Below are 57,671 nucleotides of genomic sequence, written 5' to 3'. Positions count from 1 at the left end.
CCGGCGCGGTGTCGCCACTGCAACGGACCCTTGGGCCTGCCTGCGGGACGCGAGGCCGGCGTGCCCACCTGCCGTTGGTGCGGGGCGCCGGATGCCCGCCACCGCTGCGGGGACTGTGGCTCGGTGAAACTGCGCGCCGTGGTGCTGGGGGCGGAGCGCACCGCCGAGGAACTGGGGCGCGCCTTCCCCGGGGTGCGGGTCATCACCTCGGGTGGTAGCCGGGTGCTGGATACGGTCCCACAGGAGAAGGCCCTGGTCGTGGCCACGCCCGGTGCGGAACCGCGCGCCATCTACGGCGCGGGCGTCCTCCTGGACTCGTGGGCGCTGCTCGGGCGCCAGGACCTGCGCGCCACCGAGGACACCCTGGCGAAATGGGCGGCGGTGGCCACCCTCGTCGCACCGGCGTTTCGCAGTGGGGAAGTGGTCGTCGTCGCCGACCCCGGCCTGGCGGTGGTGCAGTCACTCATCCGCTGGGACATGGTGGGGGCGGCGGCCCGCGAGTTGGCGCAACGCCGCGAGGTCGGCTTCCCCCCGGCCGTCCACATGGCCGCTGTCGACGGCGCGAATGCCGCCCTGGACACTTTCCGGGAGATCGTCGATCTGCCCGCGGGCGCCGAGATTCTCGGCCCCGTCGACCTGCCGCCGGGGGTTTCTCTCCCCGGTGAATACGACGAGCAGCGTTTCGGCCCGCCACAGCGCCTGCTGTTACGCGCCCCCCTGGGCCCGCGTTCCGGACTGGGGCGTTCCCTGCGGGCCGCCGCGGTGGCCAAGGCCGGGCGCAAGGAAGATCTGCCGTTGCGGATCCAGGTTGATCCGGTCCATATCGGTTAGCGGGGTCGACGTAGACTGTCCCCCATGACACTCCGCGAGATCCGCCTGTTCGGTGACCCCGTGCTGACCACCCGGTCAGAAGAGATCACCGAGTTCGATGATTCCCTGCGCACACTGGTCGCCGACATGCTGGAGACCATGGATGAGGCCGGGGGTGTGGGCCTGGCCGCCAACCAGATCGGCCTGACCCGCCGCATCTTCGTCTACGACTGCAGCCACATCGAGGACGGCTTGCGCGGGCACATCATCAACCCTGTGTGGGAGCCGATCGGGGAGCAGATGCAGCTCGGCCCCGAGGGTTGTCTGTCCATCCCGGATGTCTCCGCGGACACCGAACGCCACGAGACGGTGCGGGTCTCCGGGGTTGACGTCGACGGCCATGCCATCGCCATGGTGGCCTCCGGGCTCATGGCCCGCTGTATCCAGCACGAGACCGACCACCTCGACGGAGTGCTCTTCCTGCGCCGGCTCAGCCCGGAGCTGCGCAAGGAAGCGATGGCCACCATCCGCACGTCCGACTGGTTCAACGTTTAAAGGAGAGGCATGCGCCTGATTTTCGCCGGTACCCCGGAACCCGCCGTCGTCGCCCTGGAGCGGTTGTTGGCCTCCGAGCATGAGGTCGCCGCGGTGCTCACGCGCCCCGACGCCCGCCGGGGACGGGGTCGCACCCTGCACCCCTCGCCCGTCAGCGCGCTCGCGCAGGAACACGGGATCGAGGTGCTCACCCCGACGACGCTGCGCGACAATGCGGAGATCCGTCAGCGCCTCGCCGAGCTGGCCCCCGACGCCATCCCGGTCGTCGCCTACGGCAACCTCATCCCGGCTGATCTGCTGGATCTGCCCACCCACGGCTGGGTCAACCTGCACTTTTCCCTGTTGCCGGCCTGGCGCGGCGCCGCCCCGGTGCAGGCTGCCATCCGCGCGGGCGATGACATCACCGGCGCCGCCACCTTCCGCATCGAGGAAGGACTTGACACCGGCCCCGTTCTGGGCACGGTCACCGAAGAGATCCGCGGTACCGACACGGCCGATGATCTGCTCACCCGCCTGGCCTATTCAGGTGCGGATCTGCTGGTGGCCACCATGGATGGTCTGGCCGCCGGTGAATTGGTGGCCCAGCCCCAGCAAGGTGAGGCCACCTATGCTCCGAAGATCACCACCGAGGACGCGCGCATCGACTGGTCGCAGCCCGACTTCGCCGTCGACCGCCACATCCGCGCCCATACCCCGGGCCCCGGCGCGTGGACCATGCTGGGCGACGACCGCGTCAAGATCGGCCCCGCCACACTCGGCGCCGACGCCGCACTGGCCCCCGGTGAGATCGAGGTGCGCAAGAACGAGGTTCTCGTCGGCACCGGCACCGGTGCGCTTACCCTGGGGCAGGCGCAGCCGCCGGGGAAGAAGATGATGAACGCCTCCGACTGGGCGCGCGGCAACGCCGCCCTGCAGGCGGGGGAGAAGGTGAGCTTTTCATGAGTGGATTCCGGTCCCGTGCGAAATCCGGCCAGCAGCCGAAGCAGGCGCCCCGAAAAACGACGCAGAGGAAGCCGCGGCGGAATACGGCGGGCGTCGATAAGCCGCGTCTGGCGGCCTTCGATGTGCTGACCCGCGTCCGGGAGGACGACGCCTACGCAAACCTCCTGCTGCCGCGCATGTTGCGCGAACGCAACATCACCGACCGTGATGCGGCTTTCACCACCGAAATCACCTACGGCACGCTGCGCACCCTCGGGGTGCTTGACGCCGTCATCGCCGAATGCTCTTCGCGCGAGATCGAGCAGATCGCCCCGGAGGTGCTCGATGCGTTGCGGCTCGGTGCATACCAGCTGCTGTATACGCGGGTGGAGCCGCATGCTGCGGTAGACACCACCGTGCGTCTGGTCGAGGCAGCCGGTCACGAGAAGGCGAAGGGCTTCGCCAACGGCATTATGCGCACCATCTCGAGGACTAAGCCTGCGGCGTGGATCGAGAAGCTCACCCCGCCCGGGGAGATCGCGGCGACCGCTTTCCGCAACGCGCACCCGGAGTGGATCGCGCAGTCCTTTTCCCGGGTGCTGGGCCTCGGCGATCTCGACGCGGCGCTCGGCGCTGATTCTGAGCGCCCCACCGTCCACCTCGTGGCGCGACCCGGCGAGATCTCCGCGGAGGAACTCGCGCTGATGACCGGTGGTGAGGAAGGCACCTACTCGCCCTACGCCGTGCATCTGGCTGGCGGTGACCCGGGTGATCTCGCCCCCGTCCGCGAGGGGCTGGCCGCCGTGCAGGACGAGGGTTCCCAGCTCATCGCCCGCGCCGTCGTCGAGGCACCGGTGGAAGGGGTGGACGGCGGACGCTGGCTGGATCTCTGCGCAGGCCCCGGCGGTAAGGCCGCACTCATGGGGGCGCTGGCGCGTATCGACGCCGCCCACGTCGACGCCGTCGAGGTTTCCCCGCACCGCGCCCAGCTTGTCGAGAAGACCACCCGCGGACTGCCCGTCACCGTCCACGTCGCCGACGGCCGCTCCCCGGGGCTGCAGCCCGGCTATGATCGCGTGCTTGTCGACGCCCCCTGCTCCGGCCTCGGCGCCCTCCGTCGCCGCCCCGAGGCCCGCTGGCGCAAGGCCGAAGCCGACATCGACGGCCTGGCGCCACTGCAGTTTGAGCTGCTGGCCTCCGCCCTGGAGCTGGTGCGCCCCGGTGGCGTGGTCGTCTACTCGACGTGTTCGCCGGACCTGCGGGAGACCCGCGCGATCGTCGATAAGGCGATCGCCGAGTTGGGCGCCGTGGAACTCGATGCCCACGAGCTGGTCTCCCCGATGGCAGATGTCGGCTCGCACAAGAGCGTGCAGATGTGGCCGCACCGCCACGGCACCGACGCCATGTTCTTGGCGGTGCTGCGCAAGGCCGGGCAGGCGGAGTAGCTCCGGCGGTCAGCTCGGGGTGGGCGGGCGGCCGTCATGCTCGAAGACGGTGCCGTCCGGGCGGTGGATGCGCATCTCGCTGCCCAGCGGTTCGTTGTTGAGGTAGCGGCGTTCCAGTTCCTCGATCTTCTCCTGCCGCTCGCGCAGCGTCCGCTCGTGCTGGCGCGCGGTGCCGCCGCGGTTGGCCTCGAATCCCATGGCACCCAACTGGTCGGCGAGCAGATAGAGGAAGGCCCGGTGGTAATCCGGGTCCGCGGAGGCGGGTTCGTCCCGGTAGCGGTCACGCATATCCTCGGCGCGGTGACGCAATTCCCAGTAGTCGGGGCGGTCAGAGAGGAGCTGCACCTCGTCGGTGGGTGGCGGACTGTATGACGTGGACGGGGTGGCCGGGATGCGGTCCCGCGCACCGAACAGATCCGGGTCGCTGCGCTCCCAGGCCAGCAGGGCCAGCTGCGCCCCGAAGAGCATCGCCACGAGGGCGACAGCGAGGAGGACGCGGCGGGAGTTCGGCATCGGGTCAGCGGCCGGTGAACTTCGGGGCACGCTTCTCCGCGCGGGCCGCACGCGATTCCTCCACATCCGCGGAATGCCAGGCCGCAGCCGCCGCCTCCCGGCGGGCATCGTCGCTGTAAGGGGCATGCGAGGTGTGGGCGAACTCGTACTTCAGGTGACGCAGGGTTAGCGGCGCCTTAGAAGCCACCAGCTCCGCCAACTGGAGCGCATCGTCGAGACCACCGGCCCGCACCGCGTAGCCGGAGCGCACAGCGTCCTCCGCGGACAGCGCCGCACCGGTGAACAGCATGGCGCGGGCCACCGAGCCGCCGACGAGGTGCTCGAGGGTGCGGATGGTTACCTCGTCGAGGGCGATGGCCACGTCAACGATGGGCACCCGGAAGAGCGCGGAATCATCGACCACGCGCAGGTCACAGGCCATGGACAGCTGGGTGCCTGCCCCGATCGCGGCGCCGTTGATCCAGGCGATCACGGGGATGGGCAAGGTCTGGATGGTGCCCAGCATCTTCAGCAGGCGTGGGTAGAACCCACCCGCATAGACGTCCCCGGACAGATCCGCCCCGGCGGAGAAGACTGTGCCGTCCCCGTGGAGAAGGACCACCCGGGCACCGTCCTCCGCGGCTGCCAGCATGGCGGCCTCGATGGCATCGCACATGGCGATATCAAGCTTGTTGCGCTTGGCGTGGTTATCCAGCTTGATCTCCCGGATGCGGCCCTCGGAATGGTCGGCGGTGGTAACGAGCGGGGTGGTCACGGGCGGGATCCTTCCGGATGGGAAATGTGTCGCGAAAACACATCTTGCCCTATACAAGCTCAGAAGGGGACGTCGACCTCCGCAGGATAGGGTGAGGGCTGTCGGTGGCGGCGTTGTGCCTGCACCCTGTGGTAGGTGTCTTCGTCGATCTCCCGGTCCGTCGGTCGCTGGCGGTTGAGGTACTCCTGGAAGGTGAGGCGTCGACCGCCCGGGTCGGTGGGTGCCTGCGCCACCGGCCGGTCGATCCAGGCCCGCAGCAGCCGGGACTGCAGTTCCGTGTAGGTGTCGCCGTCTCCGGTGAGCAGCTGGTGTCCGATGTCTGTGGCGCGGAGGCTTTCACCTGGTTCGACGATGAGCAGACCTGCCTTAGCACCGACGTCGAGCACGCTGGTGAGAGTGGTGACCTCCCGTGCGGTACCCACGCTCGGGCCGTAGCCGTAGTATCTGCTCCTGCGCTGCGGCAGGGGATAGAGGGCGGGGTATTTATCGACGAGGTCGCGCACCACCCCCACCGGCAGGTATCCGGACTTGGTCACCCGCGGTGGCTTAGCGGAGGTTGCCCGGCGGAGCAGTTCGAAAAGAATATCCCGGTCCGGTAGCCCGGAGAGGAAACGGTGGTGGCCGGCCATCTCCGCCTGGCGGCCCTCCTCCCGCAGGACGGTGTAGAGGGCCATCGCTGCCTCCACGTCGGCGACTTCCGGGACCAGTAGTCCTTCGAGTGCGTCGACGATGATCATCCGCTCCAGATCCGGAGGGAGGGGTCGCTCATCGTGGGCCAGCGTCAGGGCGTTGAATTCGGCCAGCCGTAGCTTCGGCCCGGGCAGCAGTGGGGTGGTGTCGTTGAGGAGGATCGGCGGTTGTTCATTGTCCCAGAAGGGTGAATGATCCTCGACGATGTCGAGGCGGAAAATCCACCCGTCGGTGCGGTGCAGTAGGAACTCCAGCTCGTGGACATCCTCCGGCAGCGGCCCGGTGATCCACTCGTCGCTGAGATCGGGATGGTCGAAATGGTAGGCCCGTCGTGCGTGGTAGGTCTCACCCACGCGGAACAAGGCGTCGGGAGTGGGGTAGCGGCCGAGGGCGAGGCAGAGCCGATCGAGCAGCTCGTCGCCTGTGATGTCGTGGCGGAAGGTCAGGGAGCGGACGAATGGGCGTTCCGCTCCCTTCAATGTCATGGTCAGTGTCCGGTAGGTCATGGCCCCGAGCACACCACGTCATCGGCATCGGCGCTGGCCCGCACCCACTAGCCTGTGGATAACTCGGGCCCCCGGGCCGATCTGTGGATAACTCCCGCTTCTCGACGTCGCCTTCCCCACCATTCCTTTAAAGTGGAAAGGTTTATAGAGTGATAGGCATGAACGCGCTCCGGGCAATCATCTTCCTGGTCCTAGTCACCTGCGGGGTGAGCGCCTGCGGCACGCCCACCGTCGGTGACGTCGAATTTTTCCCGGGTGATGCCGTGACGGAAAGGGCGGTGGGAGTTGATGAGGGGGCGTCGATAAGCAATTACGATGCCGACGTGATCACCACCGGGAATGCGCGGGTGCGGGCGAGCGACCCGGAGTCCGCAGCTGCGGACTTTGCTGCCGCGGTGCGCGGCGTCGGGGGAAGGATCGCCGAATCGGACACCTCCACTGTGGGCGTGGATATGACGGTGCGGATCCCGGCCGCGGAATACGCCGGGATCGTCGAGAGGCTGGATGAGTACGGCGATGTCACCGAGCAATCCATACGCGAGACAGACGTGACCCAGGAAAGAGTTGACCTCGAGGCCCGGCAGGCAGCGCTGCAGGCGTCCATCGACCGGCTCAGCGAGTTAATGAGCGGCGCCGACAACGTCGATGACCTACTGCGCGCCGAGGAAATGCTCACCCAACGCCAAGGCGAGCTTGATTCGCTGTCCTCCCAGCTGGACTACCTGCGCGATCAGGTGGACATGTCGACCCTGCGCGTCACCTTCAGCACCGACCGGGCGCCTGATGCCGGCCCCGGCGTGTGGGACACCTTCCTCACCTCCCTGAGGACCATGCTCTATGTCAGCGTGGCGCTTCTGCCGTGGCTGGTGCTTTTTGCTGTGCTCATCACCCTGGCTACGGTGGTGTGGCGCAAGCGGCGGCGGAAGGGAGAGGAAACCCGATGACCTGCGGGTACCTCAGCGCCTACCCACCCGCGTACACTCGTTGCCATGGCATCACCGATCATCGCACCCAGTATTCTCGCGGCTGATTTCTCGAAGCTCGGCGAGGAGGTCCGCGCCGTCGCGAACGCGGACTGGATCCACGTGGACATCATGGACGGACATTTCGTCCCCAACCTCTCCTTCGGCCCGGACATCACGAAGACGGTGGACAAGATCACTGACCAGCACCTCGACGTGCACCTGATGATCGAGAACCCGGAGGACTGGGTCGACCATTACATCGACGCCGGCGCCAACTGCGTCATCTTCCACGTGGAGGCCACCGATGACCACGTCGGACTAGCCAAGCACATCAAGTCGAAGGGCGTGAAGGCCGGTTTCTCGCTGAAGCCGGGCACCCCGATCGAGCCTTACCTGGCTGACCTGCGCTTCTTCGACCTGGTGCTGGTCATGTCCGTGGAGCCGGGTTTCGGCGGCCAGTCCTTCATGCCGGATCAGCTGGAGAAGGTCCGCACCCTGCGTGAGGCCATCGACAACAACAAGCTGAGCACCCTCATCGAGATTGACGGCGGCATCTCCGAGAAGACCATCGGGCAGGCCGCCGAGGCCGGGTGCGATGCTTTCGTCGCCGGCTCCGCGGTGTACGGCAAGGAGGACCCGGCGGCAGCTGTCGACAACCTGCGTCGCCTGGCCACCGTCTAAATGGACATCATCGCTCGGGCACTGGCCACCGCCCTCGAATGCGGGGAGGGTGCGCGCGGGTACACCAGTCCCAACCCGCCGGTCGGCGCCGCCATCCTTGACCGCAATGGTGAACTCGTCGGCCGGGGCGCCACGCAGCCGGCCGGTGGCCCGCACGCCGAGATCATGGCCTTGCGCGAGGCCGGGGAGAGCGCCGCGGGCGGCACCGCGGTGGTCACCCTCGAGCCCTGCAATCATCAGGGCCGCACCGGTCCCTGCGCGCAGGCGCTTGACGACGCCGGCGTGGACACCGTCTACTACTGCCAGCCGGACCCCAACCCCGTCGCCACCGGCGGGGCCGCGTTTCTGCGCGAGCGCGGGATAGGCGCCGAATGCCTGGACATCGAGGTAGCCGCGCTCATCCCGTGGCTGATGGCCGTGCGCAACAACCGACCGTCTGTGACCTTGAAGTTCGCCCAAACGCTTGACGGGTTCACGGCGGCACTGGATGGTACGAGCCAGTGGATCACCGGCGAGGTGGCCCGCAGCCACGTCCACCGGGACCGCAGCAAGCGCGATGCGATCATCGTCGGCACCGGTACCGCCATCGCCGACAACCCCTCGCTCACCGCCCGCGACGGCGAGCGCGAGCTGCCCACCCAACCGCGGCGCGTAGTCATCGGCGGTCGCTCATTGACCGGCAACGCCACCAACCTGCACCGCCTCGGCTTCGAGCAGTACCGGGGAATTCCCGACGCTCTCTGGCAGTTATGGGAGACAGGTGCCCGCGACGTTCTCGTCGAGGGTGGCGCGCAGCTGGCCTCCGGCTTCCTGCAGGCTGGCCTGGTCGATCACATCCAGGCCTATATCGCGCCGACGCTGCTCGGCCAGGGCCGCGGAGTGCTCGCCGAGGCCGTGGGGCTGAACATCAACGACGCCGTGCGATTCAGCGCCCCGCGTATCACCCATCTGGGCGATGACGTACTACTGGAAATGACCCGAAAGGACGGAAAGTAGTTGTTTACTGGACTGGTGGAGGAGATCGGGAGCGTCGATAAGCTGCAGCCGCAAGGCGATGCCCTCCGGCTGACGATCGGCGCCTCCACGGTGCTCACGGATGTCTCCTTCGGCGATTCCATCGCCGTCAACGGCGTGTGCCTCACCGTCGTCGAGCACACTGACTCCTGGTTCACCGCCGATGTCATGCAGGAATCCCTCGACCGCACCGGCCTGGGCCAGCTGGAAGTCGGCTCCCGCGTCAATCTGGAGCGCGCCCTCGCCGCGGGCGCACGCCTGGGCGGGCACATCATGCAGGGCCACGTCGACGGCACATCAACCCTGATCAGCCGCACCTCCTCGGAGAACTGGGATGTGCTGCGCTTCTCACTCGACGCCGCCCTCGCCCGCTACGTCGTGGAAAAGGGATCCATCGCCGTCAACGGCACCTCACTCACCGTCTCCGCCGTGGGGGAGGACTACTTCGAGGTCTCCCTCATCCCGACGACCCTGGCCGCGACCACCCACGGGGAGCTCGCGGAGGGAGAGGTGGTCAACATCGAGGTGGATGTCCTGGCCAAGTACGTGGAGAAGATGCTCGGGGACAGGGCCGACTCTCAGACCAGCAGTCTGGAACGCTAAGGTTTAGCCCGTGACTGAAGTATCTGTGGACCACGACCGCCTGCGCCTTGATCCCGTCGAGGCAGCCATCGCCGATATCGCCGCCGGCAAGATGGTGGTCGTCGTCGACGATGAGGACCGCGAGAACGAAGGCGACCTCATCTTCGCCGCCGAACTGGCCACCCCGGAGCTCGTCGCCTTCATGGTCCGCTACAGCTCCGGCTACATCTGCGCCCCGCTGACCAACGCGGACTGTGATCGCCTCGACCTGCCGCCCATGGTCGCCCAGAACGAGGACGCCCGGCACACCGCCTACACCGTCACCGTCGACGCGAACACCGGAACCACCGGCATCTCCGCCACCTCCCGCTGTGAGACAATCCAACGCCTGGCCAATCCCACGACCACCCGCCACGACTTCACCCGCCCCGGGCATGTCGTGCCGCTGCGGGCCGTCGAGGGGGGAGTGCTGGCCCGCGACGGCCATACTGAGGCAGCCGTCGACCTGGCCCGCCTCGCTGGGCTGCGGCCCGCCGGCGTGCTCTGCGAGGTGGTCTCCGAGGATGTTCCCACCGACATGGCCCGCGGACCGGAACTGCGCCGCTTCGCCGATGAGCATGGCCTGACGATGATCTCCATCGAGCAGCTCATCGACTACCGGCGCCGCACCGAATCACAGGTGGAACGCCTGGTGGAGACACGTATGCCCACCGAGTTCGGCGAATTCGACATGGTCGGCTACCGCCATGCCGTCGACGGCATCGAGTTCGTGGCCCTGACCGTCGGCGACCTCGCTGGCCCTGGCCTGCCCGTGCGCGTGCACTCCGAGTGCCTCACCGGCGATGTCTTTGCCTCCCGCCGTTGTGACTGCGGCCCCCAGCTGCACGAGTCGATGCGCATGATCCAGGAGGCTGGCCGGGGTGTCATCATCTACCTGCGCGGACACGAAGGCCGCGGCATCGGGCTCATGGCCAAGCTGGAGGCCTACCGCCTGCAGGACCTTGGCCTGGACACCGTCGACGCCAACCTCGAGCAGGGCCTGCCCGCCGATGCCCGCGAGTACTCCGCCGCAGGACAGATCCTCCGCGACCTCGGCGTCACCTCGGTATCGCTGCTGACCAACAACCCCACCAAGTGCGCGGCACTGGAGGGCTACGGTGTGGAGCTGACCGGGCGCACCTCCATCCCGGTCGAACCGAACGAAGACAACATCCGCTACCTGCGCACCAAGCGCGACCGCATGGGCCATGACCTACCCGGCGTCGACGCCTGGGAGCGCGCCCACGAAGGAGCAGCTAAGTGAGTAAGGAAGGGTTGCCCGTCCTCGACGAGCGTCTCGACGCCGCGGGCTTGAGCGTCGCCGTGGTCACCGCCCGCTGGAACACCGAGATCTGCGAGCAGATGCGCCGCAACGCGGTGGCTGCGGCAAAGGAGGCCGGCGTCGATAAGCTCTCGGAAGCGCACGTCATGGGAGCACTTGAGCTGCCTGTCATCGTCCAGGAATTCGCGCGCACCCATGACGCCGTCGTGGCACTGGGATGTGTCATCCGCGGCGGTACCCCGCACTTCGACTACGTCTGTGATTCCGTCACCGAGGGGCTGACCCGCATCGCGTTGGATGAGTCCACCCCGATCGGCAACGGCGTGCTCACCACCAACGATGAACAGCAGGCCATCGACCGTGCCGGATTCACCGGTTCGGTGGAGGATAAGGGCGCCGAAGCCATGCTCGCGGCTCTCGACGCCGCGATCACCCTGCGTCGCATCCGTGGGCAGGAGGGATAGACTGATGGCCGTGAGTGAAGAGAACACCGCCCGTAAGCTCAGCGATGAGGAGATGGCGTACTACGCCGCCCTCGACCCCCACGCCATGACCTCGACGAAGCCGTGGGAGCTGGAGGTGCGTTCGCCCTCGCTCAAGCGCCTGGCATGGGTGTGCATCGCCATCGTCATGGCCGTGCACATCTTCATGGGCTACTTCCTGGACCTGGAGTTCACCGGCGCGTCGATCTCCTTCATCGACCAGTTGGCGTTCCCCATGGTGGGCGTGGTCATCTCCATCCTGGCGTACCTGGCGTTCACCCGCCCGCGCGTGCGCGCGAATGAGGATGGGGTGGAGATCCGCAACATCATCGGCACCCGCTTCTACCCGTGGTCCGTGACCTACGGTCTGTTCTTCCCGCAGGGCGCACGCATGGCCCGCCTGGAGCTGCCCGAGTTCGAGTACGTGCCCATGTGGGCGATGCAGGCTTCCGATGGCCCGGCCGTGGTGCAGGCTGTCTCGCAGTTCCGTGAGCTCGAGGCCCAGTACATGCCGCAGGATTAGCATGGCTGATCCCAGCACCTACCGCCCGGCCCCGGGGTCCATCCCCACGGAGCCGGGCGTCTACCGTTTCCGTGATGAGCACCGCCGCGTCATCTACGTCGGCAAAGCCAACAGTCTCCGCGCGCGGCTGTCCAACTACTTCCAGGACGTCACCGGCCTGCACCCGCGCACCCGCCAGATGGTGTTCACGGCCGCCTCCGTCGAATGGACCGTGGTCGCCTCCGAGGTGGAGGCGCTGCAGCTGGAGTACACGTGGATCAAGCGTTTCGATCCGCGCTTCAACGTCAAGTACCGCGACGATAAAACCTACCCCCTGCTGGCCGTATCCACTGGCGAGGACATCCCGCGGGCGTTTTTCTACCGCGGCCCGCGCCGCCGCGGCGTGCGCTACTTCGGCCCCTATTCCCACGCCTGGGCCGTGCGCGAGACCCTCGACCTGCTCACCCGCGTCTTCCCCGTGCGCACCTGTTCCAAGGGCGTGTACAACCGGCATGAAAAGCTCGGGCGTCCCTGCCTGCTGGGCTATATCGACAAGTGCTCCGCGCCCTGTGTCGGCCGTGTCTCCCCGGAGGAACACCGCGGGATCGTCGACGGTTTCGTCTCCTTCATGGCCGGGCACACCGATAAGGTCATCCGGCAGCTCACCCGCGAGATGGAACAGGCCGCGGAGGAGCTGGAGTTCGAACGCGCCGCCCGCCTGCGCGATGACCTCGGCGCAATCAACAAGATCATGGAACAGCAGTCCGTGGTCCTCGGTGATGCCACCGACGCCGATGTCATCGCGGTCGACTCCGATGAGCTGGAGGCCGCGGTCCAGATCTTCCACGTGCGCGGCGGCCGGATCCGCGGCCAGCGCGGCTGGGTCGTCGAACGCACCGAGGAACCCATCGCCGCGCTCATGCGGGATTTCCTCATCCAGTTCTACTCCGATGCCGTGGAGCGGGCGCTTATCGACGCCGCCGACGAGGCCGACACCATCCAGCGTCGCGGCGTCGACCAGTATTCCACGAGCCCGCCGAAACCGGGCGCGGTGGTGCCCCGCGAAATCCTTGTCCAGCATGAGCCGGAGGAGACCCCGGAGGTCACGTCCTTGCTCGCCGAGCTGCGCGGCGCAGCCGTTGATCTGCGCACCCCGCAGCGCGGCGATAAACGCGCCCTCATGGAGACCGTGGAGCGCAACGCGAAGGAAGCTCTTCGCCAGCACAAGCTCAAACGCGTCGGCGACCTCACCGCCCGCTCCGCCGCCCTGCAGGACATCCAGGAGGTCCTCGGCCTGGAGGAGGCGCCGCTGCGCATCGAATGCACCGACATCTCCCATATCCAGGGCACCGATGTTGTCGCCTCCCTCGTCGTCTTCGAGGATGGCCTGCCCCGCAAATCCGACTACCGCCGCTACCGGGTGAAGGAAGCCGCCGGCGACGGGCACTCCGACGACGTGGCCTCCATCGCCGAGATCACCCGCCGCCGTTTCCTGCGCCACAACCAGGACAAGCTGGCCGTCCCCGACGAGGAGACCGAGGCCCAGACCTTCGCCGATGAGAAGGTGGAGGAGTTCTCCACCGACGCCCGCCGCTTCGCCTACCCTCCGAACCTGTTCATCGTCGACGGCGGCCTGCCGCAAGTCAACGCCGCGCAGCAGGTTTTCGACGAGTTGGGCATCGTCGATGTCACCCTCATCGGGCTGGCCAAACGCCTGGAGGAGATCTGGGTGCCGGGGGAGAAGGATCCGCTGATCCTGCCGCGCAACTCCCAGGGCCTGTTCCTGCTGCAGCAGATCCGCGACGAGGCCCATCGCTTCGCCATCACCTACCACCGCCAGCAGCGCTCCAAGCGGATGCGCGTGTCCGAGTTGGACGGCGTGCCGGGGTTGGGGGCCGCCCGCCGCACCGAGTTGGTCAAGCACTTCGGGTCGGTGAAAAAGCTTAAGGCCGCCAGCGTGGAGGAGATCGCGGAGGTGAAGGGTTTCGGGCCGAAGCTGGCGTCGGCGGTTTTCGCCCACCTGCATCCGGGCGAAGGCGATAGTATGGCCCCATGACGTCACCCCGCTTCTCGACGCCCCCCGTCCTCATCACCGGCATGTCCGGTGGCGGCTTGAGTTCCGCGGCGAAGGTGCTGGAGGACAAGGGTTTTTTCGTGGCCCAGAACCTCCCGCCGAAGCTCATCCCCGCCTTCCTGAAGCAGTCCCTGGAGCAGGACCCGCCGGTGGACAAGGTCGCCTTCCTCACCGATGTGCGCACCCGCGTCTTCGGCGGCAACCTCAAGGATGTGCTCAGAGAGCTCGGCGAGGATATTGCCCCGACGGTGCTGTTCATGGACGCCCGTGATGATGTGCTCATCCGCCGCTTCGACAGTGTGCGCCGCACCCACCCTCTGCAGGATGATCAGACGCTGCAGGTGGGTATTGACCGGGAGCGGGAGATCACCAATCCGATCAAGGAGATGGCCGATATCATCATCGACACCTCCAGCCTGTCGGTGCATGACCTGCGCCGGGCGATCGAGGCGTCGTTCGGCACGATGGCGCATAACCGCCAGCATGTGACGATTGAGTCCTTCGGTTTCAAAAACGGCGCTCCCCGCGACGCCGACCTCATGGTCGATGTCCGCTTCCTGCCCAACCCCTTCTGGGTGCCGGAGTTACGCGGCTTCCGCGGCACCGATGAGCCGGTCAGTGACTACGTCCTTTCCCAGGAGGGGGCGGGGGAGTTCCTCGACCGTTTCGTGGCCATGTTCCAGTCCATGCTCGACGGCTACCGGCACGAGGGCAAGAACTTCATCACCGTCGCCGTCGGCTGCACCGGCGGGCACCACCGTTCCGTCGCCGTCTCCGAGGAGCTCGGCCGCCGCCTGTCTGAAAGCGGTGACCTCGACGTCAACGTCATGCACCGCGATATCGCCACCTCTTAAACCCTCCTGGAGTACCACTCATGCACATCACGTCTCTGGGAGGCGGACACGGCCTCTATCAGACCTTGGTTGCCGCGCGACTGAGCGAACCGTCCTCGATCACCGCCGTGGTCACCGTCGCCGATGATGGAGGTTCCTCCGGGCGCCTGCGCCGGGAGATGGACATCATCCCGCCGGGAGATCTCCGTATGGCGTTGGCGGCCCTGGCCCGAGAGGATTCCGAAGGGCAGATGTGGGCTCAGACCCTCCAACACCGCTTCGGTGGCACCGGGGCACTCGCCGGCCATGCCGTGGGCAACCTGCTCATCGCCGGCCTGGCCAACATTCTCGGCAGCGAACAGGCCGCCCTGGACAAGGTCGCCGAGCTCACCCGCTCCCACGGGCGGGTGGTCCCGGTGTGTAATCAGCCGCTGGATATTGAGGCGGAAGTAGCCGGGCTTGACGACGACCCGCGGGTCATCCGCCCCGTCAGAGGCCAGGTCGCTGTGGCCACCACTCCCGGCACGGTGCGACGCGTGCGGGTCATCCCCGAAAACCAGGAGGCCTCCCCGGAGGCGGTACGCGCCATCCGCGACGCGACGCTGGTCACACTCGGCCCCGGATCCTGGTTCTCCTCCGTTATCCCGCACCTACTGGTCCCTGGGATCGTGGAGGCGCTCAACGAATCGGCCGCACTCAAGGTCGTGGTTCTCAACTTAGCGGCCGAGGTGGGGGAGACCCATGGTTTTTCCTCCGAGCGCCACATCCACATGCTCAGCCAGCACGCCCCCTCCCTGCACATTGACCGCTTCCTCGTCGATTCCGACACCATCCGCACCACCGCCGAGCGGGACTTCGTGGCCCGCGCGGCGGCCGGCCTAGGGGCGGAGGTGGTGTACGCGGACCTGCGCGCCGTCGATGAGTCGGGCCGAGTGAAAAACACCCATGACCCCTCCAGGCTGTCGGCGGCCCTGACATCGCTGTTGCGGGCGGACGTCTAGACTGGTCCGGAGCTTCAACAGAAAGGTGGCTGCGGCTGTGGCGTTGACAGACAAGGTGAAGGACGAACTGACGCGGGTGGTGGTGACCCGCCAGTCGGCGCGCGCCGCTGAGACCGCGGCCCTGCTGCGTTTCGCCGGGCAAATGCAGGTCATCGCCGGACGCCTCGTCATCGAGGCGGAACTGGACTCAAGCGACGTCGCCCGCCGCCTGGCCGAGTCGCTCACCGAGCTTTATGGGGTCGAAGTCCACGAGCACACGATCAGTGCCGGCGGGGCGTCGAAAAGCGCCCGCCACCTGCTGCGGGTGACCGAAGGTACAGAAGATCTCGCCCGCCGCCTCGGACTGGTCACCCGCTCGGGACACCCGGTCGTCGGATTGCCGCCGCAGGTCATCTCCGGCACCGTCGCCGACAATGAAGCCGCCTGGCGCGGGGCTTTCCTCGCGCAGGGAACCCTGACCGAACCGGGGCGTTCCTCCGCGTTGGAGGTGACCTGCCCTTGCCAGGAAGCAGCCCTGGCGCTGGTCGGTGCCGCCCGGCGCCTGGGCATTTCCGCCAAGACCCGGGAAACCCGCGGCGCGGACCGCGTCGTCATCCGCGACGGCGACGCCATCGGCGCGCTGCTGACCCGCATGGGCGCCCAGCAGATCCGCCTCGAATGGGAGGACAAGCGCCTGCGCCGCGAGGTCCGCTCCACTGCTAACCGCCTGGCCAACTTCGACGACGCGAACCTGCGTCGCTCGGCCCGCGCGGCCATCGCCGCCGCCGCCCGCGTGGAGCGCGCCATGCACATCCTCGGCGATGACGTGCCCGAGCACCTCGCGGAGGCCGGGCAGCTGCGCGTGCAGCACCGGCAGGCCTCCCTGGAGGAACTGGGCCGCCTCGCCGATCCGCAGATGACCAAGGATGCTGTCGCCGGGCGGATCCGCCGCCTGCTGTCCATGGCGGATAAGCGGGCCGAGGAGCTGGGCATCCCCGACACCAACGAAGCCGTCACCGACGACATCCTCGACGGAGCTTAAAGCACCATTCGGGGGTGCCCGCCGGACGGCGCTATCGGCGTTGACAACGAGTTTCGGCAAGCGCGCCTGTTCGCTCTGCGCCTGTCTCTATCACCTCTGCAGCGGCGGGAATGTGTCGCTAAACTGTCTGTAGATGGACCGTCGTTTCAGTTGCGGTCACATCCTGACGTGTACTCAATCCCTGAGGAGATTATTGTGACCATCCGCGTAGGCATCAACGGCTTCGGCCGCATCGGCCGTAACTTCTACCGCGCCGTTCTGGAGCGCAGCGAGGCCGTCGAGATCGTCGCCGTCAACGACCTCACCGACAACAAGACCCTGTCGACCCTGCTGAAGTACGACTCCATCCTGGGCAAGCTCCCGGGCGAGGTCTCCTTCGACGATGACTCCATCACCTACGACGGCAAGACCATCGCTGTCTCCGCCGAGCGCGACCCGAAGAACCTGGACTGGGCTGCCCACAACGTGGACATCGTCATCGAGTCCACCGGTTTCTTCACCGACGCCGAGGCTGCCAAGGCCCACATCGACGCCGGCGCCAAGAAGGTCATCATCTCCGCCCCGGCGAAGAACGAGGACGCCACCTTCGTCTACGGCGTCAACCACGAGCTCTACGACCCGGAGAACCACAACGTCATCTCCGCCGCGTCCTGCACCACCAACTGCCTGGCCCCGATGGCCAAGGTCCTGGACGAGAAGCTCGGCATCGAGCGCGGCCTCATGACCACCATCCACGCCTACACCGGTGACCAGCGTCTGCACGACGCCCCGCACAAGGACCTGCGTCGCGCCCGCGCCGCCGCCGTCAACATCGTGCCCACCTCCACCGGTGCCGCCAAGGCCGTTTCTCTGGTTCTGCCGCAGCTCAAGGGCAAGCTGGACGGCTACGCACTGCGCGTGCCGACCATCACCGGCTCCGCCACCGACCTCACCTTCACCGCCGGCCGTGAGACCTCCGTGGAGGAGGTCAACGCCCTCATCAAGGAGGCCGCCACCGGTGAGTTCGGTGAGACCCTGGCCTACACCGAGGATCCGATCGTCTCCACCGACATCATCACCGACTCCCACGGCTCCATCTTCGACGCCGGCCTGACCAAGGTCATCGGCGACCAGGTCAAGGTCGTTGCCTGGTACGACAACGAGTGGGGCTACACCTGCCAGCTGCTGCGTATCACCGAGATGGTGGCTGCGAAGCTCTAAGCAATACCCCTCTCACACACCTCCGTCGGCCCCTCGGCTGAGACCGGCGGGAGTGTGACCCTGTGGCCCGGGGTGTGCCTCGGCACACGTCGGGCCGCACCCCTATTCAGCCGCCCCTTTCTCCCAACCCAGACACATGTCAAGGAGTCAGCCATGACCGTGAAGACCCTGCAGGACCTGCTCGACGAGGGCGTCGACGGCCGCCACATCCTCGTCCGCTCCGACTTCAACGTCCCGCTCAACGACGCCGGTGAGATCACCGACGCGGGCCGCATCACCGCCTCCCTTCCGACCCTCAAGGCTCTCGTCGAGGGTGGCGCCAAGGTCATCGTCATGGCCCACCTGGGCCGCCCGAAGGGCGAGGTCAACTCCAAGTACTCCCTGGCCCCGGTCGCCGAGGCACTGTCCGAGGCACTCGGCCAGTACGTCGCACTCGCCGGTGATGTCACCGGTGAGGACGCGCACGAGCGCGCCAACGGCCTCACCGAGGGCGATGTCCTCCTGCTGGAAAACGTGCGTTTCGACGCCCGCGAAACCTCCAAGGATGAGGCCGAGCGCGGTGCTTTCGCTGACGAGCTCGCCGCCCTCGCCGCGGACAACGGTGCGTTCGTCTCCGACGGCTTCGGCGTCGTCCACCGTGCACAGGCGTCCGTCTACGACGTGGCCAAGCGCCTCCCGGCCTACGCCGGCACCCTGGTGGAGAAAGAGATCTCCGTCCTGGAGAAGACCGCCACCAACCCCGAGTCCCCGTACGTTGTCGTGCTCGGCGGCTCCAAGGTCTCCGACAAGCTGGGTGTCATCGAGGCCCTGGCAGGCAAGGCCGACAAGATCATCATCGGTGGCGGCATGTGCTACACCTTCCTCAACGCGCAGGGCTACAACACCCAGAAGTCCTTGCTCCAGGAGGAGATGGTGGACACCTGCAAGGACCTCCTCGAGCGCTTCGGCGACAAGATCGTCCTGCCCGTTGACCTCGTCGCCGCCGCAGAGTTCTCCGCCGACGCCGAGAACAAGGTCGTCGCCCTCGACGGTATCCCGGAGGGTTGGCTGTCCCCGGACATCGGCCCGGAGTCCGTCAAGGAGTTCGCCGACGTCCTCGCCACCTCAAAGACCGTCTTCTGGAACGGACCGATGGGTGTCTTCGAGATGGAGCCCTTCTCCAAGGGCACCGAGGGCGTTGCCCAGGCGATTATCGACGCCACCGCCAACAACGGTTCCTTCTCCGTCGTCGGCGGCGGCGACTCGGCTGCCTCCGTCCGCGTTCTCGGCCTCAACGAGGACGGGTTCTCCCACATCTCCACCGGTGGCGGCGCCTCTCTCGAGTTCCTTGAGGGCAAGGAACTGCCGGGCGTTTCCGTCCTCGACCGCTAAACACACACACCCACCCTGAAAGGAGTGCCACCCACATGGCACGCACCCCCCTTATCGCCGGCAACTGGAAGATGAACCTGGACCACCACCAGGCGATCGCCACCGTGCAGAAGCTCGACTTCGCCCTGCCGAAGGACTACTACGAGAAGGTCGACGTCGCCGTCACCGTCCCGTTCACCGACATCCGCTCGGTGCAGACCCTCGTCGACGGTGACAAGCTGCAGGTCACCTACGGTGCGCAGGATGTCTCCGCCCACGAGTCCGGGGCCTACACCGGTGAGGTGTCCGCGCAGATGCTGGCCAAGCTCGGTTGCACCTGGGTCGTCGTCGGTCACTCCGAGCGCCGCGAGTACCACAATGAGTCCGATGAGCTGGTCGCTGCGAAGGCCGCCGCCGCCCTCAAGCACGGCATGCACCCCATCGTCTGCGTCGGTGAGCCGCTGGAGATCCGCGAGGCCGGCACCCACGTCGATTACGTCGTGAAGCAGACCCGCGCCTCCCTCGCGGGCCTGTCCGCCGAGGACCTGGCCAACACCGTCATCGCCTACGAGCCGGTGTGGGCCATCGGTACCGGCAAGGTCGCCTCCGCGGCCGATGCCCAGGAAGTGTGTGCCGCGATCCGTGGGCTGATCCGTGAGCTCGCGGGTGATGAGGTCGCCGACGGCATGCGCATCCTCTACGGCGGTTCCGTCAAGACCGACTCCGTCGCCGAGATCGTCGGCCAGCCCGACGTCGACGGTGGTCTGGTCGGTGGAGCCTCGCTCGACGGCGAGGATTTCGCCAAGCTGGCGGCCGCTGCCGCCTCTGCTGTCTAGACACCTGACAGTCCCACAACCCCCGTCGCTGCAGCGGCGGGGGTTGTGGCGTCGATAAGCAGCGTGCGCCGGGGACACGGATACGCCATGATAGGTAGGCATCCGTTCGATAAAGGAGACCACATGACTATCCGCGATCATCTGCAGGAAGACATCCGCTATCTGGGCCGTATCCTCGGCCAGGTGATCGCGGAGCAGGAAGGGGAGAAGGTCTTCAACCTCGTGGAGCACGCCCGCCAACAGGCCTTCGAGGTGGCGAAGGGCAACGCCTCCCTGGAGGTGCTCGTCGAGCTGTTCCGCAACATCGACCCGGAGGACGCCACCCCCATCGTGCGCGCTTTCAGTCATTTCGCCCTCATGGCGAACCTGGCGGAGGACATCCACGATGATTTCAAACGGGAGCGCATTCTCGACGAAGGCGGGGCCCCGGATTCCACTCTCGAGGCGACATGGGAGAAGTTCGACGAGGCGGACGTCAGCGCGGCGGCCATTGAGAAGTCCCTGCGCGGTGCCCTCGTCGCGCCGGTGCTCACCGCCCACCCGACGGAGACCCGCCGTCGGACGGTGTTCGACGCCCAGAAGCACATCACCCAGCTCATGCTGGAGCGGCACGCCATCCAGGACGCCGAGGAGACCGCGCGTACCGAGTCCCGTCTGCTCGAGGTGGAGCGCAATATCCGCCGCCGGATGACCATCCTCTGGCAGACCGCGCTTATCCGCCAGGCCCGCCCGCGCATAGAGGACGAGATCGAGGTCGGCCTGCGCTACTACACGCTGTCGCTGCTCAAGGAGATCCCCGAGCTCAACCGCGATATCCGCGCCGCCCTGACCGACCGTTTCGACGCGGATGCCGGCCGCGCCATCGTCCGCCCCGGCTCCTGGATCGGCGGCGACCACGACGGCAACCCCTTCGTCACCGCTGCCACCTTGGACTATGCTTCGCGGCGCGCCGCTCAGACCGTCCTCAAGTACTACGCCCAGCAGCTCCACGCCCTGGAACATGAGCTGAGCCTCTCCGACCGGATGACCCACGTCACCGTCGAACTCGTCGCCCTGGCCGGCAAGGGCCACAACGATGTGCCCTCGCGCGTCGACGAACCATACCGTCGCGCCGTCCACGGCGTCCGCGGCCGCATCCTCGCCACCACCGCGCACCTCATCGGGGAGGAAGCCGTCGAGGGCACCTGGCACCGCCAGCACGAACCCTATGGCGGCCCGGAGGAGTTCGAGACGGATCTGAAGATCATCGACACCTCCCTGCGTGCCTCCAACGACGAGATCATCGCCGATGACCGCCTCGCCACCATCCGCTCCGCCATCGCCTCCTTCGGCTTCCACCTCTACTCCATCGACCTGCGCCAGAACTCCGAGAGCTTCGAGAATGTGCTCACCGAGGTCTTCGCCACCGCGCACGTCCACCCCAACTACGACACCCTGCGTGAGGAGCAGAAGGTGGAGCTGCTCACCCGTGAGCTGCAGACCCCGCGCCCGCTGGTCCCGCGCGGTTACCGCGGTTTCAGCGAGGCTACCCAGCGCGAGCTGGACCTCATCTCCCAGGCCGCCGACTCCGTCGAGCGCTTCGGTGAAGAAATGATCCCGCATCAGATCATCTCCATGGCCCAATCCGTCAGCGACATCCTCGAACCGATGGTGCTGCTCAAGGAAGCAGGTCTCATCCGCGCCAACGGGCAGGGCCCGACCGGCAGTGTCGACATCATCCCCCTGTTCGAGACCATCGATGACCTGCAGGCCGGCGCCGGCATCCTGCGCCAGCTGTGGGATCTGCCGATCTACCGCTCCTACCTCGCCCAGCGTGGGGATATCCAGGAGGTCATGCTCGGCTACTCCGACTCCAACAAGGACGGTGGCTACTTCGCCGCCAACTGGGCGCTGTACGACGCCGAGACCGACCTGGTGAAAGTCGGCCGCGAGTACGGGGTGCGCCTGCGCCTGTTCCACGGCCGTGGCGGCACCGTCGGCCGTGGCGGCGGCCCCTCCTATGAGGCGATTCTCGCCCAGCCGCAGGGGGCGGTCGACGGCTCGCTGCGCATCACCGAGCAGGGCGAGATCATCTCCGCGAAATACGGCTCCCAGCGGGCGGCCCGCCGCAACCTGGAGGCGCTGGTTTCCGCGACGCTGGAGGCCAGCCTCCTGCCCGTCGATGACCTCGCCGACCGTGCGCGTGCCACCCAGATCATGAGCGAACTCTCGGACATCTCACGCCGGAAGTACTCCGAACTCGTCCACGAGGACCCCGGCTTCATCCCGTACTTCACCCAGTCCACCCCGCTGCACGAGATCGGTTCGCTCAACATCGGCTCCCGCCCCACGGCCCGCAAGCAGACCAAGGGTGTCGACGATCTCCGCGCCATCCCGTGGGTGCTGGCCTGGTCCCAGTCGCGCGTGCTGCTGCCCGGCTGGTTCGGTGTCGGCACCGCACTGGCCGAGTGGATCGGCGAGGGCGAGGACCGGGAGGAGAGGATCGCCGAACTGCGCCACCTCTACGAGACCTGGCCGTTCTTCACTTCCATCATGTCGAACATGGCGCAGGTCATGTCGAAGGCTGGCATGGACCTGGCCGAACTCTACGCACGGCTTATCGACGACCGCGATGTCGCCAAGCACATCCACGGAGTGATCACCGAGGAGTTCGAGCTCACCCGCGCCATGTTCTCCGAGGTGACCGGCAGCGAGGAACTCCTCGCCGACAACCCGGCCCTGGCTCGCTCCGTGCGACGTCGCTTCCCCTACCTGCTGCCGCTCAACATCATCCAGCTGGAGATGCTGCGCCGCCACCGCGCCGGCGACGCCCGCCAGGCCGTCTCCCGGGGCATTCAGCTGACCATGAACGGACTCGCCACCGCGCTGCGCAACTCCGGTTAGACGTGGTGTAGACTGCTCGTCATGACTCTTGCGCTCCAGATCATCCTCGTGCTCACCGCCGTGCTCATGACGGTGTTCGTTCTCCTGCACAAGGGCAAGGGCGGCGGCCTGTCCAGCCTTTTCGGTGGTGGCGTCCAGTCCAACCTCTCCGGTTCGACCGTGGTGGAGAAGAACCTCGACCGCTACACCATCCTCATGGCGATCATCTGGATCACCTGCATCGTGGCGCTGAACCTCATTCAGGCCTTCGGCTAGATTCCCGCTTTTCGACGCCCCCCTTTGCGGGGGCGTTTTCGCGTTCAATGGTGGTTATGGACGAGTTGCGTTCCCTGCCCGACGTGGGCGTGCCTGAGCCGCACCCAATGACCCTGTCCGCGGTGTTCTGGCTGGCTTCAACCGACCGTCGGCGCCAACGGGTGATTAAAGTGCTGTAGCTGCGTCGTCTGTGAGATAGAGGACGGTATCGGCGCCCGAAGCGCCGATGCCCGTGCCGATGTGGAAGAGGGGGGACTGACGCCTTTGGCGGCTGGTGCCCGAGCGGATCGAGTTCTGGCAGGGCTCGACCGACCGGCGGCACCAGCGGGTGATCAAAAAGCTTTAACGGCGTGGTTGCGCGGGCTGGTTAACTCGTGGTCAACTCGGGATGAACATCCGCCGACTTTCTATTCAGAATAGCACGGAAACGGTTAGGGTGTTGATTGAACTGAAAAGCGTCCTAATGTTTCCCCGAAAGAGTGCATAGTGAACCGCTTCCGTAAGATCGCAATCGCCGTGTTGACAAGCCTTATTGCCGTGCCATCAGGGATGGCCCATTCGGTCGTTCCCATCAATTCGTCCCAAGACATCCACAACGTTATGGTGCTCAATCAAGAGGATTCCATTGAAGCCCATGCAATTGTCTCCGATGGTCCTTCGGAATATGAAATCAACAGAGCTATCGAGAAACATCTTGATTTCTCGATTGACAAGCGAGGAATCTTCGACGACGAGACCGCACAGGCTGATGGAGTCGATCCCGAGATCATCCGGATTGGCGTAATTCGAAACCACATGATCGGAGTGGGAGGTGCTGAGATAAGCCCTCAGGGGTGGCAGGCGGGTACGTGGAATTACGGTCGCTGGTGTGGGCCAAACCAATGGGGGCCGGGTGAGCCAATCGACTCCCTGGACCGCGCATGCATGAACCATGATATTTGCATTCAGCAGGGTACCGCGATATGTGATTGTGATTATAGGTTCGTGCAGAACCTCCGCGTCATCAGGCCGCAGTATCCGTGGGGTACGCCGGGTCGTGCCTATCTCGAAGCTGCAATCGTAGTTGTACCGAGAGCCCACGGTTGCGGCTTCTAGCACGACGCTAAACTATCAAAGTCGCAGGTGTTGGCAAAATCAAAAGAAGGCATGCCAGCAGAAGAGGGAAGCATATCTTGCAGTCATTGAAGTCTCGCACAGCACTCTACATCGCCTGGGTTGCACTGGCCCTTAATGTCATATTGACCTACTTAAGGGCCGTTATTCCAGCGCACGCGCTGGGTGTGGGCGTTGAAGACCTATCGCAGTTCAATACCGTGTCCGGCCCCATCATAAATGTCGTTACGGTTGGCTTCGCGCTTATCGTGGCGTTTGCCCAACGAAGGGTTATTCTGGGGCTCGCATCAATAGTGAGTTTCTTTTCCTTCTTAATAATTGCTCTGTTTCACCTAGGATTGTGCCTAACCTGGCAGCACTTCTTTTGGGACGATCCCGTCAGCGACGGTTCCGGATCAATAGCTCCCTTCTGGGCTTGTCAGTTCATGGATCCGTAAGCGGATGATCAGAGAGCTGTAGCTGCGTCGTCTGTGAGATAGAGGACGGTGTCCGCGGTGCCTTCGGCGCCGGCGGCGGGCCAGTCCTCGGGGTTGGCGCGGTCGACGATGGCCTTGGCGGCCTGCGCCTTGTCCTCGCCGGAGACCAGCAGCCACACCTGTTCTGCGCCACGCACGGCCGGCAGGGTCAGGGTGACGCGCTCGGCAGGCGGCTTGGGGGAGTCCGTCACCGCGAGAACCAGGCGTTCCGTTTCGCGTACGGCGTCGGTGTGGGGGAACAGGGTGTTGATGTGCCCCTCATGGCCCATGCCCAGGAGGTGAATATCGAAGCCTTCCGGTGCGAGCTCCTTGATCAGCTGCTCGTAAGCGCGGGCGGCCTCCTCCATCTCACCGCCGTCGAGACCGATGCCGTGGATGTTGGTCTCCGGGATGTCGACGTGGTTGAGCAGGGCGTCGCGCGCCTGCCCCTCGTTGGAATCCTCGTGGTCGACCGGCACGTTGCGGTCGTCGCCGAAGAAGACATGGACGCGGGAGAAGTCGATGCGCGGGTCGGCGTCTTCCAGCTCGCGGATGCGCTCGAGCAGGCCGATGCCGGCGCCGCCCCCGGTGAGCACCAGGCGGGCAATGCCGTCACCGTGGACACCGGTGCCGGTGGACTGGAGGGCGGAGACGACGTCGATAAGCGAAGTCGCTGCCTGGTCAAGGAGGGTGGACAGGGTGTCAGGACGACGGAGAGTAACCATTGATTCCTTTCACGCGGGTGAGACCGCGAAGTGCATGGGCGTAGGCAAGATCGGGGTCGAGGTGACGCAGTTCCTCGGCGAGGCAATCAGCGTCAGGGCGCTCGTTCATGGCGACGAGCGACTCGGGGCGGCCCGGCACGTGGACACGCACCGTGCGGTGGTCGAGCACCTCGACGGTGACCGGGCCGGAAGGCCGATCGAAGCGGAGGGAACGGATGGGGAACAGGCGCTGATCATCACCCGGGTCGCACACCTCGCGGGTGACGGGCACCCCGAGGCGATCGGCGAGCCAACCGGCGGCAACGTCAATCTGCGGCTCGTTCGCCGGGCCGGTGAGCACCGCGGATTCGACGACCTCATGCGGGTGCCGGTCCAGGGAGGAGGCGACAATCCCGCGCCAGGCGGTGATCTTCGACCACACCATGTCCGAATCGCCGGGGGAGTAGGCCGAGCGCAGGCGCGCCAGCACGGCGGCACCGGCCGGGTGATCGGCGTTGGTGATCCGCCGCTGCGCCAGACGCCCCAGCGGATGCTCGGAGGGGACCTCCGGGGCGCGGGTCGGCCACCACGCCACCACCGGGGTATCCGGCAGCAGCAGGGGAGTGACCACCGCGGCGAGGTGGTTGACCATCTCACCGGTGATCCGCATGATGACCATCTCCGAGGCGCCGGCGTGGCCGCCGACGCGGACCTCGGCGTCGAGACGCGAAGCCGCGTCCTCCTCACCGGTGAGCAGGACCAGCACACGGGCCGGATGCTCGTGCGAGGCGTCGCGGGTGACGGAGATGATGTGGTCGACGTTGTCCTCCAGGGCGGCGGCGACGACGAGGGTGAGCACACGGCCCGTGGTCTGGGAGTTGTTCTCCCGCGCCTCCAGCAGGCTGGCGGCAATGTTCCGGGTGTCAGTGTCCGGCAATTCAATCTTCAAGACAATGCCTTTCTCTAGGGACGACGCCAGGTGCGGCCGGTGCGTTCCAGCATGCGGTCAGCACTCGCCGGACCCCAGGTGCCGGACTCGTACTCCTCCGGCTGGCCCTTCTCCGACCAGTATTCGAGAATGGGATCAAGGATCGCCCAGGATAACTCCACTTCCTCGTTGGTGGGGAAGAGCGAGGACTCGTCGAGAAGCGCATCGAGGATGAGCCGCTCATAGGCCTCCGGCGAGGCCTCGGTGAAGGCCTCCGCGTAGGAGAAGTCCATGTTGACGTCGCGGACCTCCATCGCGGACCCCGGCACCTTAGAACCGAAGCGCATGAGTACACCCTCGTCCGGCTGGACGCGGATGACAATGGAGTTCTTGCCCAGCGACGTCGTCTGCCCGGCGAGGAAGGGCTGGTGCGGGGCCTCCTTGAACACCAGGGCGATCTCGGTGACGCGGCGGCCCAGCCGCTTGCCGGTGCGCAGGTAGAACGGCACGCCCGCCCAGCGGCGGGAGTTGATCTCCAGGGTGCATGCGGCATAGGTCTCGGTGGTCGAGGCAGGATCGAAACCCTCCTCCTCCCGCAGTCCCCGCACCTTGTGCGAACCCTGCCAGCCGGCGGCGTATTGGCCGCGGGCGGTGGTCTTGTTCAGCGGATACACTGGGTTGGTGGCGCGCAGCACCTTGACCTTCTCCGCCTGCAGCTCCGCCGGGTCGAAGGCGATGGGCTCCTCCATGGCCACCAGGGCCAGCAGCTGGAGGAGGTGGTTCTGCATGACGTCGCGGGCCGCACCAATGCCGTCGTAGTAGCCCGCGCGACCACCCAGGCCGATGTCCTCGGCCATGGTGATCTGCACGTGGTCGACGTAATGGGCGTTCCAGATCGGATCAAAAAGCTGGTTGGCAAAGCGCAGCGCCAGGATGTTCTGCACCGTCTCCTTGCCCAGGTAGTGGTCGATGCGGAAGACGGACTCCTCCGGGAACACGGCGTTGACCACGTGGTTGAGTTCGCGGGCGCTGTCCTGGTCGTGACCGAAGGGCTTCTCGATGATGACACGCCGCCACGCCTCCTCCCCTCCTTCCGCCAGGCCGGAACGCTCCAGCTGGTGGCAGACGGCGGTGAAGAAGTCCGGGGGAACTGAAAGGTAAAAGGCCCAGTTGCCGGCGGTGCCGCGGGTGGTGTCCATCTCCGCGAGGGTGGCGGCGAGACGATCGAAACCCGCGTCGTCGAAGTTGCCCTCAACGAAATGCATGCCCTCGGCCAGCCGCTCCCACACGTGCTCCCGGAACCGGGTACGTGCCCCGGATTCGACGGCTTCGCGGACGTACTCCTCAAACTCCGTCTTCGTCCAGGAACGGCGGCCGAAGCCGATGAGGGTGAAACCGGCGGGCAGCAGGCCGCGGTTGGCCAGATCGTAGATCGCCGGGAGCAGCTTCTTGCGCGCCAGGTCACCGGTCACACCGAAGATGACCATGCCGGAAGGACCGGCGATGCGGGGCAGTCGCTTGTCTTCGGCGTTGCGCAGCGGATTGACCCAGGCATCGGTGCCGGTCATGGGCATAGGCATGTCCTTCATTCTCGGAGGGTGGCTAGTGGAGCTGGGCGTCCATCGAATCGAGCAGCTCGTTCCAGGCAGCGACGAACTTATCGACGCCCTCGCGCTCCAGCACCGCGAACACGTCCTCCATGTCGATCCCCACGGCGACGAGCTGCTCGAAAACGCCCTGGGCTTCCTCGGCCGCGCCGGTGAGCGTGTCACCGTGCAGGCCACCGTGCTCGAGGACCGCATCGATGGTCGGCTCCGGCATGGTGTTGACGGTGTCCGGGCCAGCCAGCTCGGTGACGTACAGGGTGGGGGCGTAATCCGGGTTCTTCACACCGGTTGAGGCCCACAGCGGACGCTGCACGTTGGCACCCTCCGGCAGGTCCTTGGCGCCGATGTCCTGGAACACGGCGTAGGCGCGCTGCGCGTTAGCCACTCCTGCCTTGCCACGCAGGGCGAGGGCTTCCTCGGTGCCGATGTCCTCGAGACGGCGATCGATCTCGACGTCGAGACGCGAGACGAAGAAGGAGGCGACCGAGTGGATCTTCGAGACGTCGAGACCCTTTTCAGCGGCGCGCTGCACACCCTCGCGGTAGGCGGCGATGACCTCGCGGTAACGGGCCACGGAGAAGATGAGGGTGACGTTGACGGAAATGCCCTCGGCGAGGGCGTCGGTGATGGCGGCCATGGATCCGGCGGTGGCCGGGATCTTGATCATGACGTTCGGACGGTCCACCTTGGCCCACAGCTCCCGGGCCTGGGAGAGGGTGGCCTCGCGGTCCTCGGAGATCCGCGGATCGACCTCGATGGACACACGGCCGTCGCGGCCCCCGGTCGACTCATAGATCGGCAGGAAGACGTCGCAGGCATCGCGGACATCATCGATGGTCATGGCGTAAACAGCCTCATCCACGGCGGCGCCGGCGGCCTTGAGCTCAGCGATCTGCGCGTCGTAAGCGGTGCCCTTGCTCATGGAGGCGGCGAAGATCGCCGGGTTGGTGGTCACGCCGACCACCGACTTGTTCTCGATGACCTCGGCCAGGTTGCCGGAGGTAATACGGTCACGGGACAGGTCGTCGAGCCAGGTGGAGGTACCCAGCGAGGCGAGCTCGTCGATGTGGGTCATGTCTTGATCCTTTACTTGGCGTTGAGGGAGTCGTGGGCGGCGGCGACGACGGCGTCGGCGGTGATGCCGAACTCCTCGAAGAGCTTCTGGTACGGGGCGGAGGCGCCGAAGTGCTCCAGGGAGACGTTACGGCCCTGGGTGCCGGTCAGGCGGTGCCACGGCATGGCGATACCGGCCTCGACGGAGACGCGGGCGGTGACGGCGGCCGGCAGAACGGACTCGATGTAGTCGGCATCCTGCTCGAGGAACCACTCCATGCAGGGCACGGACAGGACGCGGGCGGCCACGCCCTCACCCTCGAGGGTCTGCGCGGCCGCGACCGCGAGCTGTACCTCGGAGCCGGTGCCCATGAGGATGACATCCGGGGTCTCCTTCGAGCCCTCGACCAGGACGTAGGCGCCGCGGCGGACACCCTCGGCGGCCTTTTCCTTGGTGCCCTCCAGGACGGGGACGTTCTGGCGGGTCAGGGCCAGACCCTTCGGGGACTCCTTGTACTCCAGGGCGGCGGCCCAGGCCTGGGAGGTCTCGTTGGCGTCGGCCGGGCGGATGATGGACAGGCCCGGGATAGCGCGTAGGGCGGCCAGGGTCTCGATGGGCTGGTGGGTCGGGCCATCCTCGCCGAGGCCGATGGAGTCATGGGTCCACACGTAGTAGACATCCGTTTCCATGAGGGCGCCGAGACGCACCGCGGGGCGCATGTAGTCCGAGAAGATGAGGAAGGTGCCGCCGTAGGGGCGGGTCGGGCCGTGCAGCGCCATGCCGTTGAGGATGGAGCCCATGGCATGCTCACGGATACCGAAGTGCAGGTTGCGGCCGTAGGGCTCGGCAGACCAGGTGTCGGTGGAGATCTCCTTCGGCCCGAAGGAGGGGTTGTTCTTGATCACGGTGTTGTTGGAGCCGGCCAGGTCGGCGGATCCGCCCCACAGCTCCGGCATCTTTTCGCCGAGCACCTGCAGCGCGGCCTCGGAGGCCTTGCGGGTGGCCAGGCCAGCCTCGTCGGCCTCCCACATCGGCATGGCCTCGGCCAGGCCCTCGGGCAGCTCGCGGGCGACCACGCGGTCGAACAGGCGCTTGGCCTCGGTGTTGGCGGTGGCCCAGGCGTCGAACTTCTCCTGCCAGGCGGCGTGCTTCTGCGCGCCACGCTCAGCCAGCTGACGGGTGTGGGCGAGCACCTCGTCGTCGATGTGGAAGTTGACCTCCGGGTCGAATCCGAGGACCTCCTTGGTGGCGCGGACCTCGTCCTGTCCCAGGGCAGCACCGTGGGAGGCGCCGGTGTTCTGGGCGTTGGGGGCCGGGTAGGCGATGACGGTGCGCAGGCGGATGAAGGTTGGGCGCTCGGTGTCGGCCTTGGCGGCGGTGACGGCGGCCTCGATGGCGGCAACGTCCTCGCCTCCCTCGATCTCGATGGTCTGCCAGCCATAAGCCTCGTAGCGGGCGACGACATCCTCGGTGAAGGCGATCTGGGTGTCATCCTCGATGGAGATGCGGTTGTCATCCCAGAAGACGATGAGGTTGCCCAGCTGCTGGGTGCCGGCCAGGGAGCAGGCCTCGGCGGTGACGCCCTCCTGCAGGTCACCGTCGGAGGCGATGACGTAGATGTGGTGGTCGAAGGGGGACTCACCGGCGGGGGCTTCCGGGTCGAAGAGGCCGCGCTCGCGGCGGGCGGCCATGGCCATGCCGACGGCGGAGGCCAGGCCCTGGCCCAGCGGGCCGGTGGTGATCTCCACGCCGCGGGTGTGGCCGACCTCCGGGTGGCCCGGGGTCAGAGAATCCCAGGAGCGTAGGGCCTTGAGGTCCTCCATCTCCAGGCCGAAACCGCCGAGGTAAAGCTGGATGTACTGGGTGAGGGAGGAGTGTCCGCAGGAGAGGATGAAGCGGTCACGGCCGACCCAGTCGGTGTCGTTGGGGTCGTGGTTGATGACGCGCTGGTACAGCGTGTATGCCAAGGGTGCGAGCGACATGGCGGTGCCCGGGTGGCCGGATCCGCAGTTCTCGACGGCGTCGGCGGCCAGGATGCGGACAGTGTCCACAGCGCGGGTATCGGTGTCGGTCCAGTCCGAGGGGTAGCGGCGTTCCGTCAGGGCCTGCAGTTCGGGCGTCAGCGTCACAGTGGGATCCTCACTTTGGAAGGGTTGTTGGAAAAGTCGGGTGGGCCGGGGCTCCACGTCACTTACTCCACCTTAGTGACTTCTGTCGCCCCGTTGGTTTTCGGTGCACTTTGTTGCCGCGGGCGCGCCGGATTGTCCTACTTAAGGTTGAGGGGGCTAGGATGAACGGGCTGGATGGAACGTGGCGCGGGAACTATTTGTCCGCCTGGCACGACCAGTCATGGTAGACGCGACACCAAGCGTGGTACAGATTTTTCGACCTGCTGTTGGAGGAACCTTCTCTTGGAGACAATCAAGGCCTATATTGCGCTGACGAAGCCGAGGGTCATTGAGCTGCTCCTCGTCGCCACGATTCCGGCGATGCTGCAGGCCGAGCGCGGTGAGAACAACATCATCCTCATCCTGCTCACCGTCGTCGGTGGTTGGATGGGTGCTGCGGCGGCAAACACCTTCAACATGGTCGCCGACTCCGACATCGACCAGAAGATGGGCCGCACCCGCGCCCGCCCCCTGGTGCGTCATACTGTGACCAACCGCAAGGCGACGATCTTCGCGTGGTCGCTGCTCATCATCTCCGTGCTGTGGCTGGGACTGCTGGCCAACTCCTGGCTGGCGGCGTTTTTCATCGTGCTGACCAACTGGTTCTACATCTACGTCTACACCAAGTGGCTCAAGCGTCGGACCTGGCAGAACATCATCTGGGGCGGCGCCGCCGGGTGTATGCCGGTGCTCGTCGGCTGGGCCGTGATCACCGACAACATGCCCGAAGGGGTGCCCGCGCAGTGGTGGCAGGCCATCGTGTTGTTCATGATCATCTTCTTCTGGACTCCACCGCACACCTGGGCCCTGGCCATGAAGTACCGCGACGACTACCAGAAGGCCGGCGTGCCGATGCTGCCCGTCGTCCGCCAGCCCGTGCAGGTCACCCGCCAGATTGTCTGGTACACCGTCGCCACCGTGATCACGACTCTACTGCTCGTGCCCGCCGCTTCCTGGATCTACCTCGCCGGGGCGCTTATCGGCGGCGCCTACTTCCTCATCATGGCGATCTTCCTGCACAACGGCGTGAAGAACGGTAAGAAGGTCAAGCCCCTGAAGCTGTTCATCCTCTCGAACAACTACCTGGCGCTGGTGTTTGTCGCCCTGTCCATCGACGCCGTCCTCGGCTGGGAGACCATCGGTTCCATGCTCGGCTGGACTACCACGTTCTTCTAGGCTGTCAACTGGTTAGTTAATAGGAATGCGGTTTTCTGTGGATAACTGGTAGTTATCCACAGGCTGGGATACTTGCTTATCGACGCTGGCGTAGTCCACGTTTATCGTTCGGGGCATGGATATCGCCGCGCTGGTGGAAGCCCTGAGTACCCGGGGTATGGAGTTGTTGGAGGCACTTGCCTCCGGGGCTGTCACTCGTGCGCAGCTAGGCCAGTCCTCCTCGGTGGCCGGATCATGGGAGCGGCTGGCCGGGGTCTATTTCGGACCGACCCGGCAGAAAAAGCTGCAGGCAGCCGCCCGCGCTGCCGGCCGGGGCCTGCCGGTAGCCGCGATCGAAAAGATTGAGAAGCACCTGCGCAAACTCTCACCCAAAGCCGCGGTGTCGGTGGGGGAACTGCGCGTGGAGTTATGCGGGCTGCGCGGCACCGTCGATGAGATCGACCGAGAGGCTGCCGACCGGGTCTGGGAACACAACCGCAGCGCCCCCGATACTGAGCACCGGGGCTTAAGAGCCTTTCGGGGCGGCAAGAACACCGATGCGCAGGGGATGCGGACCGCCACTTTGACGCTGCCGGCGGGGGATATGGCACGCTACACCGCGCACCTGAAGACGACCGCCGACGCACTCCGAGCCGAGGACCCGTCCCTGTCGTGGGAGCAGGCGATGGCGGATGCCGCCTACCAGCACGGCATCGGTGGTGGGCCGACAGGCGGTGTGGCCCCGCCGATCCCGTTGGGGGTGATGCGGGCACCGGATTTCGTCTCCCATCACCGTGGAGAAGGCGGGGACACCGTCTTCGGGCTGACTGACGGCACGACGATCACCGGCAAGGAGTGGGTGGAAAAGGGTCTGTCCGAGTTGGGGTTTTTCGGGATCTTCGACCTGGTGGAGGGCGGGATTGATCTCTATCGCCTGTCGCGGTTTGCCAATGACAAACAGCGCATCCTGGCGATGGCGGAGAACCTGGTCTGCCCCAACCCGGGGTGTACCACTGCGGCGGCGGATTGCCAGTTCCATCATCTGACTGCGTGGGAACACGAGGGACAGACCAACATGGCCAACCTCTCGGTGGCGTGCCGGGTGCATAACGGGCGCAATGACGATGATCCCAACGCCCCGCCGAAACATGGGCGCCTGGAACGCCGGGAAGGTGGGATCGTGTTCCTCCCACCCGATGGCGGGCCACCCCAGAACAATCGTCATCCCCTGCGGAAACTCTCCGCCCTGGGGCTTCTCGCCGACGCCTAGTCCTGGACGTGCAGGACGATGGAGCCGGTGGTGCGGCGAGCCTGGAGATCGCGGTGGGCCTGGGCGGCGTCGGCCAGCGTGTACTCGCCGGAGACGCGGAACTTCAGCGTGCCGTCGACAACTGCCTGGGTGACAGCCTGGGCGCGCATCCGGAACTCCCCCTCACCGGAGGTCCAGGCGCCGATCGAGGGGCGGGTGAGGTAGATGGAGCCGTGTGTGTTGAGCAGCTGCGGGTTGACCGGTTCCACCGCACCAGAGGCGGCGCCGAACAGGCACACCACGCCACGCGGGCGGACGGCCTCCAAAGACTCACCGAAGGTGTCCTTGCCTACGCCGTCATAGACCACGTCGACGCCGACCCCGCCGTTGCGGCGGCGCACCACTTCGGCGAGGTTGTCGGAGTAGCGGAACACCTCTGTCGCCCCGGCCTCCAGTGCGAGCTCGGCCTTTTCGTCGGTGGAGACGACCGAGTAGACACGCGCACCCTTGTTGGCGGCCATCTGGGTGGCAAGTAGACCCACTCCACCCGCACCGGCGGTGATAAGGCAGGAATCCCCCTCCTGCAGGTTGTAGACACCGTAGGTGAGGTAGTGGGCGGTGATGCCCTGCAGGAGCATGGAGGCGGCGACCGTCGGCTCGACACCCTCGGGGACCGCGACCAGGCGGTCACGCGGCACGCACACCTGCTCAGCGTAGGATCCGAAGGCGTCGCACCAAGCGACGACGGTACCTTCGGCGATCTCCCCACGCGGGTCATGAACGACCCGTCCGGTGCCCTCCAGCCCGGGCACGAAGGGGACGTTGGCGTGGTAGGCGCCCTCGCGGTAGTAGGTGTCGATGTAGTTGACGCCGGCCACGAGGACGTCGACAAGTACTTCGTCGTCGCCTGGGACCGGCGCCTCGATGTCGCGCAGGAAGAGGACCTCCGGTCCTCCGGTTTCTGTGATCTGGATTGCCTTCATGGCATCCAGGCTAGCGATCACTCGGCGGTGACGGTGGCGTTTTTCTCTATCCGGGTGATGCGGCGCAGGCCGTGGGCATAGAGGAACGCGGAAAAGGCGACCACTACCGAGCTCATCGCCACGTGCGCGGGGATGGTCCAGCGGGGGACACCGAGATTGAACTGGATGACACCGATGGCCCATTGCACGGCGATCATGAGGATGAGCACCCAGCCGGTGTTCTTCGCGTCCTTGGAGGCCATGCCGCGGTAGAGCAACCACATGACGGCCAGGGTAGCGGCCAGGTAGACGTACATCGTGCCGGCGTGGATAAGCGCCATGAGCTCGATGTCGACGTCGAGGCGACCTTCCATACCGACGCCGTCATCACCCGAGTGGACACCGGCGCCGGTGGTCATCGTGCCGGTGACCAGCACGACCGACAGGCATACGGCTGCGACGATGGTGAGCGTGCGGATGATGGGAGCGAACATGCGCACCTGCGGCAGGTGGTCGGGCTCGGCCAGACGCATGTAGAGCAGCGCGGCGATCCAGACGAGCACCATCGACGGCAGGAAGTGGATGGCCACCGCCCACCACTTCAGGTCCAGGTGGACAGAGATGCCGCCGAGCACGGCCTGGATGATGATGCCGACACCAGAGAGCACCGAGTAGACGATGATCTCCTTCCGACGCCCTGCCCGCAGTACCGCCACGAACACAGCAATCGCGATGGCGGCAAGCACGAAGGTGAGCAGGCGGTTACCAAACTCGATGGCCTGGTGTATCGCAGGCGCCGCGCCCTGGACGGGGACGAGCGAACCTTCGTGGCAGTTCGGCCAGGTGTCACAGCCCAGGCCCGAGCCGGTGACGCGGACGATGGAGCCGGTGACGGTGATACCGCCCTGCGCCAGCAGGAGAATGAAGGCCAGGATGCGCTGGAGACGCACTGAGGGGCCGCGGGTGGTGGTCGGTTGTTCGGTCGCGGTCGCAGAAGTCACGGCGCCCATCCTATCTGTTTGACGTGCGAGTTTGAATCATTGACGGTTGTGAGGAAGCTCTACGCCTCGAAGCGGAACCATTTCACCGCCAGAGCCGACGCGATGCCCACCCACCCGAGCAGGACGCCGATTTCCACCCAGGGGATGACCCCGGCGAAGGCATCGGTGAGCCCGGCGGCCAACGCCACGGTGGGGATGGCGGTGTACCAGCCGGCGGCATCAAGGCCATGGGCGAACATCACCCAACCGACGGCACCAACCAGCAGGAACCAGATGAGGTTCGCCAAGGCGAGAACCATTTCGGAACTCATGGTTCCGCCCATGAGCATGCCGAGGGCGGTGAAGGTGGTGATGCCGAGGGCCAGGATTACCAGGCCCAGGACCACCCCACCGGGGGAGGCCCGCCAGCCCAGGAAGAGCGCTACGGCCCCCAGAAGAAGGACTTGCAAGGCCGCCATCGCAGCGACGGCGATGACTTTGCCGAAGATGATTGTCGAGGCGGGAACGCCGGAGGCGCCGGTGCGTTTCAGTGCCCCGTAGCGGCGGTCGAAGGCGACGGCGATGGCCTGGCCGGTGAAACCGGAGGATGAGGTCGCGATCGCCAGCACCATGGGGAACAGTTGCGCCAGCGAGGTCTGCTCGCTGATCACCGGCATGCGGGCGGTGAGGATGAGCGCGGCCAGCGGGATGATGACGCTGAGCAATTGCTGTTCACCGTGGCGCAGGAAGAGGATGGTTTCGGTGCGCCCTTGGGCGGCGATCATCGAGGCAGTCGACGCCCGCTGTGGAGCCGGCCGGAAGGTACCGGGCTCAAAACGTCCGCGGGTGCTCAGTGTGTCGGACATGTCAGCTCCTCAGGTTCCGTCCGGTGATGTCGAGGAAAACTTCCTCGAGGTTGCGGTGGGCGACGTCGAGTCGGCGGATGAGCACGCCCTGTTCGGCGGCCGCGGCGGTGAGGGTGGCCAGCAGCTGCGGGGTGGCGGCGCCGTCCACACGGTAGGTGAGGGGGCGTACGGCTTGCAGTCCGTCGACCGGCACAGCTGCGACGTCGAAAGGGGCATCCGTGGAAAAGCTCAAGGTCGCCGTATCGCCGGCGGTCAGTTCGGCGGGGGTGCCGGCGGCGACGACCTGGCCTTTGTCGATGATGACGATGCGGTCGGCTAGCGCCTCCGCCTCATCCATGAGATGGGTGGTGAGGATGACGGTGACGCCGTCGCGGCGCAGGGCGTCGACAAGCTCCCAGACGGCGAGGCGGGACTGGGCGTCGAGTCCGGCGGTGGGTTCGTCGAGGAAGACGAGCTCGGGCCGGCCGATGATCGCCAGGGCGAGGGAGAGGCGTTGCTGCTGGCCGCCGGACAGCCGTCGCCAGGTTGTGCGGCGGACGCCGTCGAGGCCGAGGACGTCGATAAGCCATTCGGGGTCGTGCGGGTTGTCGTTGTAGGCGGCGGCGAGGCGGAGCATCTCGGCGGCGCGGATGCCGGAGTAGGAGCCGCCGCCCTGCAGCATGATGCCGATGCGGGCGCGGACATCCTCGGGCTGGGTGACGGGGTCCATGCCGAGTACGCGGATGGAGCCGGAGGTGGGCTTCTGGAAGCCCTCGCACATTTCGATGGTGGTGGTCTTGCCGGCGCCGTTGGGGCCGAGGAGGGCGAGAATCTCCCCGCGGTGGGCGGTCAGAGACAGGTCGTTGACGGCGGTGGTGGTGCCGAATGTTTTCACCACACCCCGAAGCTCCAGAGCTATTGACCCATCGAAAGTTGCAGACACGATATGTCAGTCTAGGCCACGGATCTTCCCGCGCTGCATCAGCCACCACCCGAGTCCGACAACGACGGCGAAAACCAGCAAAGCGCCGAAGTAGATTGCGCCGATGGTGGCGGGGGGAAGCGCGAGTCCGCGGGGGAGGACGGTGAAGGAGAAGAAGGCGGAGTAGACGACCACGCCGATGCGGAAGAACACACGGTTGGCCCAGGCGGCGAGCGGCAGGATCGCCCACAGCATGTACCAGGGGTGGACGACGGGGAAGAGGATGACCAGCACGAACGTGGATACCCCCAGCCCGCCGACGGGGTGGATGGTGCCGCGGAAGGTGGCGAAAAGGAAGCGCACCATGAAGCCGCCGGCAACCAGCACCCCAATGCCACGGGTGAGCAGGAGCATGGTGTCGGTGTGGTCACCCAGGTCGAGGAGCATCCCGAGGAAGCCAGCGATGACACCGATGTCGGTGGTCATGGACATCCAGCTGCGTATCGACGCCGCCCCTCCCTGCCCCGTCACCCAGCCCAGACCGATGCCGGTGATTGCTGTCACCAGGGCGATGGTGGCGATCAGCAGGACCACCTGGGTGAGCACGGCCAGGGTGACCGCCAGCACCGGCCCGCGGCCGACGCGTTGGAAGTGTCTCGCCAGGTTCATGCCGACAAAGCCGAGCGCCAGGAAGCCGGTTACTTTCACCATGCCGGCGGAGGCGATGAGCGCCGAGGAGGCGATGATCAGTCCGGCACCGCCCGTGGGGTCGACCGGTTGTCCGTTGCGCCCGCCCAGCTTATCGACGCCGCGTAGCCCCACCTCCATGCCCACCAGCATGAGGCCGAGCAGGATGGATTCGTTGTGGATGCCGCCGACGAGGTGGAGGATGGTCAGCGGGTTGAGCAGACCGAGCCATAAGGCGGTGACAGGGTTGACGCCGCAGCGGCGCGCGAGTTTGGTGATCGCCCAGCCCACCGCGATGAGCCCCACCAGCGACACCAGGCGGTGGCTGATGACACCGAGGGCGATGGAGTCGGCGGTGATCCGGCTGATCGCCGAGGCGACCCCCAAGGCCACCGGCCCGTAGGGGGAGGGGGAGTGGGACCAGATGAAAGGTACCGACCGGGCCAGGGGATCCTCGGGCCCGAGTAGGTCGACGGGTCCGGCTGCATAGGGGTCCATGCCGCGCGCCACGATCGACCCCTGTGCCAGATAGGAGTAGATGTCCTGCGTGAACAGGGGCGCGGTGAACAGGAGGGGAATCACCCACGCGGCGAATGTGCGGCGGATGAGGGAAGGGGTGACGGTGGCGCCGTCGAGAAGCGAACGGGGGTGCGTGGCACCCACGAACGGTGCCATCAGCGCCCACGCCAACACCAGTAACCCCACGCCTACCAGCACCATCACCGAGGAGGTGGTGAGCATGCGCGCCATGAAGGCGCCGCCCGGGAAGGCAGAGAAGGGGTTGCCCAGAACGGGCAGCGCGCCGGCGCCCAACGCGCCCAGGCCAATGAGCAGAGCGCCGATAGTGCCGATCCAGCGCAGCGCCTGGAAGCGGTTGAGCTCGCGCACTCCCAGGCGGGCGCCCTCTGCCGCAGAGACTCCCCCGGGTTCGATGTGCAGCAGCGCCGAGCGGGATCCAGCGGAACCCAGGCGGGGGAGGATCGCGCCGAGGGAGCCGAAAGGTCGCTGCGAAGTCACCTGTCCATCCTAAGGGTTGGACAGCGGGAATGAATTAAGGAACACTAGTGTTGTCTAATAGACAACAGCAGGAGGTGATGACGATGAACGACAACCACGAAACCCGCAGCGTGGAGGGCGACACCCGTCGTCAGATCATGCTCATGCTGCTCAAGCTCGCGCCGGTGACTGCCTCCGACCTGGCCGAACGCCTCGACATGTCCGCCGCCGGTGTCCGCCGGCACCTGGACATCCTCGTGGCGGACGGCCTGGCGGAAACCAGTAACCGACGCACCAGGTCGACCGGGTCCGCGGCAGCGCGCGGTCGGCCGGCGAAGGCCTTCCGGCTCACTGACGCAGGACGCTCCCACTTCGGGCACTCCTACGACCAGTTGGCCGTGGAGGCCCTGGACATCCTCCGGGAGACCGGGGGGAGTGAGGCAGTCAAGCGCCTGGCCACGACCCGCATCGAGCGGATCGTGGAGGGGGTTACCCCCGCGGGCGAGGATGAGGCCTCCATCCAGAAAACAGCGGGGGAGTTGGCTGAAGCCTTCGACCGTGCCGGGTACGCTGCAACGGTCACCCGGGCCGGGAACGGTATCCAGATCTGCCACCACCATTGCCCGGTGGCCCACGTGGCCGCCGAGCACCCCGAACTGTGTGAGGCCGAACATGCGAAGATCTCTGATCTCGTCGGCGTCCATGTTCAACCGCTGGCCACCATCACCGGTGGTCAAGGGATCTGTACCACCAATATTCCCCTGACACCCATAGAGAAACTTCCAGAAGAAAGGAGCGGATCATGACCCAGGCAACACCGCAGTCGCCGGAGAGCATGAGCGATGACCAGATCATCGAGTCGATCGGTCCGTACAACTACGGCTGGCACGACTCCGATGAGGCCGGCGCCTCCGCACGCCGTGGCCTCAGCGAGGAGGTCGTCCGCGACATCTCCGCCAAGAAGGACGAGCCGGAGTGGATGCTCGAGAAGCGTCTCAAGGCGCTGAGCATCTTCGAGAAGAAGCCCATGCCGACCTGGGGTGCTGATCTGTCGGGCATCGACTTCGACCAGATCAAGTACTTCGTCCGCTCCACCGAGGGTCAGGCCCAGTCCTGGGAGGACCTGCCGGAGGAGATCCGCAACACCTATGACCGCCTGGGTATCCCGGAGGCTGAGCGCCAGCGTCTGGTCGCGGGTGTGGCCGCCCAGTACGAGTCGGAGGTCGTCTACCACCAGATCCGCGAGGATCTGGAGGCGCAGGGTGTCATCTTCCTCGACACCGACACCGCCCTGAAGGAGCAGCCGGAGCTGTTCCGCGAGTACTTCGGCACGGTCATCCCCGACGGCGACAATAAGTTCTCCGCGCTCAACTCCGCCGTGTGGTCGGGTGGCTCCTTCATCTACGTGCCGAAGGGTGTCCACGTGGACATCCCTCTGCAGGCCTACTTCCGCATCAACACGGAGAACATGGGCCAGTTCGAGCGCACGCTCATCATCGTCGACGAGGACGCCTACGTCCACTACGTCGAGGGCTGTACCGCCCCGATCTACAAGTCGGACTCGCTGCACTCGGCGGTCGTGGAGATCATCGTGAAGAAGGGTGGCCGCTGCCGCTACACCACGATCCAGAACTGGTCGAACAACGTCTACAACCTGGTGACCAAGCGCGCCAAGGCCGAAGAGGGCGCGACAATGGAGTGGGTCGACGGCAACATCGGCTCCAAGGTCACCATGAAGTACCCGGCAGTGTGGATGACCGGCCCCTACGCCAAGGGTGAGGTTCTCTCCGTGGCCTTCGCGGGTGAGGGTCAGTTCCAGGACACCGGCGCCAAGATGACCCACATGGCCCCGCATACCTCCTCGAACATCGTGTCCAAGTCGGTGGCCCGTGGTGGCGGCCGCGCCGCCTACCGTGGTCTGGTGCAGGTCAACGCCAATGCGCATCACTCCTACTCCAACGTGGAGTGTGACGCGCTGCTGGTGGACAACATCTCCCGCTCGGACACCTACCCGTACAACGACATCCGCAATGACCACGTCGTTCTCGGCCACGAGGCGACCGTCTCCCAGGTGTCCGAGGACCAGCTCTTCTACCTCATGTCCCGCGGGTTGAAGGAAGAGGAGGCCATGGCGATGATCGTCCGTGGCTTCGTCGAGCCCATCGCCAAGGAGCTGCCGATGGAGTACGCGCTCGAGCTCAACCGCCTTATTGAACTGCAGATGGAAGGATCGGTGGGCTAGACCTATGACCACAGCTACCGCTGTTGACGCCGCCACCCCGCACAACACCAAGGGTGACCTCTTCTCCTCCTTCAACGTCGAGGATTTCCCCGTCCCGGCGGGCCGTGACGAGGAGTGGCGTTTCATTTCCCTGCGCCGCATCCGCGGCCTGCACAACGGCAAGTTCGACGAGGCTGTCGGCCAGGATGTGCTTATCGACGCCCCCTCGGCGGACGTCACCGTCGAAACCGTCGCCAAGGATGACGCCCGTCTCGGCCGTGCCGCCGCCCCGGTCGATCGGGTGGCCGCGCAGGCCTGGACCTCCATGGAGGAGGCCTCGCTGATCACCGTGGCGAAGGACACGCACGTCACCGAGCCGATCGCCGTGACGATCACCGGCCGCGGCGAAGGGGTCACCTCCTTCGGTGCCGTCGTCGTCGACGTGGCGGCCGGCGCCGATGCCACCGTGTTCATCCGCTACACCGGTACCGGCACGCACGCCGATAACCTGGAGTTCATCGTCGGTGACAACGCACGTCTCACCGTCATCGTCGACGCCGACTGGGATGCCGGTGCGGTGCACCTGTCCGGCCAGCACGCGCTGCTGGGCCGGGACGCGACGCTGCGCTACAACGCCGCGACCTTCGGCGGCGACGTCGTGCGCTTGGTCCCGCGCGTGAAGTTCACGGCCCCGGGTGGTGACGCCGAGCTGCTCGGCGTGTACTTCGCCGATGACGGCCAGTACTTCGAGAACCGGCTGCTCGTCGACCACGCTGTGCCGAACTGCCGCTCCAACGTCATGTACAAGGGTGCGCTGCAGGCTGATCCCTCCTCGGATCTGCCCGATGCGCACACCACCTGGGTCGGCGACGTGCTCATCCGCGCCAATGCGCAGGGCACCGACACCTACGAGGTCAACCGCAACCTGGTCCTCACAGAGGGAGCCCGGGCGGATTCGATCCCGAACCTGGAGATTGAAACCGGCGAGATCGCCGGGGCCGGCCATGCCGCCACCGTCGGCCGCTTCGATGATGAGCAGGTGTTCTACCTCATGGCCCGCGGTATCCCCGAGGCAGAGGCTCGCCGTCTGATCATCCGTGGCTTCTTCTCCGAGGTGATTAACCGCATCCCGGTCGAGTCCATCCGCGAGGAGCTCGAGCGCCGCGTCACTGACGAGCTTGAGTCCGTCACCGCTTAACCCACCCCATAGATCTGAAAGAGACGTACATGTCCACCCTGGAAATCAAGAACCTCCACGCCCAGGTCATCCCGACGGACGGCAGCGGCGAGCCGAAGCCTATCCTCAAGGGCGTCAACCTGACCGTCAACTCCGGTGAGACCCACGCCATCATGGGCCCCAACGGCTCCGGCAAGTCCACCCTGGCCTACGCCATCGCCGGCCACCCGCGCTACGAGATCACCGACGGTGAGATCCTGCTCGACGGCGAGAACATCCTCGAGATGGACGTCGATGAGCGTGCCCGCGCCGGCATGTTCCTCGCCATGCAGTACCCGACCGAGATCCCGGGTGTCTCCTCCGCCAACTTCATGCGCTCCGCCGTCACCGCCGTCCGCGGCCAGGCGCCGAAGCTGCGTGAGTGGATCAAGGAGCTCAACTCCGCCCGCGAGGCACTGCAGATCGACAAGTCCTTCTCCGAGCGCTCCGTCAACGAGGGTTTCTCGGGCGGCGAGAAGAAGCGCCACGAGGTGCTGCAGCTGGACCTGCTCAAGCCGAAGTTCGCCATCATGGATGAGACCGACTCCGGCCTCGACGTCGATGCCCTCCGTATCGTCTCCGAGGGCATCAACTCCTACCAGGAGGAGACCAACGGTGGCATCGTGATGATCACCCACTACAAGCGCATCCTCAACTACGTGCAGCCGGACTTTGTCCACGTGTTCGCCGACGGCCGCATCGTCACCACCGGTGGCGCTGAGCTCGCCGACAAGCTCGAGGCCGACGGCTACGACCAGTTCCTGTGATGGCGGGCCACCTCGACGTCGAGAAGATCCGGGCGCAGTTCCCGATTCTCTCGCGCACCGTCCGCGGCGATCATCCGCTGGTGTACCTGGATTCCGGCGCCACCTCGCAGCGCCCGCTGCGGGTATGGAAGGCGGAGGAGGAGTTCGTGCTGAACACCTTTGCCCCCGTCCACCGGGGTGCCTACCAGCTCGCAGAAGAAGCCACCGACGCCTACGAGAACGCCCGCGCCAACATCGCGGCCTTTGTGGGCGCGGCGGGGCACGAGATCGCTTTCGTCAAGAATGCGACCGAAGCCCTTAACGCCGTGGCCTATGCCCTGGGCGACGATCGCGCGGGAAAGCACCGTGTCACCGCCGATGACACCATCGTGATCACGGAACTGGAGCATCACGCCAACCTCGTGCCGTGGCAGGAGCTGTCCCGGCGCACTGGCGCGAAGCTCAAGTGGTATTCGCTGACTGAAGACGGACGCATTGATCTCGATTCCCTCGAGCTCGACGACACTGTCAAGGTGGTGGCGTTTACCCACCAGTCCAATGTGACCGGTGTGGTTACTGATGTCGCCGAGATGGTGCGCCGGGCCCAGGCCGTCGGGGCCCTCACGGTGCTCGACGCCTGCCAGTCGGTGCCGCACATGCCCGTCAATTTCCACGACCTGGACGTAGATTTCGCGGCGTTTTCCGGGCACAAGATGTGCGGGCCCACCGGAGTCGGCGTGCTTTACGCCCGCGGCACCCTGCTGGACACCCTTCCGCCCTTCCTCACCGGCGGTTCCATGATCGAGGTGGTGAAGATGGAGGGCTCCACCTTCGCCCCGGCCCCGCAGCGATTCGAGGCTGGTACCCAGATGACCAGTCAGGTCGTCGGGTTGGGTGCGGCCGTGGAGTTCCTCACCGAACTCGGCATGGACAATGTTCACGCCCATGAGCAGGAACTGACCGCCTACGCCCTGGAACGCATGCAGACGGTGCCGGGATTGCGCATTGTCGGGCCTACCGAGGCGTCGCAACGCGGTGCCGCGATCGCCTTCGACCTGGAAGGCGTGCACCCGCATGACCTTGGGCAGGTGCTCGATAGCCGTGGCGTGTGCATCCGCGTCGGCCACCACTGCGCGTGGCCCGCCCACCGCGCGCTCGGCGCGCAGTCGACGGCGCGGGCCAGCTTCTACATCTACAACACGCGTGCGGAGGTCGACATGCTTGTCGACGCCATCCACCACGCCCGAGAATTCTTCGGGGTGAACTGATGAACCTGGAATCCATGTACCAGGAAGTGATCTTGGACCACTACAAGAACCCGCAGCATGCGGGCCTGCGCGAGCCTTTCGAGGCCGAGGTGCACCACGTCAACCCGTCGTGTGGCGACGAGCTCACCCTGCGCGTGCAGCTGTCTGCGGACGGCGCCAGCGTGGCGGATGTGTCCTACCACGCCGAGGGCTGTTCCATCTCGCAGGCCTCCACCTCTGTCATGGCGGAGGAGATTATCGGCCTTCCCCTGCCGGAGGCCAACGCCAAGCTCGCCGAGTTCGAGCGGATGATCCTCTCCCGCGGCACCGTCGACGGCGACGAGGACCTCATCGGTGACGGCATCGCGTTTACCGGCGTGTCCAAGTACCCGGCCCGCGTGAAGTGCGCCCTGCTCGGCTGGAAGGCCTTCCAGGCCGCCACCGCCGACGCCCTCAATGAAAGGGAGAAATAAATGACCGAGAACAACCCCACCGACAACGTCCAGCGCCAGCGCCCGGAGAACCAGTCAGAGGAGCAGGAGGCGCTCGCCTTCGACGTCACGGAATACCTCTACGACGTCATCGACCCCGAGTTGGGCATCAACGTCGTCGATCTCGGCCTGGTCTACGACGTGTGGATCGAGGACCGCGAGGGCGAGGACGTCGCCATGATCAACATGACGCTGACCTCCCCGGCCTGCCCGCTCACCGACGTCATCGAGGACCAGGTCCAGGCGGCGCTCGTCGGCAACGGCATCGTCGACCACATCGACCTCGAATGGGTGTGGCTCCCGCCGTGGGGCCACCACATGATCACCGAGGACGGCCGCGAGCAGCTACGTTCGCTCGGCTTCGCCGTCTAGGCAACTGCTGACCCCGGGTCCTGGACCCGGGGTTTTCGCTATCCACACCACAAGGGAGAAGACACATGACCTTCAGCATGGACAAGGGCAACGAGTTCGTCGCGCAGACGCAGACCCCGGAGGGCACAGCCGCCTGGAAGCAACAGCTCGACGCCTATGCCCCGGGTGCTTCCGACTGGGTGGTCGGCGCCGTGTTCGGCGGCACCTACCAGCGCGAGGGCATCGACCTGCGCACCCGCCAGCTGCTCAACATCGCCGCCCTGGCCGCCATGGGTGGCGTCGAGCCGCAACTGACCGGCCACATCAAGACGGCACTCGACGTCACCGGGATGAGCGAGCAGGAGGTGGGCGAATCGATCATCCACCTCATGCCCTATATCGGCGTGCCCAAGACCCTCGCCGCGATGCGCTGCATGAAGGCCGCCGTCGAAGGCTAGTTACTCTATCGCTTCGCCCAGGCAGGTAACCATGAACGCGGCGTTCGCCGGGGAGATGACGAAGGCCGTCGGCCACCTGGAGAACTGGGAGCCGATGATCCCGCTGTCGTCGCCCGCGCGTGCCACGTCCAGGCGATCAGAGCAATGGGCCCAGCTACTTCCCGACGCCGTCATACCCGCCACCTGACCGAGATCCGTCGCGGGTTCTGCCTGCAACATCCCGAATCCGATCAGGCCGATGATGAGGGGGATGACGATGACGCCACCGCCGCGTCGGGAAGTACTTGCCGACGCTCGCGTGACCGGCGCGGGTTTTCGCTGCTCCGGTGCCGGGCGCACACGTTCGGAGCCGAGCGGGCGGGCGCGAATCTCCTCGAGTGCTTTCGCTGGGAGCCCATAGTCAACGAGAGCAGCGCGGAGCTGAGTCTCGGAGGGCTCGGCGTCGAAACGCAGCACGAGCGAGCCGTGCTGGAATTGACCTGCCTTGTACTCGACGATGTAATCGCGACCGACGTTCATGGCCTCAGCTTAGATTGATAGGATGGCCCCTTGTGATTGTCACCAATGACCTCGAAGTACGCGTCGGCGCCCGCACGCTGCTGACTGCCCCTGGCCAGCACCTGCGCGTGCAGCCTGGCGACCGTATCGGACTGGTGGGTCGCAATGGTGCCGGGAAGACCACCACCATGCGGATACTGGCGGGGGAGACCAAACCCTACGGCGGCGAGGTGACTTCCTCGGGTGAGATCGGCTACCTGCCGCAGGATTCTCGCGAGGGCAACATCGATCAGACGGCGCGCGACCGCGTACTCTCGGCCCGGGGCCTCGACCGCATCCGCTCCTCGATGGAACGCCAGCAGGAGATCATGGAGGGCGCGGAGACCGCCGGCAAGCGCGACGCCGCGATCCGCAAGTACTCCCGCCTCGAGGAGCAGTACTACGCCCTCGGCGGTTACGAGGCCGATTCCGAGGCCGCGCAGATCTGCGACAACCTCGGCCTGCCGGCCCGCATCCTCGACCAGCCGCTGCACACCCTCTCTGGTGGCCAGCGCCGCCGCGTCGAATTAGCGCAGATTCTTTTTGCCGCGACGAGCGGCTCCGGCAAGTCCGCGACGACCCTGCTTCTCGACGAGCCCACCAACCACCTCGACGCCGACTCGATCACCTGGCTGCGTGGCTTTCTGTCCAAGCACGAGGGCGGGCTCATCATGATCTCCCACGACGTCGAGCTTCTCGATGACGTGTGCAACAAGATCTGGTTCCTCGATGCCGTCCGCGCCGAGGCCGACGTGTACAACATGGGCTTTTCCAAGTACAAAGACGCCCGCGCCCTTGATGAGGCCCGTCGCCGCCGCGAACGCGCCAACGCCGAGAAGAAGGCCGCCGCCCTGCAGAAGCAGGCCGCCAAGCTCGGTGCCAAGGCCACCAAGGCCGCCGCCTCCAAACAGATGCTGGCCCGTGCGGACCGCATGCTGGGTTCCCTCGACGAGGTGCGGGTCTCCGACCGCGTCGCCGCCATTTCCTTCCCGGAACCCGCACCCTGCGGCAAGACCCCGCTGTTCGCCAAGGGTCTGACCAAGATGTACGGCTCCCTCGAGGTGTTCGCGGGCGTCGACCTGGCCATCGACAAGGGTTCCCGCGTCGTCGTCCTCGGCTTCAACGGCGCCGGCAAGACAACTCTGCTCAAGCTGCTCGCCGGTGTGGAACGTACCGACGGTGAGGGTGGCATTGTCACCGGTCACGGCCTCAAGATCGGCTACTTCGCTCAGGAGCACGACACGATAGACCCAGGTAAATCCGTGTGGCAGAACACCATCGAGGCCTGCCCCGAAGCCGGTGAGCAGGACCTGCGCGGTCTACTCGGTGCCTTCATGTTCTCCGGTGAACAGCTCGAGCAACCTGCCGGCACACTGTCGGGTGGTGAAAAGACCCGTCTGGCCTTGGCCGCGTTGGTCTCCTCCCGCGCCAACGTCCTGCTTCTCGACGAGCCCACCAACAACCTCGACCCCCAGTCCCGCGAACAGGTCCTCGATGCTCTGCGCACCTATCAGGGTGCGGTCGTCCTGGTCACCCACGATCCCGGTGCCGTCAAGGCCCTGGAGCCGGAGCGTGTCATCGTCCTCCCCGACGGCGACGAGGACCTCTGGTCAGACGCCTACATGGAGATCGTCGAGCTCGCCTAATCCTGGAAATCCTGTGGGCATGTTCAACAGGAAGTCTGACCAGGAGCGCCCGGGTCATCGAACTGAAGGAAGCGGTGTTGGCCTTGAGCAGGCATGTCGGCATGCCGCTTCCCCAGCTGGTGCCGGTTGCAGTATCCGCCGCGGTGCGAGCGATCGAGCAGTTCGATAAGCTGTAGCACCTACCGCGCGTAGCGCGTGGCGAAGTTCCGCAGGATCCGATCGTCCACTGTGAGGTCGACCCCGCGGGTGCCGGCGAGGATCTCATCGAGCTCGTGCGGCTCGTAGTAGCCGGCGTCGGCGTAGATGCGCAGCCGCTGCTCGAAGGCCTCCGGTGCCAGCTCGGGGTGGAACTGCGTGGCGTAGACGTTGTCCTGCACGCGGAACATCTGTGTGGGGCAGTCCTGCCCGGTGGCCAGGACCGTGGCCACGTCCGGCAGTACCGCCACGGCCTCCTTGTGGCCGACCATCGTGTGGAAGGTGTCGGGCATGCCCTCCAGTAGGGGGTCTTCCCGGACAATGGACACTTCGATGACCTTGGGTTTTTCACCGTAGGTGTTATCGATGCGCGCCCCGATGGCGGTGCCCACGGTGCCGACCCCGTAGCAGGCGCCGAACAGGGGGAAATCGCGGTCGAGGACCTCGTCCATCAGGCGGGCCAGGTCGGCCTCGACACGCATCTGGAGCAGGGATTTTACCGGGTCGGAGGCGTTGAAGGGGCTGCCGCCGAGGAGGACGCCGGAGAAGTCGCGCAGGTCGAGGCGCCCGAGTTCGCGGGCTTCCAGGCGGTGCTGCACGATGCCGGAGGTTCCCAGGCCCATCTTCTCCCGGAAGCTGACCAGCTCAGCGGCAGCCGCGATGTCCTCGGGGCGGGTGCTTAGGAGCGCGAAGGGCTTGCGGGGATGGATGGTCGTTCCGGGCATACCAAGTAGTCTAGTCAGGCTGCGGCCCGGCTCCTAAACCCGGCGACGGATCAGCTTGTCCACCTCCACGGCGGCGAAGACGATGATGCCCACCAGGATCGGCACGCCCCAGCTGAGCAGCCCCACCGAGGTGGTGTGGAACGCCGCCTGCATGAACGGCAGGTAGGCGAATGCCAGCTGGAGCAGCAACATGATTCCCACGCACAACCAGGAGACTGGGTTGGTGGTGAACAACTCCTTCCGCAGGGCACTGACCCGGGAGAAGCGTGCGGAGAAGAGGTAGAAGACCTGGCCGACGACCAGGGTGTTGACGGCAATGGTGCGCGAGACCTCGAGCGAGGCGCCGTTCATCTGCAGGTACTGAAACACCGCGATGGTGGCGCCGCCGATGAGGACGGAGACGTAGAGGATGCGCAGGATGGCCTCGGAGTCCAACAGGGCGGCCTCGGGGTTGCGGGGTCGTCGTCGCATGATGCCGGGTTCAGCGGGCTCAAAACTCAAGGCCAGGGACAAGGTGACGGCGGTGATGAGGTTGACCCACAGGACCTGCAGGGGAGTGATAGGCAAGGTCATGCCGACGAGCATGGCGACGAAGATGACCAGGCCCTGCGCACCGTTGGTGGGCAGCATGAACACGATCGCCTTGCGGAGGTTGTCGTAGATGGTGCGACCCATTTTCATGGCGGCGGCGATGGTGGCGAAGTTGTCGTCGGCGAGCACGATGTCGGCGGCGTCCTTCGTCGCCTCGGTGCCCTTGATGCCCATGGCCACGCCGACGTCGGATTGCTTGAGGGAGGGGGCGTCGTTGACGCCGTCACCGGTCATGGCGACAACCTCACCGTTGGCCTGCAGTGCCTGCACGAGGCGGAGTTTGTGCTCGGGCGAGGTGCGAGCGTAGACGTCGTGGTCGCGGACGATGGTCTGCAGCTCGGAATCGGTGGCGGCTTCCAGCTCGGCGCCAGTGATGGCGCGGTTGCCGCGCAGACCGACCTCACGCGCGATGGCGGAGGCGGTGGAGGCGTGGTCGCCGGTGATCATCCGCACCCGCACACCGGCCTCCTGGACGGTGCGGACGGCCTCGAGAACTTCGTCCCGTGGCGGGTCGATGATGCCGTAGAGGCCGAGGAAGACGAAACCGCCGCCATCGATGTCGTCGACGGACAGGGAGCTCAGGCCCTCGCCCTGGCGCCAGGCCGCGGCCAGCACACGCAGGCCCCGGGCCCCCAACTCCTCGATCTTGTCCTCCCAGTAGGCGCGGTCGAGCGGCTCGGTGCCGCCCTCGGGATCGGACTGCCGGTCACAGCGGTCGAGCAGCCGGTCGGGTGCACCCTTGAGGTGGATGACCGGGCCCTGCTGCATGTCGTCGAGGGTGGCCATGTACTTAAATTCGGAATCGAAGGGCACCACGTCAATGCGGCGCCGCTGATCGTCGACCCCGGCTTTCAGGGCGAAGGTGCGGATGCCACCGTCAGTCGGCTCACCGATGAGCACCCAGTGCCCGTCCCGCTTCTCGACGCCCGCGTCATTGGCATATGCCGCCACTTCGGCCATGCGTGCAAGGTCGGGGTGTTCGCCTACGGTGATCTCGCGGTCGTCGAGAAGCAGGCGCCCCTTCGGGGCGTAACCGGTGCCGGTGACGTCATAGATGTGATTGCGGGTGTGGACGGCGCGCACCGTCATCTCATTGCGGGTGAGCGTGCCGGTTTTATCGGTGCAGATGGTGGTGACGGAACCCAGCGTTTCCACCGAGGTCAGACGGCGGGTGATGGCGTTGCGGGCAGCCATCTTCTGCACGCCGAGTGCTAGGGTGATCGCCATGATTGCGGGCAGGCCCTCGGGGATGGCGGCGACGGCGAAACCGATCGCCGACATGAGGACCTCGCCCCAACCGGTGTCATAGATGATGACCGATACGCCGATCATCAGCGCAGCCAGCAGCACTGCACCGACCGCGAGCATCGAGGAGAAACGGCTCATCGAGCGGGTCAAGGGGGTCTCTGCGGCCTCCACCTCATCGAGCATGGTGGTGATGTGGCCGATCTGGGTATCAGCACCCGTGGCGGTCACCACACCCAGGCCGGTGCCGGCGGCCACGGTCGTGCCGGAAAACGCCATGGAGGTTCGGTCGCCGAGGTCCGCCCCCTCGGTGACCGGCTCGATCTGCTTGTCCGAGGGGACGGACTCGCCGGTCAGGGCCGATTCCTCCACGCGCAGGCTGGAGGAAGTAAAAAGGCGCAGATCCGCCGGGACTTTGTCGCCTGGGCGCAGGCGCACGACATCGCCGGGGACCAGTTCGGAGGAGTCGACGGTGTGCCAGGTGTCGTCGCGGAGCACTTCGGAAGAGGGGGAGAGCATGTCGCGGATCGCGGCGAGCGCGTCCGCCGCCTTACCCTCCTGGAAGAACCCGACTGCGGCGTTGATGATGACCACCGCGGCGATGACGATGGTGTCCACCACCTCGCCGAGCGCGGCCGTGAGCACGGCCGCCGCGATGAGCACGTAGATCATCGGGTCCTGGAACTGGCGCAACAGCCTCTGCCACCAGGTTTCCTCCGCGGCCTGGGGCAGTGCGTTCTCCCCGTATTCCTCGAGAGCGCGGGCGGCAGCGGCGGAACTCAGACCCCCGGGGCGGCTGCCCAGGTCCTCGAAAACGGTGTTCACATCGTGGGCGTAGGGTGCTGCATTCACATACACCCACTGTACGCGCGTGCGATGCGGCTTATTGATGGCGCGTCCCGACGGCGCTGCGTCTCTCCTGGTAAAATTAGCGTCATGAGCAGCCGAAACCCGTCCCTGTCCCAGCTTCGCACCGAGTTCAATGACATGTCGACGCGTTCGCGGGTGTCGCTGATTGCCGGAGTCGCCGTCGAACTCGCCGCCAAGATCGGCGCCTGGGTGGATCTCTATCGCCGTCCGGCCTCCCGGGTGCGGGGACCGAAGTGGGCGTGGGCGCTGGCCCAGCTGCTCAACGGCATCGGCCCGGCAGCCTACTGGGCTTTCGGCCGCAAGTGATCACCCGCGGCCACCTGTCCTATCCGGCGCATCTGCAGCTGGCTACCCTCCGCCTGGCCCAGGGCCGGGCTCCGGAGGAGATCGGGCTGCGGCGCTGGAAAATCACCGACCATGCGGCAGTTCTCGGCCACGGCCGCGAGGTCTTCGCCGCAGCCAGTGAGAAACTACTGACCTGGCAGGCCCACGCCCATGCGGGGGTTCGCGCACAACGCCGTGGCAAGCTGGTCCGGCTGCACTACGGGCCGACCACATCATCGTGCCTGATCATCCGGGAGGAACACACACCCACCCGCACCCTGCTCGTCTACGGCACGCTGCCCGCGCACGTGGAATCGGGGGAGGAGGCATTCCTCATCGATATGGCTGCCGACGGCACCGTGACAGGCCGGGTCATCGCCTTCTCGCGGCACGCCTGGTGGCTGGCCAAGCTCACCGGCCCGCTGGCGCGGATGATGCAGCGGCGGGCTAATCGTCGTTACGTGGCCGGCATGCGACCCTGAAAGTTTCCGTAGGGTGGATTGCATGAGCGACGCACAGCACTCCAGTCAGAAGAAGGTTCTCATCATCGGCGGCCACGGGAAGGTCGCCCAATTGGCCACCACGCGGTTGATCAAGGCCGGGATGGATGTCACCTCGCTGATCCGCAACGTCGATCAGACCCCTGATATCGAGGCCCTCGGTTCCACCCCGTTCGTCCGCGACCTCACGGCATTGCACCCGGAGGATTGGGCGCAGCACCTGGACGGCTACGACGTGGTCATCTGGACCGCCGGCAACGGTGGCAAGGACGGCGCCGCCGCCACCTACGCCATTGACCGCGACGGTGCCCTAAGCTGCATCCTCGGGCTGGAGCAGCTGGACAACCCGCCGCGCTTCCTCATGGTCTCCTACCTGGGTTCGCTGGACCACGGCATCGATCCGGAAGATCCTTTCTTTCCTTACGCCGACTCCAAGGAGACGGTGGACCGACACCTGCTCGACTCTGAGCTCGAGTACCTCATCCTGGCCCCGGGGCGTTTGACGCTGGAGCCGGCGGGTGGGCTCGCGGTCGTCGATAATGCCCGTCCCTCCGATGACACGGTGACCACGTCGCGTGAGTTGGTCGCCAACGTCCTCGTGGAATTGGCCGGGCGCGATGCGCTTCCGCAGCGCAAGATCCTGCCGTTTATTGACGCCCCAGGTGGCGCCGCCGCGGGGCAGGAGGAGATCAAGGGCCTCTAAGCCTCGATCCACCGATGTGCCCTCGGTGGATCGAGGCTAAGAGACTAGGGATTTCAACCCGTTCAGGGGTACCGTTTGTCTCCTTAATTTTCGTTGACCTGATTCAGGTCTTCTGGCAGTTTATGGTTAGGAAGATCGTATTAATCTTTCAGGAAGGAGTGCTCTAGGTGATTCAGAGAAGGACCGTTGGTGCCGTCCTTTCGGCGTTAATAGCACTCGGGGTGGTACCCCCGGTCGCTCATGCCCAGCCAGAAGAGTTAGTGCCGTTTGAGCTAGAGATGGGGATCGAGCAATCCGATTATGTTTCGGATAGGAACGAGCCGTCAGTTGAAGATAAGTTGATTCAGTATGAACTGGATCATCCAGAGGTAGTTGCTGAATATGAACAGCAAGTCGTAATCGCTGCAGATAAGAACGCTGCCCTTCCTGCACCCAAGAGCACCTTGGTTACAGGAGAAATGCGGTCTGATGTGCTTGGACTTCCCGAAGGGGTGAGTAAAGAGCAAGCTGACCAGGTTGAAATTGAGGAAGCGCAGCGTGCCGAACAGCCCCGCACCTTTGCCACTACTGGTTGTGAAACCATGTGGCCCACAGGACGTCAGGTGTGCGGAGCCATCTTGGATGCCTACCGGCAGGTAGGCGGCCAGCTGTCGTGGCTTGGTCCGCCGAAGTCGAATGAGTTGACCAACCCTGACGGGATAGGAAAGCGAAGTGAGTTCTACGGCGGGTCGATCTACTGGCACCCTGACATCGGGGCACACACAGTCACCCTTGATGGGATGCGTCAGTGGGGAACCCTCGGTTGGGAGTCTGGACCGCTTGGTTACCCAACCTCCGGCCCCATCGACATCAATATTCCTCTTTCCCAGATGCAGACTTTTCAGGGAGGCGACAACAATTATAACCCTCTAACAGGTGGCGCGGTTTGGGGCGATATCAAGCAGCGTTATGACCAGCTGGGGGGATCTCACCATGCCATCGGCATCCCCATCACCAATGAAAAGTCCAACGGTGATCAGTACTTCTACAATAACTTTTCCAACGGCACGATCAGCTGGCGCAACGACCGGCAAACCCGGTTCATGTACCTGGCCACCCAGAAAGTATGGGACGCCTTGGGACGGGAAACCGGCCAACTCGGATTCCCAGAAAGCGACGAAACCGCGGAAATTCCAGGAGTTTTCCATCTCGTCCCGTTCGAAGATCGAGGAGCAATCGCCTGGTCTGGACCTTTCGGTGCGAGAGAGATGACTGGGCAACTCTATAACTACTGGCACTCTCTTTATGAGACAGAAGATGATCTCGGTTTCCCTATTCCTGATGTACTCAGCGCTGCCGAATCTACTGCCCAAGAATTTTCCAACGCCATTGCATTCGGCTCCGGAGATAACATCGGTTTGATAAGGAGGGATACTCCTCTACTTTCCCTGGAGGACTTGAGCTCATCAACCGCCTTAACTCTAGTGGCAGACGATTCACCCCAGATGACTACGTTGGCAGATGACCAGGCATCCCGAAGTGGCATCATCGTCGGCGGAGCAGTTGGAGGAATCCTGAGGAAGCTCGCTTGGCCGGCAGGATCGGAAGAAGTCCGATATGTCGTCAGAAACGGTTTTTACACGAAATATGCAAACGGAAGTGACGACGGGTGGGGATATGAAAAGCTCACCAAGAAGCACAACATGTCTAATCGAGACATGATCTACCATTTGATCAAGACGCAGCGCGAAAATAACGTTGGAGGCACTGAAACAAACAACTTCAAGTACACGAGTAGGGTCTACTTTGTAGATTGCAGGGAGTACATGTTTGAACCTAGAGCAGGATGTCGGAACGTCGAAGACCCCATCTACCTCACAGCAATCTTCCGCCCTGTTTCGATGAACAAATATAAGAACTATCCCGCCAAGGATCCCACCAAATCTAGAGATAATTTTCCGGTGGGCGTAGTGACAGCGTGGTGCCATCACAGCAAAAGTGATGAACGCACTGAGCCCCGAGCTTCCCGCTGTCCCGACTACGTCAACCTCTGGAACAAGTTGAGGTACTAAGGGGCCATGAAAGACATGACGATGAGCCAGCGATTAGATGAACGATTCTTCCAGTCCTCCCGAAGCCTAAGATCCAGGTCCTCTCTTCTTCGGCTCGTCGCTGTGTACGATTTGCTTCACCTCGCAGACTCCTGGTCCATCACTGACCTGAACTCCGCCACAGGAAGATTACAGGAGATAATCAACCTTCTTATAACCTTTATCGACTCCGGGGACATACTCGCCCGCCACAGCGATCCAACTGTTCGTGCTCGAGAAGCGGCATTGTCAGGGTTGTGTTCACGATTCGCTGGCCCGCTGAGCGAAGAGCGTGGACAAGTTGTCACCATCTTCGATATGCCACAGTTCGTCCCCAACTATCAGTGGAAAGCCGCCTTTCTCGAACCTGAGAATCCAACTGTCGAGGTAAGGGTAGATTTTTCGGATATTGACCTGTCCCACCTCAGGGTTAGCGGGGTGACCCTTTCTAGACTACTTTTCCAGGGAGCAAACCTCAGTTACACGGAATTCGATGACGCCACGGCTAATGAAGCAAATTTTTCCGGTGCCAATCTTGAATCCACCACCTTCAATGGCAATTTCTGGCGCTCCAGTTTTGAACAATCTAGAGCAACAGGATTGATCGTTCGTGGGAATATGTTCAAATCGTCGTTCATAGGATGTGAACTAGCTTTTGCCTCTTTCACCGGTTCTAATCTGGAAGGATGTATCTTTGACGGTGCGAATCTGGACCAGGCCGACTTTACCGGGGCCACTTGCAATTTAGACACCTTCGACGGAGCAAGGGTGACCGGTTCTACTATTTTTCCGGATGGATCATCCATAGACAAAGAGGGCCGTGATCAGGTAATGAAGCGATGGCCCGGCGTACAAGTTCTTTGACGTCAATGCCCCCTAGGGCTTCATCGATCCGAGTCAAGAGTTGGGTCGGCACCAACGGCGGGATGGCCAAACGATATTGAACGATCTTCTCTGAACCGTCATGGGTTTCGTGCCGTCCTCCGATGAGGAAGGATCAGCATCATGAAGAAGTCCTACGACCCCGAGTTCAAAGCCCGGGCCGTGCGGATGGTCCAGCAGCACCGTGATGACTACCGCTCGTTGACTGCGGCGTGCATGGCCATCGGTGAGGAGCTGGGGGTTTCCCGAGAAACGCTGCGTAACTGGGTCCGGCAGGCCGAGGTCGACGCCGGCCACGCACCCGGTGTCACCACCGAGGAGAACGAGAAAATGAACCGCCTGCGCAAAGAGAACAAGCGACTGCGGGAGGCCTACGAGATCCTGAGGAAGGCCACGGTTTTCTTCGCCGGGGAGCTCGACCCCCGAAACCGTTGATCATCGGATTCATCGATCAGATGAGAGACGAGGGCTTCGCCGTCGAGTCAGTCTGTCGTGTCCTGCGTGAGCAGGGCGTGCAGGTTGCGGCGAGGACTTACCGGCACTGGAAGAACGCTGCGTCGGCGGCCAGGACGGTGGCAGACGCGCAGATCCTCCATGTCCTCTACGGCCTGAAGGACACCCCGGAATCCCTGTACGGCCGTCGAAAGATGGTCGCCCACCTGCACAGTCAGGGTTACTCGGTGGCGGACTGCACCGTTGACCGGTTGATGCGATTGGTCGGGATGAACGGTATCTCCAGGCGTCGGACGAAACCCCGCACCTCGGTTGCTGGGGCCGGGCACCGTGCCCCGGATCTGCTCAACAGGGATGTCACCGCCCAGGCCCCCAACCGGGAGTGGGTAGCGGATTTCACGTATGTACACACTGCGTCTGGCTGGGTGTATGTCGCTTTCATCGTCGATGTATACTCCCAGCGCATCGTCGGCTGGCATGCCCAGACCTCCCGCGGGGTGGAACTGGTGCGCATCCCGCTGCACCTGGCGTTGTGGGAACGCGACCGGATCCAGCACCCCGTCGTGGCCGGGGAACTGACCCACCACTCGGATGCCGGTAGTCAGTACACGGCGGTGAGATTCACCGAAAACTTGGCCTTGCAGGGGATCACGCCGTCGATCGACAGCGTGGGTGATGCCTATGACAATGCGCTGATGGAGTCGATCAACGGGCTGTATAAGACCGAGTGCGTCGGATCGAGGATCTTCACCCCGGGAGCGGCTTGAGTTGATCGTGGATGTCGAGCTCGCGACCATGTCGTGGGTGCAGTGGTACAACAACCGACGATTGCACCCCACCTTGGGCATGCTCCCTCCTGCGGAGTGTGAGCAAGCCCACTGGGTCGGGCACGTTACAATCACCGAGTCACCTGAGAAGGTGGCTCAGCCAATCTAACGGCGGCAACTATCGTAACGGTTCAGGCGATCTTGGCACCTGCGTTCGCGCCGTTATCGGTCGGTACGCTCAACCGATTCTGCGCCAAGGCAGTCAGCCCGGCTTCGTCGGCCAGTCGCATGATCGGGACCAGGCCGGCGGTGGACACGAGGTTCGGGTCGTCGAAGGATGCTGACACCAGCGGGAGTATGGGTGTTAGGGACGTGCGTCCAGTAGCAGTGTTCTGACGAATCGATAGCACCCGGA

At 65.3% G+C, this 57,671-nt stretch carries 55 protein-coding genes and 2 pseudogenes (1 of these 57 running past the window's edge); 40 read left to right on the top strand and 17 right to left on the bottom strand.

The features are described from left to right. The 4 genes in view from Q4G50_RS06300 to Q4G50_RS06285 are tightly spaced (at most 24 nt apart) and all read left to right on the top strand, a layout consistent with a single transcriptional unit that may run on beyond the window. On the top strand, positions 1-831 hold the final stretch of the coding sequence (locus Q4G50_RS06300; RefSeq protein ID WP_303376801.1) for a primosomal protein N'. It extends 1,179 nt beyond the left edge of the window; the window shows 831 of its 2,010 coding nt (coding positions 1,180-2,010); its start codon lies beyond the left edge, outside the window; its stop codon occupies positions 829-831. A gap of 24 nt (positions 832-855) precedes the next feature. Then, positions 856-1,365 carry a peptide deformylase gene (gene def, locus Q4G50_RS06295; RefSeq protein ID WP_303376800.1) on the top strand — a complete coding sequence of 170 codons (510 nt, stop codon included), beginning with the start codon at positions 856-858 and terminating at the stop codon, positions 1,363-1,365. Between the two features lie 9 nt (positions 1,366-1,374). After that, entirely contained in the window at positions 1,375-2,307 is a 933-nt protein-coding gene (gene fmt, locus Q4G50_RS06290; protein WP_303376799.1) for a methionyl-tRNA formyltransferase, read from the top strand. Continuing rightward, positions 2,304-3,731, top strand: a complete 1,428-nt coding sequence (locus Q4G50_RS06285) for an RsmB/NOP family class I SAM-dependent RNA methyltransferase (protein WP_303376798.1) — start codon at positions 2,304-2,306, stop codon at positions 3,729-3,731. Before fmt ends, Q4G50_RS06285 begins: the two co-directional genes overlap by 4 nt. Positions 3,732-3,740: 9 nt before the next feature. On the opposite strand, the gene Q4G50_RS06280 is transcribed toward Q4G50_RS06285, so the two are convergent. The 3 genes from Q4G50_RS06280 to Q4G50_RS06270 are packed head-to-tail and all read right to left on the bottom strand — an operon-like array spanning position 3,741 to position 6,194. Then, positions 3,741-4,274, bottom strand: coding sequence for a hypothetical protein (locus Q4G50_RS06280; protein ID WP_303376797.1), 534 nt, complete (start codon positions 4,272-4,274; stop codon positions 3,741-3,743). Next, positions 4,249-4,998, bottom strand: a complete 750-nt coding sequence (locus Q4G50_RS06275; protein WP_303376796.1) for an enoyl-CoA hydratase — start codon at positions 4,996-4,998, stop codon at positions 4,249-4,251. Before Q4G50_RS06275 ends, Q4G50_RS06280 begins: the two co-directional genes overlap by 26 nt. Positions 4,999-5,057: 59 nt before the next feature. Then, the gene (locus Q4G50_RS06270) at positions 5,058-6,194 is read right to left on the bottom strand and encodes a hypothetical protein (RefSeq protein ID WP_303376795.1); all 1,137 of its coding nucleotides are present in this window, start codon (positions 6,192-6,194) and stop codon (positions 5,058-5,060) included. 158 nt (positions 6,195-6,352) lie between these two features. Between Q4G50_RS06270 and Q4G50_RS06265 the strand changes: the two genes are divergently transcribed. The 19 genes from Q4G50_RS06265 to Q4G50_RS06180 all read left to right on the top strand — a co-directional run bounded on the left by Q4G50_RS06265 (position 6,353) and on the right by Q4G50_RS06180 (position 24,289). Then, positions 6,353-7,138 carry a DUF4349 domain-containing protein gene (locus Q4G50_RS06265; RefSeq protein ID WP_303376794.1) on the top strand — a complete coding sequence of 262 codons (786 nt, stop codon included), beginning with the start codon at positions 6,353-6,355 and terminating at the stop codon, positions 7,136-7,138. Between the two features lie 45 nt (positions 7,139-7,183). Beyond that, the gene (gene rpe, locus Q4G50_RS06260; protein ID WP_303376793.1) at positions 7,184-7,840 is read left to right on the top strand and encodes a ribulose-phosphate 3-epimerase; all 657 of its coding nucleotides are present in this window, start codon (positions 7,184-7,186) and stop codon (positions 7,838-7,840) included. Then, the gene (gene ribD / locus Q4G50_RS06255) at positions 7,841-8,836 is read left to right on the top strand and encodes a bifunctional diaminohydroxyphosphoribosylaminopyrimidine deaminase/5-amino-6-(5-phosphoribosylamino)uracil reductase RibD (protein WP_303376792.1); all 996 of its coding nucleotides are present in this window, start codon (positions 7,841-7,843) and stop codon (positions 8,834-8,836) included. Further along, positions 8,837-9,457, top strand: coding sequence for a riboflavin synthase (locus Q4G50_RS06250; RefSeq protein WP_303376791.1), 621 nt, complete (start codon positions 8,837-8,839; stop codon positions 9,455-9,457). Positions 9,458-9,467: 10 nt separating this feature from the next. Further along, positions 9,468-10,739: a bifunctional 3,4-dihydroxy-2-butanone-4-phosphate synthase/GTP cyclohydrolase II gene (locus tag Q4G50_RS06245; RefSeq protein WP_303376790.1), complete on the top strand. Its 1,272-nt coding sequence runs from the start codon at positions 9,468-9,470 to the stop codon at positions 10,737-10,739. After that, entirely contained in the window at positions 10,736-11,221 is a 486-nt protein-coding gene (gene ribH, locus Q4G50_RS06240) for a 6,7-dimethyl-8-ribityllumazine synthase (protein WP_303376789.1), read from the top strand. Before Q4G50_RS06245 ends, ribH begins: the two co-directional genes overlap by 4 nt. Positions 11,222-11,225: 4 nt before the next feature. Continuing rightward, a complete protein-coding gene (locus tag Q4G50_RS06235) occupies positions 11,226-11,762 on the top strand; it encodes a PH domain-containing protein (protein WP_303376788.1) in 537 nt (178 codons plus the stop codon). 1 nt (position 11,763) lies between these two features. Beyond that, positions 11,764-13,797, top strand: coding sequence for an excinuclease ABC subunit UvrC (gene uvrC, locus Q4G50_RS06230; protein ID WP_303376787.1), 2,034 nt, complete (start codon positions 11,764-11,766; stop codon positions 13,795-13,797). Continuing rightward, the gene (gene rapZ / locus Q4G50_RS06225; protein WP_303376786.1) at positions 13,794-14,669 is read left to right on the top strand and encodes an RNase adapter RapZ; all 876 of its coding nucleotides are present in this window, start codon (positions 13,794-13,796) and stop codon (positions 14,667-14,669) included. Before uvrC ends, rapZ begins: the two co-directional genes overlap by 4 nt. Before the next feature lie 20 nt (positions 14,670-14,689). After that, positions 14,690-15,649 carry a uridine diphosphate-N-acetylglucosamine-binding protein YvcK gene (gene yvcK, locus Q4G50_RS06220; RefSeq protein WP_303376785.1) on the top strand — a complete coding sequence of 320 codons (960 nt, stop codon included), beginning with the start codon at positions 14,690-14,692 and terminating at the stop codon, positions 15,647-15,649. A 37-nt stretch (positions 15,650-15,686) separates the two neighbouring features. After that, positions 15,687-16,670: a DNA-binding protein WhiA gene (gene whiA / locus Q4G50_RS06215; RefSeq protein WP_303376784.1), complete on the top strand. Its 984-nt coding sequence runs from the start codon at positions 15,687-15,689 to the stop codon at positions 16,668-16,670. Positions 16,671-16,865: 195 nt separating this feature from the next. After that, complete coding sequence (gene gap, locus Q4G50_RS06210; protein WP_303376783.1) at positions 16,866-17,870, top strand: type I glyceraldehyde-3-phosphate dehydrogenase; 1,005 nt, start codon at positions 16,866-16,868, stop codon at positions 17,868-17,870. Positions 17,871-18,023: 153 nt separating this feature from the next. Continuing rightward, positions 18,024-19,241 carry a phosphoglycerate kinase gene (pgk, locus tag Q4G50_RS06205; protein ID WP_303376782.1) on the top strand — a complete coding sequence of 406 codons (1,218 nt, stop codon included), beginning with the start codon at positions 18,024-18,026 and terminating at the stop codon, positions 19,239-19,241. A 35-nt stretch (positions 19,242-19,276) separates the two neighbouring features. Beyond that, the gene (gene tpiA, locus Q4G50_RS06200; RefSeq protein WP_303376781.1) at positions 19,277-20,056 is read left to right on the top strand and encodes a triose-phosphate isomerase; all 780 of its coding nucleotides are present in this window, start codon (positions 19,277-19,279) and stop codon (positions 20,054-20,056) included. Between the two features lie 129 nt (positions 20,057-20,185). Continuing rightward, positions 20,186-22,939: a phosphoenolpyruvate carboxylase gene (gene ppc / locus Q4G50_RS06195; protein WP_303376811.1), complete on the top strand. Its 2,754-nt coding sequence runs from the start codon at positions 20,186-20,188 to the stop codon at positions 22,937-22,939. Positions 22,940-22,960: 21 nt separating this feature from the next. Further along, positions 22,961-23,194: a preprotein translocase subunit SecG gene (gene secG / locus Q4G50_RS06190; protein ID WP_303376780.1), complete on the top strand. Its 234-nt coding sequence runs from the start codon at positions 22,961-22,963 to the stop codon at positions 23,192-23,194. A gap of 56 nt (positions 23,195-23,250) precedes the next feature. Beyond that, the gene (locus Q4G50_RS06185) at positions 23,251-23,373 is read left to right on the top strand and encodes a hypothetical protein (RefSeq protein ID WP_303376779.1); all 123 of its coding nucleotides are present in this window, start codon (positions 23,251-23,253) and stop codon (positions 23,371-23,373) included. Between the two features lie 92 nt (positions 23,374-23,465). After that, entirely contained in the window at positions 23,466-23,540 is a 75-nt protein-coding gene (locus Q4G50_RS14655; protein WP_368660625.1) for a pyridoxine 5'-phosphate oxidase C-terminal domain-containing protein, read from the top strand. Positions 23,541-23,680: 140 nt separating this feature from the next. Then, positions 23,681-24,289, top strand: coding sequence for a hypothetical protein (locus tag Q4G50_RS06180; RefSeq protein WP_303376778.1), 609 nt, complete (start codon positions 23,681-23,683; stop codon positions 24,287-24,289). A gap of 463 nt (positions 24,290-24,752) precedes the next feature. Here the strand turns inward: Q4G50_RS06180 and pgl are convergent, their stop codons facing one another. Genes pgl through tkt form a run of 5 tightly spaced genes read right to left on the bottom strand, consistent with a single transcriptional unit; the run spans position 24,753 to position 31,184 of the window. Next, a complete protein-coding gene (pgl, locus tag Q4G50_RS06175; protein ID WP_303376777.1) occupies positions 24,753-25,487 on the bottom strand; it encodes a 6-phosphogluconolactonase in 735 nt (244 codons plus the stop codon). Then, a complete protein-coding gene (locus Q4G50_RS06170; RefSeq protein WP_303376776.1) occupies positions 25,465-26,415 on the bottom strand; it encodes a glucose-6-phosphate dehydrogenase assembly protein OpcA in 951 nt (316 codons plus the stop codon). The genes pgl and Q4G50_RS06170 overlap by 23 nt, the downstream gene beginning before the upstream one ends. A gap of 14 nt (positions 26,416-26,429) precedes the next feature. Further along, a complete protein-coding gene (zwf, locus tag Q4G50_RS06165; protein ID WP_303376810.1) occupies positions 26,430-27,962 on the bottom strand; it encodes a glucose-6-phosphate dehydrogenase in 1,533 nt (510 codons plus the stop codon). Between the two features lie 34 nt (positions 27,963-27,996). Next, on the bottom strand, positions 27,997-29,076 hold the full coding sequence (gene tal, locus Q4G50_RS06160) for a transaldolase (RefSeq protein ID WP_303376775.1): 1,080 nt from the start codon (positions 29,074-29,076) through the stop codon (positions 27,997-27,999). An 11-nt stretch (positions 29,077-29,087) separates the two neighbouring features. Further along, the gene (tkt, locus tag Q4G50_RS06155) at positions 29,088-31,184 is read right to left on the bottom strand and encodes a transketolase (protein ID WP_303376774.1); all 2,097 of its coding nucleotides are present in this window, start codon (positions 31,182-31,184) and stop codon (positions 29,088-29,090) included. A gap of 282 nt (positions 31,185-31,466) precedes the next feature. Here tkt and Q4G50_RS06150 point away from each other — a divergent pair, with 282 nt between their 5' ends. Both Q4G50_RS06150 and Q4G50_RS06145 read left to right on the top strand, forming a co-directional pair. Beyond that, entirely contained in the window at positions 31,467-32,399 is a 933-nt protein-coding gene (locus Q4G50_RS06150; protein WP_303376773.1) for a heme o synthase, read from the top strand. A gap of 115 nt (positions 32,400-32,514) precedes the next feature. Next, a complete protein-coding gene (locus Q4G50_RS06145; RefSeq protein WP_303376772.1) occupies positions 32,515-33,648 on the top strand; it encodes an HNH endonuclease signature motif containing protein in 1,134 nt (377 codons plus the stop codon). On the opposite strand, the gene Q4G50_RS06140 is transcribed toward Q4G50_RS06145, so the two are convergent. The 5 genes from Q4G50_RS06140 to mptB are packed head-to-tail and all read right to left on the bottom strand — an operon-like array spanning position 33,645 to position 39,040. After that, positions 33,645-34,610, bottom strand: a complete 966-nt coding sequence (locus Q4G50_RS06140) for a quinone oxidoreductase (protein ID WP_303376771.1) — start codon at positions 34,608-34,610, stop codon at positions 33,645-33,647. The genes Q4G50_RS06145 and Q4G50_RS06140 overlap by 4 nt on opposite strands. Positions 34,611-34,627: 17 nt before the next feature. Continuing rightward, positions 34,628-35,599, bottom strand: coding sequence for a heme A synthase (locus Q4G50_RS06135; protein WP_303376770.1), 972 nt, complete (start codon positions 35,597-35,599; stop codon positions 34,628-34,630). A gap of 50 nt (positions 35,600-35,649) precedes the next feature. Then, on the bottom strand, positions 35,650-36,435 hold the full coding sequence (locus Q4G50_RS06130) for an ABC transporter permease (protein ID WP_303376769.1): 786 nt from the start codon (positions 36,433-36,435) through the stop codon (positions 35,650-35,652). 1 nt (position 36,436) lies between these two features. Beyond that, a complete protein-coding gene (locus Q4G50_RS06125; RefSeq protein WP_303376768.1) occupies positions 36,437-37,357 on the bottom strand; it encodes an ABC transporter ATP-binding protein in 921 nt (306 codons plus the stop codon). Positions 37,358-37,363: 6 nt separating this feature from the next. Beyond that, positions 37,364-39,040 (bottom strand): polyprenol phosphomannose-dependent alpha 1,6 mannosyltransferase MptB, encoded by a 1,677-nt coding sequence (gene mptB / locus Q4G50_RS06120; protein ID WP_303376767.1) that lies wholly within the window; start codon positions 39,038-39,040, stop codon positions 37,364-37,366. A gap of 83 nt (positions 39,041-39,123) precedes the next feature. Between mptB and Q4G50_RS06115 the strand changes: the two genes are divergently transcribed. The 8 genes from Q4G50_RS06115 (at position 39,124) to Q4G50_RS06080 (ending at position 45,749) form a co-directional block, all read left to right on the top strand. Further along, on the top strand, positions 39,124-39,825 hold the full coding sequence (locus tag Q4G50_RS06115; protein ID WP_303376766.1) for a metalloregulator ArsR/SmtB family transcription factor: 702 nt from the start codon (positions 39,124-39,126) through the stop codon (positions 39,823-39,825). Then, positions 39,822-41,261, top strand: coding sequence for a Fe-S cluster assembly protein SufB (sufB, locus tag Q4G50_RS06110; RefSeq protein ID WP_303376765.1), 1,440 nt, complete (start codon positions 39,822-39,824; stop codon positions 41,259-41,261). Before Q4G50_RS06115 ends, sufB begins: the two co-directional genes overlap by 4 nt. Before the next feature lie 4 nt (positions 41,262-41,265). Further along, complete coding sequence (gene sufD / locus Q4G50_RS06105; protein ID WP_303376764.1) at positions 41,266-42,438, top strand: Fe-S cluster assembly protein SufD; 1,173 nt, start codon at positions 41,266-41,268, stop codon at positions 42,436-42,438. A gap of 29 nt (positions 42,439-42,467) precedes the next feature. After that, positions 42,468-43,223, top strand: a complete 756-nt coding sequence (gene sufC / locus Q4G50_RS06100; RefSeq protein WP_303376763.1) for a Fe-S cluster assembly ATPase SufC — start codon at positions 42,468-42,470, stop codon at positions 43,221-43,223. Beyond that, positions 43,223-44,470, top strand: a complete 1,248-nt coding sequence (locus Q4G50_RS06095; RefSeq protein WP_303376809.1) for a cysteine desulfurase — start codon at positions 43,223-43,225, stop codon at positions 44,468-44,470. The genes sufC and Q4G50_RS06095 overlap by 1 nt, the downstream gene beginning before the upstream one ends. Further along, positions 44,470-44,922, top strand: coding sequence for a Fe-S cluster assembly sulfur transfer protein SufU (sufU, locus tag Q4G50_RS06090; RefSeq protein ID WP_303376762.1), 453 nt, complete (start codon positions 44,470-44,472; stop codon positions 44,920-44,922). The genes Q4G50_RS06095 and sufU overlap by 1 nt, the downstream gene beginning before the upstream one ends. After that, a complete protein-coding gene (locus Q4G50_RS06085) occupies positions 44,923-45,312 on the top strand; it encodes a metal-sulfur cluster assembly factor (protein WP_303376761.1) in 390 nt (129 codons plus the stop codon). A 65-nt stretch (positions 45,313-45,377) separates the two neighbouring features. Continuing rightward, positions 45,378-45,749: a carboxymuconolactone decarboxylase family protein gene (locus Q4G50_RS06080; protein ID WP_303376760.1), complete on the top strand. Its 372-nt coding sequence runs from the start codon at positions 45,378-45,380 to the stop codon at positions 45,747-45,749. Here the strand turns inward: Q4G50_RS06080 and Q4G50_RS06075 are convergent, their stop codons facing one another. Further along, entirely contained in the window at positions 45,750-46,268 is a 519-nt protein-coding gene (locus Q4G50_RS06075; protein ID WP_303376759.1) for a hypothetical protein, read from the bottom strand. Positions 46,269-46,300: 32 nt separating this feature from the next. Here Q4G50_RS06075 and Q4G50_RS06070 point away from each other — a divergent pair, with 32 nt between their 5' ends. Next, positions 46,301-47,932 carry an ABC-F family ATP-binding cassette domain-containing protein gene (locus Q4G50_RS06070; RefSeq protein ID WP_303376758.1) on the top strand — a complete coding sequence of 544 codons (1,632 nt, stop codon included), beginning with the start codon at positions 46,301-46,303 and terminating at the stop codon, positions 47,930-47,932. A 179-nt stretch (positions 47,933-48,111) separates the two neighbouring features. Here Q4G50_RS06070 and Q4G50_RS06065 read toward each other — a convergent pair whose 3' ends face one another. Continuing rightward, positions 48,112-48,852: a glutamine amidotransferase gene (locus Q4G50_RS06065; protein WP_303376757.1), complete on the bottom strand. Its 741-nt coding sequence runs from the start codon at positions 48,850-48,852 to the stop codon at positions 48,112-48,114. Between the two features lie 33 nt (positions 48,853-48,885). After that, positions 48,886-51,540, bottom strand: coding sequence for a cation-transporting P-type ATPase (locus Q4G50_RS06060; RefSeq protein ID WP_303376756.1), 2,655 nt, complete (start codon positions 51,538-51,540; stop codon positions 48,886-48,888). Between the two features lie 84 nt (positions 51,541-51,624). Between Q4G50_RS06060 and Q4G50_RS06055 the strand changes: the two genes are divergently transcribed. The 6 genes and pseudogenes from Q4G50_RS06055 to Q4G50_RS06030 all read left to right on the top strand — a co-directional run bounded on the left by Q4G50_RS06055 (position 51,625) and on the right by Q4G50_RS06030 (position 57,425). Next, complete coding sequence (locus Q4G50_RS06055; RefSeq protein ID WP_303376755.1) at positions 51,625-51,864, top strand: PLD nuclease N-terminal domain-containing protein; 240 nt, start codon at positions 51,625-51,627, stop codon at positions 51,862-51,864. Continuing rightward, a complete protein-coding gene (locus Q4G50_RS06050; RefSeq protein ID WP_303376754.1) occupies positions 51,861-52,364 on the top strand; it encodes a DUF1990 domain-containing protein in 504 nt (167 codons plus the stop codon). The genes Q4G50_RS06055 and Q4G50_RS06050 overlap by 4 nt, the downstream gene beginning before the upstream one ends. Before the next feature lie 22 nt (positions 52,365-52,386). Continuing rightward, positions 52,387-53,085, top strand: a complete 699-nt coding sequence (locus tag Q4G50_RS06045; RefSeq protein WP_303376753.1) for an NAD(P)H-binding protein — start codon at positions 52,387-52,389, stop codon at positions 53,083-53,085. A gap of 260 nt (positions 53,086-53,345) precedes the next feature. Then, the gene (locus Q4G50_RS06040) at positions 53,346-55,136 is read left to right on the top strand and encodes an LGFP repeat-containing protein (RefSeq protein ID WP_303376752.1); all 1,791 of its coding nucleotides are present in this window, start codon (positions 53,346-53,348) and stop codon (positions 55,134-55,136) included. A 102-nt stretch (positions 55,137-55,238) separates the two neighbouring features. Continuing rightward, positions 55,239-56,018: a pentapeptide repeat-containing protein gene (locus Q4G50_RS06035; protein WP_303376751.1), complete on the top strand. Its 780-nt coding sequence runs from the start codon at positions 55,239-55,241 to the stop codon at positions 56,016-56,018. 141 nt (positions 56,019-56,159) lie between these two features. Beyond that, positions 56,160-57,425, top strand: a pseudogene (locus Q4G50_RS06030) (IS3 family transposase). Positions 57,426-57,453: 28 nt separating this feature from the next. On the opposite strand, the pseudogene Q4G50_RS06025 reads toward Q4G50_RS06030, so the two are convergent. Then, positions 57,454-57,603, bottom strand: a pseudogene (locus Q4G50_RS06025) (IS1380 family transposase); the annotation flags it as partial. Between the last annotated feature and the right edge of the window lie 68 nt (positions 57,604-57,671).

Source organism: Corynebacterium sp., from assembly GCF_030538285.1.
GTDB lineage: Bacteria > Actinomycetota > Actinomycetes > Mycobacteriales > Mycobacteriaceae > Corynebacterium.
Note: the sequence above shows the minus strand (reverse complement) of the source record. Positions and strands in the feature narration are given on the sequence as shown.

Excerpts from the sequence above, each read along its gene's own strand:
- def (WP_303376800.1), top strand. The coding sequence starts at position 856 with ATGACACTCCGCGAGATCCGCCTGTTCGGTGACCCCGTGCTGACCACC.
- fmt (WP_303376799.1), top strand. The coding sequence starts at position 1,375 with ATGCGCCTGATTTTCGCCGGTACCCCGGAACCCGCCGTCGTCGCCCTG.
- Q4G50_RS06285 (WP_303376798.1), top strand. The coding sequence starts at position 2,304 with ATGAGTGGATTCCGGTCCCGTGCGAAATCCGGCCAGCAGCCGAAGCAG.
- Q4G50_RS06270 (WP_303376795.1), bottom strand. The coding sequence starts at position 6,194 with ATGACCTACCGGACACTGACCATGACATTGAAGGGAGCGGAACGCCCA.
- Q4G50_RS06265 (WP_303376794.1), top strand. The coding sequence starts at position 6,353 with ATGAACGCGCTCCGGGCAATCATCTTCCTGGTCCTAGTCACCTGCGGG.
- rpe (WP_303376793.1), top strand. The coding sequence starts at position 7,184 with ATGGCATCACCGATCATCGCACCCAGTATTCTCGCGGCTGATTTCTCG.
- ribD (WP_303376792.1), top strand. The coding sequence starts at position 7,841 with ATGGACATCATCGCTCGGGCACTGGCCACCGCCCTCGAATGCGGGGAG.
- Q4G50_RS06235 (WP_303376788.1), top strand. The coding sequence starts at position 11,226 with ATGGCCGTGAGTGAAGAGAACACCGCCCGTAAGCTCAGCGATGAGGAG.
- uvrC (WP_303376787.1), top strand. The coding sequence starts at position 11,764 with ATGGCTGATCCCAGCACCTACCGCCCGGCCCCGGGGTCCATCCCCACG.
- rapZ (WP_303376786.1), top strand. The coding sequence starts at position 13,794 with ATGACGTCACCCCGCTTCTCGACGCCCCCCGTCCTCATCACCGGCATG.
- yvcK (WP_303376785.1), top strand. The coding sequence starts at position 14,690 with ATGCACATCACGTCTCTGGGAGGCGGACACGGCCTCTATCAGACCTTG.
- pgk (WP_303376782.1), top strand. The coding sequence starts at position 18,024 with ATGACCGTGAAGACCCTGCAGGACCTGCTCGACGAGGGCGTCGACGGC.
- tpiA (WP_303376781.1), top strand. The coding sequence starts at position 19,277 with ATGGCACGCACCCCCCTTATCGCCGGCAACTGGAAGATGAACCTGGAC.
- secG (WP_303376780.1), top strand. The coding sequence starts at position 22,961 with ATGACTCTTGCGCTCCAGATCATCCTCGTGCTCACCGCCGTGCTCATG.
- Q4G50_RS06185 (WP_303376779.1), top strand. The coding sequence starts at position 23,251 with ATGGACGAGTTGCGTTCCCTGCCCGACGTGGGCGTGCCTGAGCCGCAC.
- pgl (WP_303376777.1), bottom strand. The coding sequence starts at position 25,487 with ATGGTTACTCTCCGTCGTCCTGACACCCTGTCCACCCTCCTTGACCAG.
- zwf (WP_303376810.1), bottom strand. The coding sequence starts at position 27,962 with ATGACCGGCACCGATGCCTGGGTCAATCCGCTGCGCAACGCCGAAGAC.
- tal (WP_303376775.1), bottom strand. The coding sequence starts at position 29,076 with ATGACCCACATCGACGAGCTCGCCTCGCTGGGTACCTCCACCTGGCTC.
- Q4G50_RS06145 (WP_303376772.1), top strand. The coding sequence starts at position 32,515 with ATGGATATCGCCGCGCTGGTGGAAGCCCTGAGTACCCGGGGTATGGAG.
- Q4G50_RS06140 (WP_303376771.1), bottom strand. The coding sequence starts at position 34,610 with ATGAAGGCAATCCAGATCACAGAAACCGGAGGACCGGAGGTCCTCTTC.
- Q4G50_RS06135 (WP_303376770.1), bottom strand. The coding sequence starts at position 35,599 with ATGGGCGCCGTGACTTCTGCGACCGCGACCGAACAACCGACCACCACC.
- Q4G50_RS06130 (WP_303376769.1), bottom strand. The coding sequence starts at position 36,435 with ATGTCCGACACACTGAGCACCCGCGGACGTTTTGAGCCCGGTACCTTC.
- Q4G50_RS06115 (WP_303376766.1), top strand. The coding sequence starts at position 39,124 with ATGAACGACAACCACGAAACCCGCAGCGTGGAGGGCGACACCCGTCGT.
- sufB (WP_303376765.1), top strand. The coding sequence starts at position 39,822 with ATGACCCAGGCAACACCGCAGTCGCCGGAGAGCATGAGCGATGACCAG.
- sufD (WP_303376764.1), top strand. The coding sequence starts at position 41,266 with ATGACCACAGCTACCGCTGTTGACGCCGCCACCCCGCACAACACCAAG.
- sufC (WP_303376763.1), top strand. The coding sequence starts at position 42,468 with ATGTCCACCCTGGAAATCAAGAACCTCCACGCCCAGGTCATCCCGACG.
- Q4G50_RS06095 (WP_303376809.1), top strand. The coding sequence starts at position 43,223 with ATGGCGGGCCACCTCGACGTCGAGAAGATCCGGGCGCAGTTCCCGATT.
- sufU (WP_303376762.1), top strand. The coding sequence starts at position 44,470 with ATGAACCTGGAATCCATGTACCAGGAAGTGATCTTGGACCACTACAAG.
- Q4G50_RS06085 (WP_303376761.1), top strand. The coding sequence starts at position 44,923 with ATGACCGAGAACAACCCCACCGACAACGTCCAGCGCCAGCGCCCGGAG.
- Q4G50_RS06080 (WP_303376760.1), top strand. The coding sequence starts at position 45,378 with ATGACCTTCAGCATGGACAAGGGCAACGAGTTCGTCGCGCAGACGCAG.
- Q4G50_RS06075 (WP_303376759.1), bottom strand. The coding sequence starts at position 46,268 with ATGAACGTCGGTCGCGATTACATCGTCGAGTACAAGGCAGGTCAATTC.
- Q4G50_RS06065 (WP_303376757.1), bottom strand. The coding sequence starts at position 48,852 with ATGCCCGGAACGACCATCCATCCCCGCAAGCCCTTCGCGCTCCTAAGC.
- Q4G50_RS06055 (WP_303376755.1), top strand. The coding sequence starts at position 51,625 with ATGAGCAGCCGAAACCCGTCCCTGTCCCAGCTTCGCACCGAGTTCAAT.
- Q4G50_RS06045 (WP_303376753.1), top strand. The coding sequence starts at position 52,387 with ATGAGCGACGCACAGCACTCCAGTCAGAAGAAGGTTCTCATCATCGGC.